Origin of the sequence: Sorangium sp. So ce693, assembly GCF_051521375.1 — a bacterium.
In the GTDB taxonomy this organism is placed as follows: Bacteria; Myxococcota_A; Polyangia; order Polyangiales; family Polyangiaceae; genus Sorangium; species Sorangium atrum.
This window is the reverse complement of the sequence record NZ_CP150347.1, coordinates 1,784,838-1,842,508: the sequence shown is the minus strand read 5'-3', so window position 1 is coordinate 1,842,508 and position 57,671 is coordinate 1,784,838. Positions and strand designations below refer to the sequence as shown.

The 57,671-nt window shown below is 70.0% G+C and carries 46 protein-coding genes and 1 riboswitch (2 of these 47 cut by a window edge); of the genes, 17 read left to right on the top strand and 29 right to left on the bottom strand.

Going from position 1 to position 57,671, the window contains the following annotated elements:
• Positions 1-583, bottom strand: the start of a protein-coding gene (locus WMF14_RS06955; RefSeq protein ID WP_437799433.1) for a PQQ-dependent sugar dehydrogenase. Its footprint begins 857 nt before the window's first position; 583 of the gene's 1,440 nt are visible here — the first part of the coding sequence; its start codon is at positions 581-583; its stop codon lies beyond the left edge, outside the window.
• Positions 584-1,240: 657 nt separating this feature from the next.
• Here WMF14_RS06955 and WMF14_RS06950 point away from each other — a divergent pair.
• The 4 genes from WMF14_RS06950 to WMF14_RS06935 all read left to right on the top strand — a co-directional run bounded on the left by WMF14_RS06950 (position 1,241) and on the right by WMF14_RS06935 (position 5,968).
• Positions 1,241-2,629 (top strand): MFS transporter, encoded by a 1,389-nt coding sequence (locus WMF14_RS06950; RefSeq protein WP_437799431.1) that lies wholly within the window; start codon positions 1,241-1,243, stop codon positions 2,627-2,629.
• 80 nt (positions 2,630-2,709) lie between these two features.
• Entirely contained in the window at positions 2,710-3,486 is a 777-nt protein-coding gene (locus WMF14_RS06945; protein ID WP_437799429.1) for a YoaK family protein, read from the top strand.
• The gene (locus WMF14_RS06940; protein WP_437799427.1) at positions 3,483-4,712 is read left to right on the top strand and encodes an MFS transporter; all 1,230 of its coding nucleotides are present in this window, start codon (positions 3,483-3,485) and stop codon (positions 4,710-4,712) included. The genes WMF14_RS06945 and WMF14_RS06940 overlap by 4 nt, the downstream gene beginning before the upstream one ends.
• 302 nt (positions 4,713-5,014) lie before the next feature.
• The gene (locus WMF14_RS06935) at positions 5,015-5,968 is read left to right on the top strand and encodes a hypothetical protein (RefSeq protein WP_437799425.1); all 954 of its coding nucleotides are present in this window, start codon (positions 5,015-5,017) and stop codon (positions 5,966-5,968) included.
• Between the two features lie 35 nt (positions 5,969-6,003).
• Here the strand turns inward: WMF14_RS06935 and WMF14_RS06930 are convergent, their stop codons facing one another.
• The 4 genes from WMF14_RS06930 to WMF14_RS06915 all read right to left on the bottom strand — a co-directional run bounded on the left by WMF14_RS06930 (position 6,004) and on the right by WMF14_RS06915 (position 10,650).
• Complete coding sequence (locus WMF14_RS06930) at positions 6,004-7,632, bottom strand: CHASE3 domain-containing protein (protein WP_437799423.1); 1,629 nt, start codon at positions 7,630-7,632, stop codon at positions 6,004-6,006.
• A gap of 29 nt (positions 7,633-7,661) precedes the next feature.
• Positions 7,662-8,216 carry a chemotaxis protein CheW gene (locus tag WMF14_RS06925; RefSeq protein WP_437799422.1) on the bottom strand — a complete coding sequence of 185 codons (555 nt, stop codon included), beginning with the start codon at positions 8,214-8,216 and terminating at the stop codon, positions 7,662-7,664.
• Positions 8,217-8,950: 734 nt separating this feature from the next.
• The gene (locus WMF14_RS06920) at positions 8,951-9,424 is read right to left on the bottom strand and encodes a YciI family protein (RefSeq protein ID WP_437799420.1); all 474 of its coding nucleotides are present in this window, start codon (positions 9,422-9,424) and stop codon (positions 8,951-8,953) included.
• Positions 9,425-9,717: 293 nt separating this feature from the next.
• Positions 9,718-10,650: an AraC family transcriptional regulator gene (locus tag WMF14_RS06915; RefSeq protein ID WP_272100895.1), complete on the bottom strand. Its 933-nt coding sequence runs from the start codon at positions 10,648-10,650 to the stop codon at positions 9,718-9,720.
• A 142-nt stretch (positions 10,651-10,792) separates the two neighbouring features.
• Between WMF14_RS06915 and WMF14_RS06910 the strand changes: the two genes are divergently transcribed.
• On the top strand, positions 10,793-11,671 hold the full coding sequence (locus tag WMF14_RS06910) for an NmrA family NAD(P)-binding protein (protein WP_272100894.1): 879 nt from the start codon (positions 10,793-10,795) through the stop codon (positions 11,669-11,671).
• Between the two features lie 233 nt (positions 11,672-11,904).
• On the opposite strand, the gene WMF14_RS06905 is transcribed toward WMF14_RS06910, so the two are convergent.
• From WMF14_RS06905 to WMF14_RS06895, 3 genes are all read right to left on the bottom strand, one after another.
• Positions 11,905-12,330, bottom strand: coding sequence for an ester cyclase (locus WMF14_RS06905; RefSeq protein WP_272100893.1), 426 nt, complete (start codon positions 12,328-12,330; stop codon positions 11,905-11,907).
• Positions 12,331-12,391: 61 nt separating this feature from the next.
• Positions 12,392-13,633, bottom strand: coding sequence for an MFS transporter (locus tag WMF14_RS06900; protein ID WP_272100892.1), 1,242 nt, complete (start codon positions 13,631-13,633; stop codon positions 12,392-12,394).
• Positions 13,634-13,772: 139 nt separating this feature from the next.
• Positions 13,773-14,804: an AraC family transcriptional regulator gene (locus WMF14_RS06895; protein WP_437799417.1), complete on the bottom strand. Its 1,032-nt coding sequence runs from the start codon at positions 14,802-14,804 to the stop codon at positions 13,773-13,775.
• Between the two features lie 257 nt (positions 14,805-15,061).
• Here WMF14_RS06895 and WMF14_RS06890 point away from each other — a divergent pair, with 257 nt between their 5' ends.
• Entirely contained in the window at positions 15,062-15,940 is an 879-nt protein-coding gene (locus tag WMF14_RS06890; protein WP_437799415.1) for an SDR family oxidoreductase, read from the top strand.
• 42 nt (positions 15,941-15,982) lie between these two features.
• On the opposite strand, the gene WMF14_RS06885 is transcribed toward WMF14_RS06890, so the two are convergent.
• Positions 15,983-17,839, bottom strand: coding sequence for a M20/M25/M40 family metallo-hydrolase (locus tag WMF14_RS06885; RefSeq protein ID WP_437799413.1), 1,857 nt, complete (start codon positions 17,837-17,839; stop codon positions 15,983-15,985).
• Positions 17,840-18,045: 206 nt separating this feature from the next.
• Between WMF14_RS06885 and WMF14_RS06880 the strand changes: the two genes are divergently transcribed.
• Positions 18,046-19,056, top strand: a complete 1,011-nt coding sequence (locus WMF14_RS06880) for a methyltransferase (protein WP_437799412.1) — start codon at positions 18,046-18,048, stop codon at positions 19,054-19,056.
• Positions 19,057-19,324: 268 nt separating this feature from the next.
• On the opposite strand, the gene WMF14_RS06875 is transcribed toward WMF14_RS06880, so the two are convergent.
• From WMF14_RS06875 to WMF14_RS06850, 6 genes are all read right to left on the bottom strand, one after another.
• Entirely contained in the window at positions 19,325-20,116 is a 792-nt protein-coding gene (locus WMF14_RS06875) for a hypothetical protein (protein ID WP_437799410.1), read from the bottom strand.
• Between the two features lie 27 nt (positions 20,117-20,143).
• A complete protein-coding gene (locus WMF14_RS06870; protein WP_437799408.1) occupies positions 20,144-23,233 on the bottom strand; it encodes a TonB-dependent receptor in 3,090 nt (1,029 codons plus the stop codon).
• A gap of 168 nt (positions 23,234-23,401) precedes the next feature.
• Positions 23,402-24,073 (bottom strand): hypothetical protein, encoded by a 672-nt coding sequence (locus WMF14_RS06865; RefSeq protein ID WP_437799406.1) that lies wholly within the window; start codon positions 24,071-24,073, stop codon positions 23,402-23,404.
• Positions 24,074-24,169: 96 nt separating this feature from the next.
• Positions 24,170-24,931 carry a hypothetical protein gene (locus WMF14_RS06860; protein WP_437799405.1) on the bottom strand — a complete coding sequence of 254 codons (762 nt, stop codon included), beginning with the start codon at positions 24,929-24,931 and terminating at the stop codon, positions 24,170-24,172.
• A gap of 225 nt (positions 24,932-25,156) precedes the next feature.
• Positions 25,157-26,914, bottom strand: a complete 1,758-nt coding sequence (locus tag WMF14_RS06855) for a thiamine pyrophosphate-binding protein (RefSeq protein ID WP_437799403.1) — start codon at positions 26,912-26,914, stop codon at positions 25,157-25,159.
• Positions 26,915-26,949: 35 nt separating this feature from the next.
• Positions 26,950-27,909, bottom strand: coding sequence for a 3-oxoacyl-ACP synthase III family protein (locus tag WMF14_RS06850; RefSeq protein ID WP_437799401.1), 960 nt, complete (start codon positions 27,907-27,909; stop codon positions 26,950-26,952).
• Between the two features lie 615 nt (positions 27,910-28,524).
• Between WMF14_RS06850 and WMF14_RS06845 the strand changes: the two genes are divergently transcribed.
• A complete protein-coding gene (locus WMF14_RS06845) occupies positions 28,525-28,995 on the top strand; it encodes an ester cyclase (RefSeq protein WP_437799396.1) in 471 nt (156 codons plus the stop codon).
• Positions 28,996-29,152: 157 nt separating this feature from the next.
• Here the strand turns inward: WMF14_RS06845 and ggt are convergent, their stop codons facing one another.
• Entirely contained in the window at positions 29,153-31,084 is a 1,932-nt protein-coding gene (gene ggt / locus WMF14_RS06840; protein ID WP_437799394.1) for a gamma-glutamyltransferase, read from the bottom strand.
• A 224-nt stretch (positions 31,085-31,308) separates the two neighbouring features.
• Positions 31,309-31,423, top strand: a riboswitch (SAM riboswitch).
• Between the two features lie 36 nt (positions 31,424-31,459).
• Between ggt and WMF14_RS06835 the strand changes: the two genes are divergently transcribed.
• Positions 31,460-32,914 (top strand): aminotransferase class V-fold PLP-dependent enzyme, encoded by a 1,455-nt coding sequence (locus WMF14_RS06835; RefSeq protein ID WP_437799392.1) that lies wholly within the window; start codon positions 31,460-31,462, stop codon positions 32,912-32,914.
• Positions 32,915-32,920: 6 nt separating this feature from the next.
• Here the strand turns inward: WMF14_RS06835 and WMF14_RS06830 are convergent, their stop codons facing one another.
• The gene (locus tag WMF14_RS06830) at positions 32,921-33,937 is read right to left on the bottom strand and encodes a lipoyl protein ligase domain-containing protein (protein WP_437799390.1); all 1,017 of its coding nucleotides are present in this window, start codon (positions 33,935-33,937) and stop codon (positions 32,921-32,923) included.
• Positions 33,938-34,027: 90 nt separating this feature from the next.
• On the opposite strand from WMF14_RS06830, the gene WMF14_RS06825 reads away from it, so the two are divergent.
• Together WMF14_RS06825 and WMF14_RS06820 are read left to right on the top strand one after the other, a co-directional pair.
• Entirely contained in the window at positions 34,028-34,981 is a 954-nt protein-coding gene (locus WMF14_RS06825; protein WP_437799388.1) for a serine/threonine-protein kinase, read from the top strand.
• A gap of 285 nt (positions 34,982-35,266) precedes the next feature.
• Positions 35,267-35,740: a hypothetical protein gene (locus WMF14_RS06820; RefSeq protein ID WP_437799386.1), complete on the top strand. Its 474-nt coding sequence runs from the start codon at positions 35,267-35,269 to the stop codon at positions 35,738-35,740.
• A 65-nt stretch (positions 35,741-35,805) separates the two neighbouring features.
• Here the strand turns inward: WMF14_RS06820 and WMF14_RS06815 are convergent, their stop codons facing one another.
• The gene (locus WMF14_RS06815) at positions 35,806-36,717 is read right to left on the bottom strand and encodes a LysR family transcriptional regulator (protein WP_272100875.1); all 912 of its coding nucleotides are present in this window, start codon (positions 36,715-36,717) and stop codon (positions 35,806-35,808) included.
• Positions 36,718-36,774: 57 nt separating this feature from the next.
• On the opposite strand from WMF14_RS06815, the gene WMF14_RS06810 reads away from it, so the two are divergent.
• Positions 36,775-37,782 carry an aldo/keto reductase gene (locus tag WMF14_RS06810; protein ID WP_437799384.1) on the top strand — a complete coding sequence of 336 codons (1,008 nt, stop codon included), beginning with the start codon at positions 36,775-36,777 and terminating at the stop codon, positions 37,780-37,782.
• A gap of 29 nt (positions 37,783-37,811) precedes the next feature.
• Here WMF14_RS06810 and WMF14_RS06805 read toward each other — a convergent pair whose 3' ends face one another.
• Complete coding sequence (locus WMF14_RS06805) at positions 37,812-38,189, bottom strand: response regulator (protein ID WP_437799382.1); 378 nt, start codon at positions 38,187-38,189, stop codon at positions 37,812-37,814.
• Entirely contained in the window at positions 38,173-40,188 is a 2,016-nt protein-coding gene (locus WMF14_RS06800; RefSeq protein ID WP_437799381.1) for an ATP-binding protein, read from the bottom strand. Before WMF14_RS06800 ends, WMF14_RS06805 begins: the two co-directional genes overlap by 17 nt.
• A 565-nt stretch (positions 40,189-40,753) precedes the next feature.
• Here WMF14_RS06800 and WMF14_RS06795 point away from each other — a divergent pair.
• The 4 genes from WMF14_RS06795 (at position 40,754) to WMF14_RS06780 (ending at position 43,558) form a co-directional block, all read left to right on the top strand.
• Entirely contained in the window at positions 40,754-41,425 is a 672-nt protein-coding gene (locus tag WMF14_RS06795; RefSeq protein ID WP_437799379.1) for a glutathione S-transferase family protein, read from the top strand.
• Between the two features lie 78 nt (positions 41,426-41,503).
• Positions 41,504-42,631 carry a metallophosphoesterase gene (locus WMF14_RS06790; protein WP_437799377.1) on the top strand — a complete coding sequence of 376 codons (1,128 nt, stop codon included), beginning with the start codon at positions 41,504-41,506 and terminating at the stop codon, positions 42,629-42,631.
• A 307-nt stretch (positions 42,632-42,938) separates the two neighbouring features.
• The gene (locus WMF14_RS06785; protein WP_437799375.1) at positions 42,939-43,103 is read left to right on the top strand and encodes a hypothetical protein; all 165 of its coding nucleotides are present in this window, start codon (positions 42,939-42,941) and stop codon (positions 43,101-43,103) included.
• A gap of 17 nt (positions 43,104-43,120) precedes the next feature.
• Positions 43,121-43,558 (top strand): cupin domain-containing protein, encoded by a 438-nt coding sequence (locus WMF14_RS06780; RefSeq protein WP_437799373.1) that lies wholly within the window; start codon positions 43,121-43,123, stop codon positions 43,556-43,558.
• Between the two features lie 185 nt (positions 43,559-43,743).
• Here WMF14_RS06780 and WMF14_RS06775 read toward each other — a convergent pair whose 3' ends face one another.
• Entirely contained in the window at positions 43,744-44,592 is an 849-nt protein-coding gene (locus tag WMF14_RS06775; RefSeq protein WP_437799371.1) for an MBL fold metallo-hydrolase, read from the bottom strand.
• A gap of 772 nt (positions 44,593-45,364) precedes the next feature.
• On the opposite strand from WMF14_RS06775, the gene WMF14_RS06770 reads away from it, so the two are divergent.
• A complete protein-coding gene (locus WMF14_RS06770) occupies positions 45,365-47,200 on the top strand; it encodes a thrombospondin type 3 repeat-containing protein (protein WP_437799369.1) in 1,836 nt (611 codons plus the stop codon).
• Between the two features lie 24 nt (positions 47,201-47,224).
• On the opposite strand, the gene WMF14_RS06765 is transcribed toward WMF14_RS06770, so the two are convergent.
• The 8 genes from WMF14_RS06765 to WMF14_RS06730 all read right to left on the bottom strand — a co-directional run.
• Positions 47,225-48,718 (bottom strand): hypothetical protein, encoded by a 1,494-nt coding sequence (locus tag WMF14_RS06765; RefSeq protein WP_437799367.1) that lies wholly within the window; start codon positions 48,716-48,718, stop codon positions 47,225-47,227.
• Positions 48,719-49,168: 450 nt separating this feature from the next.
• Positions 49,169-50,359, bottom strand: coding sequence for an acyl-CoA dehydrogenase family protein (locus tag WMF14_RS06760; protein ID WP_437799365.1), 1,191 nt, complete (start codon positions 50,357-50,359; stop codon positions 49,169-49,171).
• 27 nt (positions 50,360-50,386) lie between these two features.
• Complete coding sequence (locus WMF14_RS06755; RefSeq protein ID WP_437799363.1) at positions 50,387-51,913, bottom strand: type I 3-dehydroquinate dehydratase; 1,527 nt, start codon at positions 51,911-51,913, stop codon at positions 50,387-50,389.
• 208 nt (positions 51,914-52,121) lie between these two features.
• Positions 52,122-52,778: a hypothetical protein gene (locus WMF14_RS06750; RefSeq protein ID WP_437799361.1), complete on the bottom strand. Its 657-nt coding sequence runs from the start codon at positions 52,776-52,778 to the stop codon at positions 52,122-52,124.
• A 76-nt stretch (positions 52,779-52,854) separates the two neighbouring features.
• The gene (locus WMF14_RS06745; RefSeq protein ID WP_272100862.1) at positions 52,855-53,319 is read right to left on the bottom strand and encodes a hypothetical protein; all 465 of its coding nucleotides are present in this window, start codon (positions 53,317-53,319) and stop codon (positions 52,855-52,857) included.
• A gap of 476 nt (positions 53,320-53,795) precedes the next feature.
• Positions 53,796-54,950, bottom strand: a complete 1,155-nt coding sequence (locus tag WMF14_RS06740; protein WP_437799359.1) for a hypothetical protein — start codon at positions 54,948-54,950, stop codon at positions 53,796-53,798.
• Positions 54,951-55,163: 213 nt separating this feature from the next.
• Positions 55,164-56,477: a multicopper oxidase family protein gene (locus tag WMF14_RS06735; RefSeq protein ID WP_437799358.1), complete on the bottom strand. Its 1,314-nt coding sequence runs from the start codon at positions 56,475-56,477 to the stop codon at positions 55,164-55,166.
• Positions 56,478-56,671: 194 nt separating this feature from the next.
• Positions 56,672-57,671 carry the 3' portion of an alkaline phosphatase D family protein gene (locus tag WMF14_RS06730; protein ID WP_437799356.1) on the bottom strand. Its footprint extends 578 nt past the window's final position, so the window shows 1,000 of its 1,578 coding nt (coding positions 579-1,578); its start codon lies beyond the right edge, outside the window; its stop codon occupies positions 56,672-56,674.

Here is a 57,671-nt window from a genome sequence, read left to right as displayed (position 1 = left end):
TGAGCGTGACGTCCTGGCCCGGCACGTCGTGCGCGTGGGGGTGCTTGGCGAGGTCCACGGTGAAGCCCTCGGGCACCACGACGCCCTGCAAGCCCACGGAGCCCTGGCCGAAATACATCATCCCGTCATGCGGCCCGAAGACCGGCCCCCCGGGCTCGTGCCAGCCGCCCGAGGGGATCCCGTCCACGAGGACGATACGCTCCCTGGTCCGCAGGTCATGGCGCGTGACCCGCATGTTGTAGCCGCCCTTGAGCGAGACGTAGAGATAGCCGCCCCGGACCGCCATACCGCGGGGACCGCCCAGGTCCTCCACCGCGAAGACCTCCGGGGCCCGTCCCGGGGCCATGCGCCAGATACGCGGTGTCATATAAGGTCGGGTGGGCCAGGTGCTGCCGCCTTCGGCGAAGAAGAGCGTGCCGTCCTCGTCGAAGCAGAGCGCACAGGGGAAGGATAACCCCGCCACGACGGGCTCGACCTCGTAGCCCTCCGGGACCCAGGCATCCGCGGCATCCACGCGGCGGCGCACGGGCGTGGGCAGGACCTTCAGCGCGTCCATCGAGACGCGCGTCATCTGCGGCTGCATGGATTCCCCCCTTCGCGTCCGGCCCCCTCCGACGGGGTCGGCTGAACGAACGTGGCGCATCCAAGACGGCCGTCGAGGGGAATCGGCCCTCTCCACGCGTCCGATGAGCATCGGTTATGGATGTACAGGTTTGCCCGAAGAGCATTGAGCCGGACGGACAGCTGGAGGTCCCAGGACACGGAGCCGCAGCCTCCCGAGCTGGGGGCTCGCCAGACCATCAGCGCATCGAGCTGCCCGGGGAGCGGATAGGCGCTTCAAGCGCCTTCCAGAAAGCCACCCATTTTTGGCTCACCCAATCGAGCTTGCACGACGCCACGCCCGCCCAGTTTGCCCAGCGCGCCGCAAGGGAGCATCCACGCTCAACAGGTCCGGTGACCTCTCGCGCCCCGTCGGGAGAGCCCGCCCGCGCGCGCGGCGCAGCGTATGCATCGTGGGTGCATGGGCAGCGCTCCCGGCGCTGAAGGGGGAAATCATGACAACGAGGGGGCCCGAAGATCGCGAATGGTCCGCAGAGCGGGACGAGACCGTCTCGAGCCGCACGGCATCCGTGCTCCGGCGGTGACCGACCCTCCGAGCGAACCCCTCCCGCGGACGCGCTCCGCACGCCGGATCGGCGATGGGCTGCTGCGACAGCTCGGAGGGCGAGCGCAGGCCAGGGTGATCGTCCTGATGGCGCTGGTGCTGTCGCTCGACAGCGCCGACGCCGGCGCGATCGGGGGCATGGCCACGCCGCTGCAGGGGTCGCTCGGCATCGACAGCACCAAGCTCGGCCTGTTGTTCACGGTCGAGTCCGTCGTCGCCGCCGCCGGCACCATCGTGTTCGGCTGGCTGGTCGATCGCAGGGCGCGGACGCGGCTCCTGGCGCTGACGATCGTGCTGTGGGGCGTGGCGATGGTCGCCTGCGGCGCCGCGACCTCCTACGCCGGCCTCCTCGCCGCGCAGGTCGCGCTCGGCGCCGTCATCGCGGCCGCGCAGCCCGCCGTCGCGTCCCTCGTCGGCGACTACTCTCCACCCGATCTGCGCGGTCGGGTGTTCGGCTTCATCCTCTCGGGCGAGCTGATCGGCACGGCGATCGGCGTCATCGCCGCGGGACTGTTGGCCGAGATCTCGTGGCGCCTCGGCTTCTGGGCCCTCGCGCTGCCGACGCCCCTTCTGGCGTGGGCCATCCATCGCCTCCCCGAGCCGGCGCGCGGCGGCGCGAGCTGGCTCCAGCCAGGCCAGGAACGCATCGAAGCGCGTCCGGGCGCGGCGGCGTCACGCGACGAGGGGCCGTGGCCCCGTCCGGCGCAGAGCGTCGGCGCCAGGGCGCGCGCCGCCGGCGTCGAGCCGCGCGAGCGCCTCGTCCGCGACGTCGACCCGCGCAAGCGGTCGTTTGTCTGGGGGCTCGGCTACGTGCTCCGCATCCCGACCAACCTGGTCCTGATCATCAGCTCCGCGCTCGGCTACTACTTCTTCGGCGGGCTGCGCATCTTCTCCATCGAGCTCCTGACCGGCCGCTACCACCTCAGCCACCAGGCGGCCCTCGGCGTCGCCGCGATCGTGGGATCCGGCGCGGTCCTCGGCGTCTACGCCGGCGGCAAGGGCGTCGATGGGCTGCTCGCCCGCGGGCACGACACGGCGCGCATCTGGGTGGCCTCGTGCGCGTACCTGGCGAGCGCGGCGCTGTTCCTCCTCGGCCTGCTCTCCGTCGCGCTCGCCACCGCGCTGATCCTGTACTTCCTCGCCGCGTTCGCGCTCGCGGCCGCCAACCCTCCGCTCGACGCGGCGCGGCTCGACATCGTGCCCTCGCACCTGTGGGGTCGCGCGGAGGGCGTCCGGATGACGGTACGCAAAGCGGCGGAGGCCGCCGCGCCGGTGGTCTTCGGGTACGTCGCCGAGGACGTCTTCGGCGGCGGCCCGTCACCCCTGCGCGCGACCTTCTCCGTCATGCTCATCTCGCTGTGCGGAAGCGGGCTCATCAGCCTGATCGCGCTCCGAACGTACCGCCGCGACGCCGCCAGCGCCGACGCGCTCACCGAGCGAGCGCGCGGGCGTGGTCGCCGCTGAGCCCCGGGCGCGACGATCGCGCGGTGTCACGGCGCCATCCGTGGCGCAGCGGTTGCAAAAATTGCAAATCGCGCGGCGGCGTGGGCAGGCCGGTGAACGTGATCGAGGCGAGGTTCGGCGTGGCTGCCGCGCTCGCCTTCGTGTCCGGGGCCGTCGACGTGATCGGCTGGCTGTCGCTCGATCACCTCTACACGGCGCACATGACGGGCAACAGCGCCGCGCTCGGCCAGGCCATCGCCCGCGGAGATACGCGCGCGATCGTGACGCGCGGGCTCCCGGCCGTGGTCTTCATGGCGGGCGTGGTGGGCGGCGCCACGCTCGCCGAGGCCTGCATCCATCGCGGCGTGCGCGCCGCGGTCGCGCCGGGCCTCGCGCTCACCGCGGCCCTGCTCGTGGGCTTCCTCGCCGGGGTGAGCGTGACCGCGCACGCGGGGCCGGTCCCGCTCGAGCCGGCCTGGGCCTTCGATCTGCAGGCGTCGCTCGTCAGCCTGGCGATGGGGGTGCAGACGGCCACGTTCCGCCGCATCGACGGCGTGACGGTGCGCACCACGTACATCACCGGCATGCTCACCAACTTCGCCGAAGAGCTGGCCCAGCTGCTCGCCAGGCCTCGCGATGCCCCCGTCGATATGCGCTCGACGGCGCGACACCTCGTGGCCACGGGGCTGATCTGGCCGAGCTTCGTGGCGGGCGCCGCCGCGAGCGCGCTCGCGTACGCGCGCTGGCGCGCGCACGCGCTGGCGATGCCGGTCCTGCTGCTCGTCTCGCTGGTGGTGATCGACCTCGCGTGGCCCATCGGCGGGCCCAGCGGGACGGCCGCGTGGCGCCGGGAGCAGCGGCGCCGGAGCGGCGAGTGAAGCGGCCGGCGCGGGCGCGGCTCTCGAGCGCGGAGCGACGCCTCCTCCTTCTCCTCGGCGCCCCCGGCCTGGGGCTGTCGCTGTCCCTCACGGTCATCTCCACGTACCTCCCCGTGCTCGCGCGCGGGTTCACGGGATCGCGCGCCGGCATCGGCGCGCTCGTCGGCGGCGAGGGGCTCGTCGCCTTGCTCGTCCCCCTCTGGATCGGCGGCTTCTCCGATCGCGTCCACACCCGGTTCGGCCGCCGTGTCCCGTTCCTGATGGCGACAGCGCCCGTCGCGGCGGTCGCCCTCGCGCTCATCCCGCTCGCGCGCTCGCTCCCCGTCATGGCCGTGGAGGTGTCGTTCTTCTACGCCGCCTATTTCACCTACCTCGCGCCCTACCGCGCGCTCTACGCCGATCTCGTCCCCGTGGACCTGAGCGGCCGCGCGCAGGGGATCCAGGGCATCTTCAGCCAGGTGGGCCTCGGCTCCGCGCTCGTCGGCGGGGGGCTGCTCCTCGAGCTCTGGCGGCCGCTGCCGTACCTCGTCGCGGCCGCCGCCTTGCTCCTCGGGACCGTGCTGCTCGTGCTCGGGCTGCGCGGGACCGCGGGGCCGCCCGCGGTCCCCCAGCATGGCTCCCGCTCGCCCGCCGCGGAGGTCTGGGCGCTGCTCCGTGACCACCGGGCCATCCGCGCTCTCATGATCGCCAACGCGCTCCTCTCGCTCACGCTCGGCGGCTTGAAGGCCTTCGTCGTGCTCTGGCTGACCGAGGGGCTCGGCAAGAGCATGAAGTTCATCGCCGGCGCGATGACCGTCGTCGCCGTGGGGGCCCTCATCGGCACGCTCGTGAGCGGCCACCTCGCGGACCGGCACGGCGCGGCGCGCGTCCTCGCGCGCACGCTCGTCGTCTTCGGGCTCGGGCTGGCCCTCCCCGCCTTCTCCAGCTCCACGATCCTCCTCGGCGCGGAGCTCCCGCTCATCGCCTTCTGCGGCGGGGCAGCGAGCACCCTGCCCTACGCGATCCTCATGCAGCGGATGCCCGCTCGAAGCCACGGCGCCGCGGCGGGCCTCTTCGACGTGAGCGGCGGCATCGGGACGCTCCTTGGGCCCGCGCTCACCGGCGCGGCCATCGATCTCCTGCGTCCGCTCTTCGCCTCCACCAAGGGGTACGCCGCGATGTGGCTCGTGCTCAGCGCGTCGACGCTCGCGAGCGTCGCGATGCTGCGGCGCGCGCGGAGCGGCTGACGCCCGGGCGTCGCGCACGCGCACGAGGAGCCGGATCTCGAGCATCGCCCGGCGCTACCTCACGGGCCGCACGCTCGGGCGCTCCGCCGGGCTCGGAACGAGGCGCGAGGACATGAGTCGCCGCCTTGAACGATCCTCCTGCTGCCGGGCACTCCTTCGGAACTCGCTCCAACCTGATGGAGCACAAGCGCCATCCGATGAAGGCGGAGACCATGGACGCGAACAGGAGAAGAGGCCACATGGATACGACCCACGGCGATGCGGCGATGAGAGCGCTTCGCCGCCGAACCAATGCTGCTGCAATGTTCTGGCCTGCGGTGATGGCGCTCCTCTTCTTGCCGGCCGCCTGCAGCGACGAGGCAAACGACCCGGAGGACAGCCGCGATCTCGGCGAGATCCCGGCCACGATGACGCCGGTGTTCCTGAGCGAGGACGAGGCCCGTGAGGAGATCAGTCGCCGAGACGAGTTCGTCTCGGCCTTGAGCGCGTTCGATCTGGAGAGCAGGACGGGCGCTCCGCGGCCCGTCGCGGTCGAGGACTACCTGGGCGTCGTGCAGGAGCACGTCCTCGCGTTCTCCGAGGCCGAGAAGGAGAACGTCGGCGAACAGGTGAACGCCGTCCTCGACCGGATGGCGGAGCGCGGCCTGCGTCCCCCGGCGAATCCCCCGGAGGTCCGCTTCGTCCGCACGGATGGCGAGGAAGAAGGAGCGTCGGCCGCCTACACACGGAGCGGAACGGTATTCCTTTGCGATCTGTTCTTCAGCCTGGATCCCGACCTTCAGATCCATACCGTGGCGCACGAGCTGTTTCATATCTGGAGCCGCGCGAACCCCGACGTCGTCCGCTGGCCGGCGCATGAGGCGCTCGGCTTTTCCCGCGCCCAGGGCCTGACCCTTCCGCCGGGCCTGGCGGACAGGAAAATCACGAACCCTGATGATCCGCTCCTCGAGGAGGTCATCCGCGTTTCATTCGATGGCGCGCCGGTGGACGTGGCCCTCGCCACCATCGCGCGCTCGGACTACGAAGGTGGATCGTTCTTCGACTACCTGGAGCTGTGGCTGGTGGAGCCCGAGAGCGGCGCGCTTCACTCCCTCGACTCCGCGGAAGGTCTGTTCGAGCAGCTCGGGACGACGACCGAGTACATCCTCTCCGCCGAAGAGATCTCCGCGGAGCACTTCGCCATCGGTCTCCTCCAGGACGTGGAGATCCGCGATCCTGAGCTCATCGAGGCGGTCCTACTGCCGTTCGAGCCGTGACGTGGGAGAGGCGGCGCCCGCTGCTGTACGTTCCTCTAGAATGGGACGAAGTCCTGATCGCCCGCGGCGCGCGGCGCGCGCCCGTTGCTCGATGCGCCGCCGCTCGGGGGGCCCTTCTGCGGCGGCCTCCACAGCGCCTTGTCGCCGCGCCGGTCCGGTAGACGCCCCGGCGCCGCAGGCCTGTGGCCCGGGTCGCCGTCGCTCTCCTGCGCGAGGCGGAACGACGCCATCACGTTCTGGAGCTGCTCTGCCTGCGCCGAGAGCTCGGCCGCCGTGCTGGCGAGCTCCTCGGAGATCGCCGCGTTGCGCTGCGTGGCCTGCTCTATCAGCTCCACCGCACCGCTGATCTGGGTCACGCCGTTCGACTGCTCCCTGGATGCCATGGCGACGCCCTGCACCAGCTCCGCGGTCTCCCGGATCGACGGGACGAGCTCCGCGATGAGCTGTCCCGAGCGCTCCGCGACGACGATGCTCGACGCGGCGAACGAGCCGATCTCCTTCGCCGCATCCCGGCTTCGCTCGGCCAGCCGCCGCACCTCCGTGGCGACCACGGCGAAGCCCCTGCCGTGCTCGCCCGCGCGAGCCGCCTCGATCGCGGCGTTCAAGGCGAGCAGGTTCGTCTGGTACGCGATCTCCTCGATGATCACGATCCGCTGGGTGATCGACTTCATCGCCTCGACCGTCTCCCGGACCGCCTGACCGCTCTGCTCCGCGTCCCTCGTCCTCCGGTGCGCCGTCTCCTCGACCTGCTTGCAGTTGGCGGCGTTCTTCGCGATCGTGCCGCTCAGCTGCTGCAGGCTGGTCATCGTCTCTTCCACGGACGCCGCCTGCTCGCTGGTGCCCTGCGACAGGCTCTGCGCCGTCGCCGAGAGCTGCACCGAGACCGAGGAGACCGAGACCGCGCCGCTCCGGACTTCGCCGATGAGGCCCGCCAGGCGCTCCGACATGGCCTTCACGGCGCCGAGCATCTGGCCGAACTCGTCGGAGCTCTTCACCGTGACGTGGCCCGTGAAGTCGCCCCCGGCGATGCGCTGGTGGATCGACACCGCCTGGGTGAGCGGCAAGAGGATCATCCTGCTGAAGACGACGGCGAGCACGGCGGCGACGACGATCGCGAGCAGACCTCCTATCTGCAGCGTCACGTACATCGTCTTGATGAGCGCGTTCGTCGCCGCCTGCCGCTGGCCGAGGAGGGAGGTCTCCTCGTCGTCGATCTCCTTGAGCGCCGCGCGCATCTGGTCCATGAGGATCTTTCCGCGCCCCTTCCTGACCTCCTCGACGGCGCGATCCGCCGGCGCCCTCGCCTCGTCCGCGCTGCGGCGCTGCTGGATGATCGGCTCCAGCACGGAGGAGAGCCACTCGTCGTGGAGCTTGCCGATCTTCTCGAGGCGCGCCTGCTGGCGCGGGTTGTCCCTGGTGAGCTCCCGGGCACGGCTCAGGCTTTGCTCGATCCGGTCGCGCCCGCCGCGGTACGGCTCCAGGAACGCTTCCACCCCGGTGATGACGAAGCCGCGCTCTCCTGTCTCGGTGTCGAGCAGCGACTTCATGATCTCGCTCGTCGTGAGCATCACCTCGTACGTGTGCTGGTCCCATGAGCGGGCCTCGTCGAGCTCCGAGAACCTCTTGTAGGCCGTGCCCGCCAGTCCGAGGACGAGGACGACCATGGCGGCGAATCCGAGGTAGAGCTTCCGGCCTACTCCGATATGCGCAAGCATGATGCGTGCTCCGGGCTAGATGTGGTGCGGCTTCCTTCGAGCCCCGCCGAGGGGCCGGGCGTCGTCGAGGCCAGGAGCTCCGCCGGCGAGAGGATGCGGTCGATGTTGAGCAGCAGCACGAGCTTCTGGCCCACCTTCGCCATCCCGAGCAGCTGATCCACGCGCACCTGCGCGCCAAAGGTCGGCGTGTGCTCGATCTCGTCCTCGGAGAGCGTGAGCACATCGCCCACGCCGTCGATGAGCAGGCCGAGGCGGGTGCTCTCGCCATCGAGCTCGGTCTCGACGATGAGGACGCACGTCCACCGGCTCACCCTCGTCGGCGGCAGCCCGAGCTTGACCGCGAGATCGATGACCGGCACGACGCGGCCCCGAAGGTTCATGGCGCCGACGAGGCACGCTGGCATCATCGGGACCCGCGAGGTGACGCTGTGCTCGACGATCTCCCGCGCCCGGAGGATGTTCACGGCGTACTCGTCCCCCGCGATGATGAAGGAGATATATTGCGACACGGGGCTCGACGCGTCGGGAATCATGACGCCTCCATGGAGAGAGATGGAAGACGGGCGCCCTGCGCACCGGGGCGCCGGCTCATCCTGGGCTGCCTCCGGCGGCCGATGGACATCGTCGGGCCCCCCCTCGATCCGATTCAGCGGACATAGGATGGCCGTGCCATTGCGTATGAGCACGACTCCCCCTCTTCCACCTACCTGCGGGGCGTCTCCCCCGAGCAGGATCACCCTACCACGAGAGTAGGCGGAATCTTCAATAGAAATTTTCAACACGCACGTATCTGGTCCCTGTCGGTCCCGATGATTTGCCGGCGCGCCCGGATCCTCTCCATGAGGTTCGAGGCCACGACTCTGGTGGTATGCAGGCGGGCAGGCGCTGGCGCTGGTGGGCCTGCAGCCGGCGCGCGCATCCTCGAGTGGAGGCGCCATCCCCGCAGCGACAGCGATCGCGCGCGGAACAGGCGCGCGAGCTCCGCGACAGGGAGCTCATGGAGGTCGAAGGCGGGTGGAAGGAGGCAGCAGGGAGGCAGGTAGCAGGGAAGCAAAGGATGTGCGCCGCGACGACGCACAGCAAGCCTGAAGGAGCGACGCGCGGGTGCGTTCGGATGTCGAGCCCAGGGGGAGCTCGTGGCGCTCGAGCACACGCCCGCCGAATTCGCGCTCCAGGACGAGGGAGACGCCTGATGCGGTGCGCCGGTAGATAGCGAGCGATCGGCAAGGCGGCGCGCCCTTCAGCCACGTGCGCCGGATGCAGGTATTCAGCTGCCATGAGTCAATCTCCCCTTCGAGAGCGACGCGCTCCAGGCAGGCGCGACTTCCTCGATGATCTCCCTGAACCGTAGCGGGATATCCGAGAGCTCCGTCATCTGGTGAATCGTGAGCACCTCGTCGCTGCCGAACCCGACCGGACACCGCAAGGCCCATTCGATCGCCTCCTCCTTGGAGTTCACCTCGATAAGGTAGAACCCGCCGACCAGCTCCTTCGACTCGGTGAAGGGCCCATCGAGCACGGCGCGCTTTCCGCCGACGATCCCGATGCGCGCGCGGGCCCCGCTCGGGTTGAGCCCTTCGGAAGCGATCAGCACGCCGGCCTTCGTCATATCATCATTGTATTTCATGTAGGCGGCAAATAGCTTCTCGTCGATAGGCGCATCCGCCTCGGCTTTCGGATCGTTCGCGCCGGGCGCCTTCGCATCGTCCTCGGCTCGTCCTGCGGTGATCATGAATCGCATCGTCGTCTCTCCTGGAGGTTCGAAGCGGGGGACCAGCGGGCCTCGACCGGGTGTCCCCCTGCCTTCACCGTGAAGACGAACGAGGGTCGGTCGGATCGACACGCCCGGCGAATCTTTTTGTCGTGTGCGCTAAATGACCGAAATCAAGCGACTTTGGGCAGCCTAGCGGCCGCTGGCGGGTCCACGGACACGCCGCAGATCCCCATCTCCACGGCGCTGGCCTGGGCCGCGCAGCTGGCAGCTCTATCAAACCGCGAAGAGCTCCGGCGTGCACGGCGGGTCGGCTCGAGGGCTCACGGCGCGCCGCCGAGCCCCGGCGCCTCCGCCCGGCTGCGCCGGAACGACGCCGGGGCCACCCCGCGGCTGCGCTTGAAGGCCCTGCTGAAGGCGAACTCCGACTCGTACCCCACCCGGCGCGCCACCTCGGCCAGGGAGGCCTCGCTCTGGAGCAGGATCCGCGAGGCGAGCCCCATGCGCCAGCGAGTCAGGTACCCGAGCGGCGGCTCGCCCAGCTCGGCCGTGAACCGGCGGGCGAACGCCGCGCGCGACAGCCCTGCCTCCCGGGCCAGCGTCTCCACCGTCCAGGGGGCCGCCGGGTCCGCGTGCATGCTGGCCAGCGCCCGCGAGAGCGCCGCGTCCTTCAGCGCCGGCAGCCACCCGGGCGCCGACGCGGCCACGCCGTCCGCCCACGCCCGCAGGATGTACAGGAACAGGGCGTCGAACAGGTGCTGCACCAGCACCTCGCTCCCCGGACCCGGCCGATCCAGCTCGGCGGTCACCAGCGACATGACCGCCGAGAGCGGCGGGTTCGCCCGCACCTCCTTCGCGGCGAAGTGCACGACCGGCGGCAGCCCGCGCAGCATCGGCTCGGCGAGCTGCGCGTCGAGGCAGTAGGCGCCGCACACCATGGTCGTCACCGGGCCCCCGGTGGGCAGAATGGATCGCCGCTCGAGCAGGCGCTCGAGCGGCTCGGCCCGGCCATCGCGGGCGTGCACCAGCTCGTGCGCCAGCCCCTGCGGCAGGAGGCAGAGATCCCCCTGGTGCAAGGCCAGCGGCGCAGCGCCCTCGCGCCGCAGCCAGCAGGCCCCCTCCGTGACGATGTGGAACGTCACCTGCGCGCGGGCCTCGAGGCGCATCCCCCACGGCGCCGGCAGGCGGCTCCGGGCCAACAGCACCCCTTTAGTGCTCAGCACGCGGCACCACTCCGTGAGGACGTCGGTCGACATGGCTCACCGATCGTACAGGGTGGTGAGACGATCGGACATGAAATAAAGACATACTCGTATGGATCATCTCTCCCGGCGTCCCAATACTGCCGTGCATCCGGACGTGGCGAACATCCACACACGCCGGCAGAAGGAGAGAGAGATGGGCACCAGCAATGGCAGCGGCGGCGGCAACAAGATCCTGGTCCTGACGAGCACCGGAACGGTCGGGAAGCTCCTGATCGAGCAGCTCACCCAGGCGGGGGAGCAGGTGCGCGCGGGGTCCCGCGATCCCGCGAAGGTGGCACCGGTGCGCGGCGTCGAGGTGGTGCGCTTCGATTACCGCGATTCCAGCACCTTCGCCGGAGCCCTGGAGGGGGTGAACCGGGTATTTTTGCTGTCGCCCTCGGGCGAGCTGTCTCAATACGATCTGCTGGTCCCGTTCCTGGAGACGGCGATCTCGGGCGGTAAGCGCAAGATCGTGCTGCTGACCGCGTCCGGCGTGGAGTACGACGACAGCCAGCCCCTGCGCCGCGTGGAGCTCTTCCTCGAGCGGTCGGGGGCTCCTTACGTGATCCTGCGCCCGACCTGGTTCCTCGACAACTTCCACACGTTCTGGCGCGGGCCGATCGTCCACGCAGGGGTGCTCCCCATCCCCGCGGCGGACTCCAGGACGGCCTTCATCGACGCGAGGGACATCGCGGCCTCGGCGGTCGCGGCGCTGCGATCGGACAAGTTCGACAAGAAGGCGTTCACGCTCACCGGCCCGGAGGCGCTGACCTACGCCGAGGCGGCCGCGGCCCTGTCCAAGGTGTCGGGGCGAGCCATCCAGTACGTGAACACGGACGACGCGTCCTTCATCCAGGGAGCGCGGCAAGCGGGGATCTCCGAGGGATACGCCAACTTCCTCGCCGGGCTGTTCGGGTTCGTGAGGCAGGGCGCCGCGGCGCAGGTCAGCGCGGGCGTGACCACCTTGACCGGCCAGCCCCCGCGCACCCTGGCGCAGTACGCTCAGGACCACAAGGACGCCTGGAAGGCGTGAGCGCGGCCCGCGACCTATAGACGGTGCGGTCCGGCGAGATCCGTCGTCGGACCGCACCCTCGACTCCATTGCTCGGCGCTCCACGAGGATCCCTGAGGGTCGAGGGCGGCGCCCTCGAGAAGGCAAACCAGGCCGAGCTCGACCGCGGGAGCGTGGTAGCTCGACTGGCACAGCTGCCAGATCAGCCGATCATCGAAGCCAGAGGCGTCGAGCGCGGCGCACATGACCTCGACCTATTGCCCCGGCGCCGGGAGGAGGCCCAGCTGCTGCCTTGTGCGAAGATCGTCGCTGTGCGCCCAGTGCTCGGCCACCCTCTTGCCGACGTAACGCACGATGTGGGTTCCGCTGGACGCGATCGCGCGGTTCGTCGCCGGGATCCCGTGGTACGCGCCGCGGTGCGTGCCGGTGAACGAGACGCGGGCGACCAGCTTGTCCCCCTCCGCGATCAGATCCTCTATCGTGATGTGAAAATCGGGGAACGCCTCGAGGAACATCGCGAAGGTCGCCTTGAGCCCCGCGAGCCCCGGCCCCTGCTGCGGCGGCGCCGCGTGGTCGACAACGTCGTCGGTGAAGTACGCGTCCGCCGCGGCGACGTTCCTCCGGTGCCACACCTCCTCGACGTACTCCCGATACAGCGACTTGAGATCGTGCGTGCTCATGGCCAAAGCTCCTTCTTCGTCTCTTCGATGAAAAGCGCGGTGCGCCGTGCGCGGTGCGCAGTCAAACCCGCGCCGTCTCCTCGAGCTCCTTGCCCCGCGTCTCCGGGAGGAACCACAGGATGAGTCCCAGCGCGATCAGCGGAAAGATGACCGTCGCCGACATGGCCGGTCCCCAGCCGACGCGCTCCGCCGCGATGCCCAGGAAGACCGGCGAGAGCATGTACGCGGTCCGGCCGAGCAGGTTGTTCGACCAGGCGAGCGCGTCGCTCCTGAGGTGCGTCGGGAACAGCTCGGTCGTGTACGCGTTCAACACGGGGAGCACGGCGCTCCCGCCGAAGATGCACAGCGCCAGCGCGGCCGTGAGCCCCGCGTGCGAGCGGAGCGAGTACCCGCCGAACACGCCGGCGGACGCCAGCGCGAAGGCGATCACCGCGCCCTTGCGGCGGCCCACGGCGTCGAGCAGCTTCCCCGACGTGAAGACGAACGGCATGGCGACGATCGCGGCGATCATGATGCTGGTGCCCACCTGACCGTCGGTGAGCCCGCGCTCGCGGGTGGCGAACGTCTTCCAGAACGTGACGGCGTTCTGGACGCAGACGAACATCAGCCCCCAGATCAGGGCGAGCTTCAGCATCCTCCCGCGGTACTCGGAGCTGAGGATGCGCGTGAACGGCTGTGCTTCCTCGTGCCTCCGCTCGAGCGCGAGCCGCTCGAACCGCGCAGTCTCGCGGAGGCCGCGCCGGGCCAGCGCGACGAGTACCAAGGGGATGGCGCCGACGAAGTAGATGGTCCGCCACCCGAGTGAGGTCGAGAGGAACAGCGGCACGAGCCCGGCGCACGTGATGGTGCCCAGGCTGGAGAACGCCTCGATGAGGCCGATCGCCAGCCCGCGCCGGTCCTTCGGGAACTCCTCGGCCGCGTAGACCACGCTGACCGCGTACTCGGCGACGAGGAAGACGCGCGCGAGGAGCTGGCAGCCAGCGAACACGAAGACGTTCGGCGCGAGGCCCGTGAGCAGGGAGAACAAGGTGTAGCCCGCGATGGTGATCGTCAGGAGCCGCCGCCGGCCCCAGTGGTCCGCCTTGCGGACGAGGAGGAAGGCGAGCATCGAGCCAAAGCTGATGACCCCGATGAGGAGCCCTTCTCCCTTCGCGGAGAGCCCCATCTCCGCGCCGAGGTTCGGCAGGATCTGCGTGATCGCCAGTCGGTCGTAGCCCTCGAAGAACGAGGCGACGCTCAGGAACGCGAGGAGCCGCCACTGGTAGGGGGTGAGCGGCGTCTTCTCGACATCACGGGTGGCCATGAAAGTTCTGCTCCTCTGATTCCAGGCGGGAGCTCGCGGACGCGACGGCTCCGGCCCTCTGCGGCGCGCCGGCACTGGCACGCTCCCCCGCCGGCGGCCTCGGCCTATCAAGTTCCGCGCCGAGACCGGCGGCGGGCGTTCACGGGAGGCGCCGCTTCAGCCGCATGCCGGAACGGCGAGAGAGGGCGCCGCCGTCGAGGGCCGACTGCTGAGGGCGCAGCAGCGGCTGCTGTTCGCGTGTTGCGGTTGCAACATCGGCGGCTCGATGGTCGTCCCGGTAGGCCGACGGCGACGAGCCCACGAGCCGCTTGAAGGCGAACGAGAACGCGGCCTCCGAGCGATAGCCGACCTCCGCGGCCACCTCCGCCACCAGGGCCGACCCGGACCGCAAGAGGACCTTCGCGCGGTACATGCGCCAGTCCGCGAGGTATTTGCCCGGCGACACGCCCATCTGCTCGGAAAAGCGCGCGGAGAAGGCCGCCCGCGACATGCCGGCCTCCTGCGCCAGCGCGGGCACCGACCAGTCGAGCCCCGGGCTCCGGTGCATCCGCGCGAGCGCGCGCCCGATCTGCGGATCGGCGAGGCCGCGCAGCCATCCGCGCTCGTCGGCGGGCACGTCGCGGAGGTACGCGCGCAGCGCCTGCACGAGCAGCACGTCCGAGAGGCGCGCCGTCACGATCGCCGCGCCCTCGGCCGGCGCGCTGACCTCGGCGGCGATGCACTGCGTGTGCGCCTGGATGAAGGGGCCGATCCGCTCGTCGCCGCGCAGGTGGAGCACGGGCGGCAGCGCCTCGAGCGCGGGGTGCCCGAGGGTGCCGAAGCGGAACTGCCCGCACACGATGGTGGTCGGCAGGCCGGCCCCGCCGTGCTCGATCGCGCGCCCCGGCGACGCGCCCCGGACGAGCTCCTCGATGGGGCTCGCCTTGCGCGGCCTGGGCGCGTCGCGGAGCACGTGCCCGCGGCCGCTCGGCATCACGACGAGATCGCCGCTCGCGACGGCGGCGGGCGCCCGCCCTCCATCGACCTCGAGCCAGCAGCTCCCGCGCGTGACGATGTGGATGCCCCGCCCGCCGGGCGGGAAGCGGAGCGCCCAGGGCGCCGTGAGCTCCAGCCGCCAGTACGACACGCTCTCGAGGCGGAGCTCGCCGACGATCTCGCTGAGGAGGTCCATGCTCTCCGCGCCAGGATAGAGGACCCGAGACGGTCCATCAATCCGGCGCCACCGTGGACGATCTCGAAAGGGAACGAGCCAAATTCGCATGGATGCGCCAGCGCATGGCCGCTACAGATCGGTGCATATCCGGCGCTCCCGCCCCCGCTGGCGGGCCGGAGCGGATCTGGCGCGGGGTGCAGTCAACGCCGCACGCCGCGCGCCGCGACGACCTTTCATGGGTACCCCTGTACCCCGAGACCTCAGGAGAGATCTTCATGAGCAGCGCTTCTCCTCGCATCGTCGTGATTGGGAGCACCGGCATGCTCGGCGCCCCCGTGACCCAGGAGCTCGTCGCCGCCAATTTCGCCGTGACCGCCCTCGTCCGCGACCCCGAGGCGACCCGCGCGAGCAAGCGGCTGCCGGCGGGCGTCGCGCTCGTCGCCGGCGACGTCAGCGACGTGAAGGCATTGACGGCGGCCTTCCGCGGGCACGACATCGTCTATGTGAGCCTGGCGGTGCCGATCACCGCATCCGCGAACGCGTGGCGGGTCGAGTCGGAGGGCATGAAGAACATCGTCGCCGCCGCGCGCGAGGCGGGCATCAAGCGGATCGCCTACCTGTCTTCGCTCCTGCACCGATACGACGGCTTCCGCTGGTGGGTCTTCGACATGAAGCGGGAGGCGCTCTCGATCCTGAAGGAGAGCGGGATCCCGAGCACGGTCTTCTTCCCGTCGAACTTCATCGAGTCGATCCCCTACCGGAGCCGCCAGGGCAGCCGGATCAACCTCGCCGGCAGCCCGCGCGAGAAGGCGTACTGGATCTCGGCGCGCGACTACGGCAAGCAGGTCGCGCGCGCCCTCGCCCTCCCCGGCGACGCGTCGCGAGAGTACGTGGTGCAGGGGCCCGAGCCGCTCACCATCAAGGAGGCGGCGGACCAGTTCGCCAAGCACTACACGAAGGAGAAGCTCTCCGTCGGGGCGGCGCCGCTCGGGATCTTCAAGGTGCTCGGGCTGTTCTCACCGACGTTCAACTACGTCTGGCACATCTCCGACGCGATCAACAACGCGCCGGAGCCGTTCCAGGCGGAGTCGACCTGGAAGGAGCTCGGCAAGCCGGAGACGACAGTCGCCACCTTCGCCGCCTCGTTCCAGTGACGGAGAGCGGCGCGACGGCGCCGCTCTCCCGCCAGCGCACCGTCAATGGTCGTGGCCGTCGTCCGTCACGGAGGAGCGCTTGCGCGCAGAAGAGTCGTCGCACACGCCGGCGACCGGCTCCGGGTGCTCCTCCTTCGCTTGCTTGATCTCCCGGTCGACGACGCTGCAAAGGATCTTGGTGCTCAGCGCGAGATCGCGGACCGGCGCGGCCTCCCTGATTCCATGGTAATTGACCGGGGCGCCGAACGTTGTGTCGAACAGGGCGCCCGCGGCGATCGCCTTGACGTACGCCTTCGCGTCGGTGCCGGCGCCCATGGCCACCGCGGGCGCCGGCTCGCCGGTCACCTCCTCGAACGCGCTGCTGATCCGGCTGAAGGTGGGGCCGTCGACCCGGCGGATGTCCGGCGCGATCCGGGTGGCGGTCTCGAACGTGATCGGCGCGCCGCCGGAGGTGGCGTTGAACTCGTCGACGATCTGCCCGAAGATGCCGGCGAACTCGCTCGCGTCACCGCACAGGAGCCCTTCGCTCTCCCCATCCCACGGCTGGCTGTGGTGGCCTATCGCGTACCGGATGTCGAGGTTGAGCGTGATCGCCCCGGGCTCCGGCTCGGTGTAGAGCCTGGTCAGCGCATAGGTGGTGCCGTTGCCCTCGGTGAACACCTCGTCGTGTCGCTCGAGCAGCTCGGGGTGAGCCTCCCCGAATGTCCTCGTGCCCCAGGTGGACTTGATGAACCTGCACATCCGGGCCACGTCGTTGTCGACGATCACCTCCTCCTCCGCGAGCGCGCCCAGGAAATTGGTGAGGGACACGAGCGGATTGGCGCCGTTCGCGCGGTTCTCCTGGGGCACGGACGCGTGCTGCGCGCCCGCCACCAGGGTCGTCAGCTTGATCGCGTCCGGCAGACCGGAGGTGTCGACCGTGAGCTCGGCCCGCCTGTACGACGGATCGTCGAACGGATGATCGGCATAATCCGCCTCGATGTGCAGGGCGAGCTCCTCGAGCGCCTCGGGTGAATCGCTGCGGAGGATCGCCTCGGCCCGGTCGGGGAGCTGGTTGACGGGGCCGGAGGGGGTGTTCAGCGAGTCGATCCACACGCCCGCCGTGGGCGGCGCCTCGCGCGGGAGCGTGAACACGGGGCGCTCGATGCCCTTCTCCGCGCGCACCGCCCAGAACGTGTCGAAGATGATCTCGAGATCCGCCGCCTCCTCGGCGTTCTCCTCGCGGTACCGCCGCATCGACATGGCGCCGATCTCCTCGGTGGTGTCGAAGATGAGCTCCACCGTGATGTCGTCGAGCAGGGGGCTGCCGTCGTAGGCCCGGGCGATGTCCTTGAGCACGAGGAACGTCGCCAGCGCCGGCCCCTTGTCGTCGATGGCGCCGCGGCCGACCCATAGATCCTGCTCGCCGCCGTGCTTGGTCGCGCCCCTCGACTTCGTCAGCACGAACGGCTCCCACACGTCGGTGTCTCCCGGAGACACCGTATCGAAGTGCGTGTTCAGGGAGATCTTGCGGGGCCCATTGCCGAGACGGAACCCGAAGACCCAGTAGTACCTGGGCTCGGCCGCGTTGCCGCTCTCGACCTTCCACTCCCACGGCTCGATCCTGTGGGTCTTTTGCCCCTCGTTGAACTGCTGCGCCTGGGCCTTCAGGTCGTCGACGATCGCCTGCATGCTGGTGACGAACGCGTCCTCGTTCGCGAACTGCTCGGCGCGGTAGGTCTCGGCGGCGACCAGCCTGGCCAGCGCGTCGAAGCTGCCCTCGAACTCGGCGTCGACGTCAGCGCAGGCCGGCCCGGCGGCGGAGGGCGCCGGGCTCAAAGCATCGTCGTCCCGGCAAGCGCTGTACGCCAGCGCGGCGACGACAATCCAGCCCACATGAACCAGTCTACTCAACCTCATACAGCCTCCAGAATGGATTCGACTCGCATGAATCCAGTTGAACTGCGCAGACACGTCCGCGTCTGCTCGCCACCTCGCGAACCAAGGACCCAGGGGGCGAGTGCCGCGAACAAATGACAGCTATGACTCTGACTTTTCGAGAGCGCCTGTGGTTCTTATATGCAATACATAGGTGTGCCCCCGAAGCACGAACACAGGTGATCCATATGACGCAAGAGTTCGATCACAACGCGATTGTACGACTGGGAATGGCTTACGCCGAATCGAAGACGCTGCTCAGCGCCGTCGAGCTCGGCGTGTTCACGGCGCTCGCGAGAGAGCCGCTCGATTGGCAGACGCTGCGCGAGCGGATCGGCATCCACCCCCGCGCGGCGCGCGACTTCTTCGACGCGCTGGTGGCCCTCCGCGTCCTGCAGCGCGAGGACGGCCGGTACTCGAACACACGAGAGGCGGACCTCTTCCTGGACAAGACCAAGAAGTCGTACATCGGCGGAATGCTGGAGATGTCGAACGCGCGGCTCTACGGGATCTGGGGCTCGCTCACCGAGGCGCTGCGCACGGGCGAGCCGCAGAACGAGATCGGGGCGCGCGAGGACATCTTCACGTGGCTCTCCAAGACCCCCGAGAAATATCGTGAGTTCACTCAGGCGATGACGGGGCTCAGCCTGCCGTCGGCGCGGGCGCTCGCGGCGAAGTTCCCGTGGGGTCGCTACAAGACGTTCGCCGACGTCGGCACGGCCCAGGGCGGCTTGCCCGTCCAGGTCGCGCTGGCCCACCCGAAACTGACGGGCATCGGGCTCGATCTGTCGCCCGTGCAGCCGGTCTTCGAGGACTATGTCCGGGAGCACGGGGTCGCGGATCGGCTGCGCTTCCAGGTGTTCGACCTCTTCAAAGACCCGATCCCCAAGGTGGACGTGATCACCATGGGTCACATCCTCCACGGGTGGAAGCTCGCGGACAAACGGGGCTTCATCAAGAAGGCGTACGACGCGCTCTCCGAGGGGGGCGTGCTCATCGTCTACGACGCGATGATCGACGACGAGCGCCGCGAGAACGTGGCCGGGTTCATGATGAGCCTCACCATCCTCCTCGAGACGCCCGAGGGGTTCGACTACACGAGCGCCGATTGCGCTGGATGGTTTCGCGAGCAGGGCTTCCGCGAGGTCCGCGCGGAGAAGCTCATCGGCTCGGATTCGTTCGTCGTCGGCGTGAAGTGAGGAGCGCGCCCCGCTGGAGCGAATCCAGCGGGGCGCCGCGCTCCGCCCTCCGCGAGCTCCGCCGGCCAGGGATCCGGCGAGAGATTTCAACGCAAAGACGCAAAGACGCAAAGACGCAAAAAAGAACAGATTCTGAGTATTTTTGCGTCTTTGCGCCCTTGGCGTCTTTGCGTCAACATCTCGCTTCGTTCGCGAGACGGATCCCGGGATGGATTTGTGACACGCCGAACTGGCCGCTCGCGTCGCCGAGACCATGGTGCAAGCGGCGTTATCGCAGCTCCTCCGGGAGTGACGTGAGCACGCAGAGGCCGGTCTCGGCGTCGCAGGTCACGCGATCGGCGAAGTCCGGGTTGATCCCGGAGCCGAACGCGCGGCCGTTCGCCAGGTCGGGGTGCGGATCGCAGAGGCTCGGATCCGGCACGCCGCCGGGCGCGCACTCCACCGCGGGATAGAGGCCCACGACGCTGTAGGACGCAGAGCAGCCGTCTTGCGTGTACGTCAGCTCTCCGACGATCTGCGTGCCCGGGTAGGCGGCCGTCACGTAGATGCGGAAGTTGCTCCATGCATAACTGATATCGACGGCCGGGTGCTGCGTGGGCGGCGTGCCCTCCGGCGCGTCGGGAGGCGGGGGCTCCTCGTACGCCGGGATGCTCAGCGTGGCCTCCGTGAACGAAGGGACCGAGCAGACGTCGCTGCCGTCCGGATCGACGGAGGCGAAGTCTCCGAGCGCGTCGAGCGCCGTCGGGCCGAGCTCCACCTGCGCGCCCTGGGCCGCGAAGGCGGGAAAGGCGATCCCCGAGGCCCGGACCGCGAGGTGGGCCCTCGTCGGATCAGGGCGCTGCGGGTTCCCGGCCTGCCGGGGGTTGTACTTCTCGAGGCCGATGATCTCCCCCTTCAGCGTGTCGCAGGCGCCCTCGCCCCGCTTCGAGCCGGGCTTCAGCGTGTACTTCGCCGCGAAGCCGCCGTGGGCCGCGGTGCAGGTGACGCGCCGCTGCTCGCAGGACGCGGCGAGCGTGAGGAGCGCGAGGAGCGCGAGAGATGTTCCGAGGATTCGTCTCATGGTCGTGTGTCTCTCGGGGCCATCGCCCTAGAAGGTCACCTTGGCGCCGATCCTGAACGTGCGCGGCGCCTGATACGCAACAGGCTTTCCGAAGTTCGGGTTCTTGTTGATCGGGTTGAACGCCGAGCCATCGACGTTCTTCAGCTGCCCGAGATCGCCCTTCGTCCCGTTCACGATCGGGAGAACGGAGGCCACCGTGTACCGCTGGTCCACGGCAGTCGCCGCCTGGAAATTGAAGATGTTGAACGAATCGACCGTGACGGTCAGCGTGCTCTCCTTGGCGAGCTGCACGCCCACGCCGACGTGGGCATCGACGGAATGCGCCCAGGGGAGGCGCTCGCCGCTCCCGCGCTCGAGGATGTAGACCTGATCGGGGCCATAGAGCGGGTGCGAGCCGAGGTGGCTCGTCGGCCCGCCGGAGGCGGACCGGTACGTCCCGCCCACGCTGACGATCACGCGGTGATGAACCGTGAAGTCCTTGGCGCCGAAGACCTTGAACTGGTGCCTGCGATCCCCGGGGAGCGGCCCCGTACGGTTCGGCAGCAGCGACACCAGATCGAAGTCCGAGTTGACGTTCGGATCGAGCTGCCCGGTCTCGGGGCGGAAGAGCCCGGCCCAGTTGCCGCGCAGGTAGGAAATCGTGTAGCTCGCCTGCGCGAGCCACGCGTCGGCGAAGGCCTTCTCGGCATGGACGGTGACCGCATCGTAGTCGCGCGTCGGCTTCGGGAAATCCTTGGCGACGCCGTAGCCGGGGTTGCCGATGAGGTACGTCCTCGCCTCGTCCCGGCTGATGTCCTCGATGACCTGGTTCTGGTAGCGCTTCGTGTACTGCGCGCCCACGCGCAGCCGGGGATAGATCTCGACCTCGCCGCCGAGCACGATCTCGTCCGTCGATTGCGGCTCGAGGTCCGGATCGATGCCGCCGTCGCCCCCGATGACACGCCACTTCTGGTTGGGGCTGTACGGGGCGGCCGTCGGGATCAGGTTCTCGTTCCGATCGCACGCGTCGCGCTGCTGCGCGCGGTCCCGGGGATCGCACACCGCCGCGGCGTGAAGCGTGAAGACCTGCCGTTCGCCGGGGAACGCGCGGTCGATGATGTTGAGCGGCACGCTCTCGTAGAACCGCGCGTAGTTCACGAACAGCTTGGAGCGGCCGGCCTGCGTGAAATCGTAGATCACGCCGACGCGCGGCGACCACTGGTTGGGGAGGGCTATCGCCAGCTTGTCGTCGCCTCCATACAGCAGCTGCGCGTCGTAACGGACCCCCGCGTTCAGCGTGACCTTGTCGAGGATGCTCCAGCTGTCCTGCACGAAGCCGCCGATCGTGGTCGATTTCGACACCGTCTCGAACTTGTCGAGCGGCACGCCCTCGTCGGGGTTGGCGATGAAGCCGAGCCGGCGGAAGCCGGTGAACGCGGCCCCGTCGGTCGTCTCGGCGAAGACGTTGCGCCCCGAGTGGCCGCGGGACGACGCATAACGCATCAGCTCGAGGTCGGCGCCCGCCTTGACGATGTGGTGGCCGAGCGCGGTGAACAGGCCCGTGAACACGGCCTTGCCCTGGTACCTGTCGAGCGTCGTCTCGCTGAGCGCCCCCGGCCCGCCGCTGAAGTACGTCGCGACGGGGCACCGCTCGGCGGCCTGCGTGCCCGCGGGGTCGCATTCGCGCGTCGCCTCGGACGGCTCGAAATCGTTGATGGAGTGGAACCCGGGATCGCTCCTTTGCCAGTGGACCTGCGCGATGTCGGAGAGCCCCTTCCCGCTCCCGATCCTCGTGCCGTCGGCGGCCCGGATCGCGTTCTCCTCGTGGTGGACGCCGAGCGTGACGTCGAGCAGGTACGTCTTGTTCTGGAACGCCGAGGACCACTTCAGCGCGCCGTCCGTCGCGCTCGACACGTACCTGTGCGCGAGGGCGCCGAAGCTGCCGTTGATGACGTTGTTGCTCGAGCTGTTGTTCAGCTCCACGGTGCCGTCCTTCGGGCTGATGCCGAAGTCGCCGTCTCCCCCCGACGTCGTGGGCGAGCCGTAGACCGACAGCGAGACGGTGTTGTCCGGGTCGATCAGCCATGTGAGCTTGCCGAGGTACTGGACGCTCTGCTGGGTGGCGTAGTAGACCCGCTGAGTGCCGGGGATCGGGTCGGACCTGCCAAAGCGCAGCTCGCGCTCGAGGCGGTAGCTCGCGGCCGAGGGAGAGACCCCGGCGAAGAACCAGAGCCTGTCCTTCAGAATCGGGCCGCCGATCTCGACGCCGACGTCCCGGAGCGACGAAAGCCGGGTGTCGGTCGTGATCGTGCTCGCCTCGCTCTGCACCCCCGTCTGCGACGCCTCGAAGAGGCCCGGCGTGATGCTGAAGAACACAGCGCCGTGAAGCTCGTTCGAGCCCGACTTCGTCACCGCGTCGAGGTAGCCGCCGGTGGCGCGGCCGTACTCCGGCAGGTAGCCGCCGGTGATCACCTTGACCTCCTTGATGAACTCCACGGACAGCGGCGTCCCGATGACGCCGAAGGCCGGGTTGTTCACCGACAGGCCGTCGATCACGTACTGGTTCTCCGGCGACGTCGTCCCGCTGATCGACACGCCGTAACGGTCGGCGCTCGCGCCGGGCGCCACGTCGGCGAGCGCCTCGAAGGAGCGGGTCGCGGCGCCCTTCGCGCCCGTGGGGATGAGCGGGATGCGGCTCGCGAACTCCGAGCCGACGTTCACGCCGGTCGCGCTCGACCCGACATCCACGATAGGCGCGCTGCCGACGACAACGATCTCCTCGGCCTTCAGCGCCTCGGGCAGCAGCTCGCTGTTCACCCGGATGGTGCTGTCGACGCGCAGCTCGATGCCGCCGCGGCTGTACGGCCTGTATGCGTCCTTGTCGAGCCGGAGGGTGTACGTGCCCGGCGGCAGGTTCGGGATCCGGAACTGGCCGGAAGGGTCGGTGACGACCAGCTGCTCTCCCTGGAGCGCTGGGGAGGTCACGGTCACGACGACATCGGCGGCTGGCTGCCTCGTCGACGAATCGAGGACCGTGCCTGTCAGGACGCCGGAGCCGGTGGCGAAGGCCGAGGTCGGGAGGAGCAGGCTGGCGGCCGCAGCCAGCCGCGCGGCCCAGACACCGCGCCTTTCATGCATGAAGTTCACAGATCTCCTATCAGGGTGTGAGGGCCGCCGGCCCGCCGCCGGCCCACCGCCGGTGGCGCGCGCGACGGCCGTCGCGAGGCCGAAAGAGAAGCGCGAGCAGAGGAGCGCACGGGGATGGGGCCGGCCTCGCCATCGGGGTGCGAATAAAAGCGGGCGGCGCTACAGCTTGGAGTACCGGTGCTCCAGGATGGCCTTGAAGTTGGCGATCTCGATCTTGTGGATCGCGTCGAAATGGGGCCAGATATCGCCGACCCAGGCCCGGTCCGTCCGCGCGCGGGGCTTGCTGATGTAATCGGGGAGCTCCCCCGTGGCCCTGTCGTAGTAGGGGTGTTTCACGTTGGTCCAGAGCACGATGGTGCCCGGCTTGCGAATGGTGGGCCTCGCGTCGACGAAGCGGAAGTGGTACCGCATCCACAGCTCGTCGCCCTGGTCCCAGGCGCAAGGGTAATCGACGACGCGGCTGTCCGGGTAGGCCTCGGCGCGAACGTAGATCGACGTGTCCTTCGCGAGGAACTCCTTCCCCTTATAGAGGCCGCCGCCGATGTGGTGGAGGCTCCGCAGGCTGAACGTCCACTCCTCCAGGCTGTAGACGTTCGCCGCGTACTCGTACGCCACCTCGACCGGGACGTGGATGTACTCGCCGAGGTGGCAATACTGGCCGAAGACCTCCTCGTGCGAGTACGTCGGCTTGGTGATCCCCTCCAGGTGCTTCACGCACTCCTCGATGGAGTGATCCTCGGAGACGTACAGGCCGGGGATCTCCCTGCTGGAGACCCCGTTCTTCACGAGCCCGGATCGGCTCCACGGCCCTCTGTCGTCATGTGCGGTCATCGTGCTCTCCTTCAATTCGACATCACAATCACATCACGTCGTACGCTGGCCTGCGCGGTGCCGGCTCGCGTCGCATCTCATCGGCTGGACGCCGCGCTAGAACGGCGACAGCCCCACGGTCACGTCGGCGGTCGGGAACTCGTTGTAGCTGTCGAGCACCGAGAACTCCGCCGTCGAGCCGCCGATCAGGGTCCCGAGCGGGTTCTGCGCGCGGGTCTCGAGGGTGGCGTCCGCGCCACCGAAGAAGAGGTTCGAGATCACCGTCGATTGCTTGACGGGGCCGTACCAGGTGGACACCCACCAGTTGGCCACGAACGGCGCCGGGGGCCCGCTGGGCGTCGCGACCGTCCCATCGACGACCAGGCGAGGGTAGCCAGGGAACGGCACGCTCACGTGGAGATCGCCGACGCCGCCCGAGAACGCGAGATCGTAGTCGAGCGACGGGACGTACTGAACCAGGAAGCCGGCTTGAAGCAGCTTGTACGCGAGCAGCGCGTGGTCGGTGTAATACCAGAGCGTGTAGCTGTTGACGTCCCCGGTCCCGTCGGGCGGAACGACGGCGAGGCCGATCTGGACGACCGAGCCCGGCGTCGGCGTGCCGCCGTTCACCGAGATGCCGTCGGCGTGCGACGTCCTCACGACGATCGGGGTGACGGGACCCCCCTCACCGGCGAGCACGAACTCGTCCGGGACCAGGGCATCGGCCTCGTCGGTCGGGACGAGATCCAGGCCGATCGTCTCGACGACGTTCGTCAAGCTGAGGCTGAACCCCCGGATCTCCTGCTGTGCTTCAGCGGTGATCTCGGGGTCGGCGGCCTCCACGGCGCAACCGGCGGTGAAGACGCTAGCGAGAAGCAAGGAACTCACGGAACCGCGCAGATACATCAAAGCCTCCTCATGTCACCGACTCCAGCGCCGGCAATCAACCAATGATGACTCGACCTCGAACAACAACAATGGACATAATTCAAAATCAACACGCCTCGATTCATCGAAGCCACTGGGCGCAACAAGGCCTTTCGCGACTCTCCAGGAAACGCGAGCTCGCTCGAGTTCTCCGCGCGACGACGCCTCCGCGCGCTGTCATGCCGCGAACGCCGACGTCGGTATCGTCGGCGCGTCCGCTCCGAGGAACGGCGCGAAAGGCGGGATCTCCTCGCGCAAGAGCCGCAGATCGAGCACGCCAGGCACGTCGCGGTGGTTGTCGCGATAGTCGCTCAGGCGCTCGCGCAGCTCCTGCGGCGTGGACGCGGAGCCCACCCAGAGCCGGTCGCCCGGGGCGAGCCCGCCCGCGAGGGCCGCGAAGTCGACCTCCGGATAACGAACGGCCTCGATCCGGGACTCGAAGAGGAGCTGTTGACGCGTGACGCACATCCCGTGCATCGCGTTGTTGAACACGACGAACAGGATGGGCAGGCCGAGATCGACGGCCGTGTGCACCTCCAGGCCGAGCATCAGGAACGATCCGTCGCCGCAGATGACCGTCGTCCGCGTCCCGGGCTCCGACCCGAGCTGCGCGCCGATGGCGCCGGGGATCGAGTAGCCCATTCCCCCCATCCCGAGCGCGATCGTCGATGTCGAGCCCTCCGGGACGGGGAGGTAGTGCATGGCCGCGGCGGCGCAGTTGCCGGCGTCGAGCACGACGTGGCCCTTCGCCGGCAGGAACTCCGCCAGGATGGCCAGCGCCTCGCTCTGCAGGAGCGTATCGGGCCCGGCGGCGCCCGGGTCGTCGCCCGGGATGGCCGGCGCGAGGCGGGGCTCGTAGCAGCGCCGCGTGTACCCTTCGATCGGAGGGAGCGGTGACATCGGGCGCCTCTCCAGGAGATCGAGCAGCGCGCGGAAGGCGCGGCCGACGTCCGCATACAGGGTGATCTCGGGCTGAAGGACGCGGTGGATCGCCTCGGGATCGACGTCGATGACGACGAAGCGCTTGTCCTTAAAGCTCTTCTCGACCGCGGCGCGCGTCATGACGTCGAGCGTCGCGCCCGCGGCGATGACGAGATCCGCCTCGTCGCGCAGGTACGCGTGCGCCGACGGGTGTCCCGCCGCGCCGACCGTCCCCAGGTACAGCGGGTCGTCGTTCGGAAAGTCGGCGCGGGCCGACATCGTGGTCACCACGGGGAGACCGACCGCGCGCGCGAACGCCTCGACCGCGCCGGCGTCGTCGGAGCGGCGCACCCCCTGGCCGATGAGGAGCAACGGGCGGCGCGCGCTGCGGATGGCCTCGAGCAGCGGCATCACCTCGCCGATCCCGACCGGCCGCGATCGGCAGAAGCTCGGCAGATCGGAGGGCCAGTCGACCGGGGGCGGGCTGACCTCCTGATCGAAGAGGTCCCGGGGCACGAGGAGCACGGCCGGGCCCTGCCGGCCCGACGTCGCCGCCACGACCGCTTCGCGCAGCATCGGCCAGAAGTCGTGTGGGCTCCTGATCTTTCCGACGTACTTCGAGATCGAGCGCCAGAGCAGGACGGCATCGACGCAGTTGCCGATGCCCGACGAGTCCTGGAACGCCCCCCGCCCCTCGAGCGACGTCGGGGGCTGGCCGACGATCGCGAGCACGGGGACCGCCTCGGCGTAGGACTCGGCGATCCCGACAGCCAGGTTGAGCATCCCGCCGCCCGACGTCGCGCAGCAGACCGAGAGGCGCCTGTGGACCCTCGCCCTGCAGTCCGCCATGAACGCGGCGCCCATCTCTGTCCTCGCGAGGACGGAGACCAGCTTCCCTTGCCCGTGCCGATGAATGGCGTCGTGCAGGTGCTCGATGTTCGCGCCGCTCACTCCGAAGACGTATTGAACGTCCCAATCCCTCAGCATCTCGACCAACGCGTCGGCCAACTTCATACAGCGTGTACCTTCCGTGCGTGGACCTCGGGCGACTACTGCCAGCGCAGCACCATCGAGCTCACGAAGTCTCCGCCGTTCGAGAATGTCCCGAGCGCGACGATATCGCCGCGTCGAATGCGGCCGCTCTCCAGCGCGTCCGCCAGCGTGACCGGAATCGAACCCTGGAACAGGTTGCCATAACGCGACAGGGTGTCGTGCGTGCGCGGAGGGAGGATCCCTATCCGGGCGCGCCACTCCTTGAGGAACGTTTCGTTCGGCTGGTGGGTGATGAGGATGTTGACGTCGCTCGGCGACAGCCGGGCCTCCGCGAGGCACCGCCCCACCGCGTCGGGCACGAGCTGCAGCGCGTTCGTGCGGATCGCCTCGACCATGTCCCTGGAGAAATTGACGGTGATCGGGCCGCAGCCGCGCTCCCAGTAGTTCTTGAACACCCCGTCGACGACGTCGGGCTCGAAGCGGAACAGGCCGTAGTGCTCGCCGTGGGAGCGCTCGTAGCGGGCGATGATCGACGCCTCGCCAGGCATCACGAGCGTGGCCGAGGCGCCGTCGCCGAGCACGGACGACCGGCGGGACTTCTGGAACTCGGGCAGGCGAGAGATGAAGTTTGTCACCGTCACCACGACGACGCGCTTGTACTGGCCCGACTCGACGAACGCGCGGGCCGTATTGAGCCCCGACAGGTACGAGGAGCAGCTCGTGTCGATGTTGAGGATCGTCGCCTGCCGGGCGCCGACGCGGTGCTGGATCGCAGGGCCGATGCCTGGCCAGAACGTGTCGGAGAAGATGCAGGAGCACACGAGGAGATCGATCGTCTCGGGGAGGATCCCTGTCCTCTCGAGGAGCCGCTCGACGGCGCGCACGCCGAGGTCCTCGGAGAGGTAATCCGGCGAGGCGAACCTCCGCTCGTGAACCCCGCTGAAGAAGGCGTTGTCCGCCAGGGCGTCCTCGGAGCTGCCCTCGGGCGGCTCGTTCACGACCCGGCGCTCTGGCATGAAGCTGACAACATCGATGATCTGAGCCGCCATAATCCAATTTCCCCGGCGCAGGCGGGTCGACGCGGCGCTCGAGGAGCGAGCGTCGAAATGCTGCTACGGCGAGCGACCCAAAGCGGCGCGCGGAGCCAATCACCGCTCCCCGGGATGACCGAGGCCGCCGACACCTTCGCTCGACTCGCGGCCAAGTAAACAAGGAACGTGCCGCACAGCTTGCTGCCCCTCGCCGCGTTCGGCCTCTCGACACGCCGATTTGTCGTCTGGACTTGTCGGGCAGATTTCGGCCCTACTTCACCGACGGCAATGCCGAGCGACCGCAATGGATTCTGCGTGGACGGAATCAGCGTCCGCGATCCATCGCGGGAAGCGATGGCCGCTGCTGCTAAAGCATCAGCGTTACTTATCGACTGCTGCCCCGGCAGCACCCGCGTGCGGCGGGTCTCGCCCTGCCGCTCTCCCGATGGCGGCGCGCTGTGCGCCTCGTTCGGACGAGCGGCGGGGAGGTGCGCCGGCGGGCGCGGTAGCTGCCCGCTGGCGCGCACATTGCCAAGCGGCACGCCCTTGCTATCCGGGGGCGGTCAATCCGCCGTCCCACCCGACAGAGAAGAGGCAACCATGGCGAACATCGATGCCGTCATTCCGACCGCCCCTGCCGCGGCCGCGGCGACCGCGGTCCAGGCGGAGCGCGCGGCTTTGCTGACGTTCTATCGCGCCTTCAGCGAGCGGCGGCCGGAGCTCATCGACGAGGCGGTGACCCAGGACTGGGAGGACATCCCGCTGCCCCCCGGTCAAGGGGTGGGCCCGGAGAGCGTCAAGCCCATCCTGCGCGCGTTCTTCAAGGCCTTTCCCGACGTGAAGCTCGAGGTGCTGGACATCCTCCAGGAGCCAGGCCGGGCTGCGGTCCGGTCTGTCCTCACGGGGACCCATCGAGACACGTTCTTGGGGGTGGCGCCGAGCGGGCGGGAGATCAGCGTCCCCTGCCACGATTTTCATGCGCTGCGGGAGGGCCGGATCGCGCGGACGTGGCACCTCGAGGACTGGTTCACCGCGCTGGCACAGATCGGCGCCTGGCCCCCGGTCCGCTGACAAATTCCCTCACTTTGAGAAAGAAATTGAACAGGGAGGCGGGGAGACGGGGAGATTGGTGGGATTTTTCTCCCCGCCTCCCCGCCTCCCTGTGAATTTTCCCGGACAATTCGAGGGGATTCGTCAAAGCCCGGGCCCCGAGGGGCGCGCGCCGCGCTCACCGCTCCTGCTCGACCATCGCGCTCCCGCCGTGGCGCCGGACCGGCTCGGCGACCGCGGTCACGGTCCCATCGCCGTTGAAGCGCAGAGCCGTGGCCGCGCCGATCTCGCCTCCCATCGTGCCCGCGTCGGAGAGGACGTGGCCCAGGGACGCGAGCCCCTCGGCCTCCGGGGCGCTCAGGAATGCCGTCTCCGCGTCGGTGGCGCCGTTGCCCGAGTTGCGCTGGGAGAGGCGCGGCGCCGCGAGCGCCTTGTCGATGGGGAGGCCCAGATCGATATGACCGACGAGGATCTGGAGCACCGTGGTGATGATGGTGGACCCGCCTGGCGAGCCGAGCGCGAGCTCGGGTTTGCCGTCCTTGAGGACGATCGTGGGGCTCATGCTGCTGCGCGGGCGCTTGCCCGGCTCGACCGCGTTGGGGTGCGGCGAGCTCGGGTCGGGCGGGATGTTGAAGTCCGTGAGCTCGTTGTTCAGCAGGAAGCCGTGCCCCGGGACGACGATGCCATTGCCGCCCTCGTACTCGATGGTGCAGGTGTAGGACACGATGTTCCCGGCCGCGTCGCTGACCGTGATGTGCGTCGTCTCGTTGTCGTGCGCGTCCTTCGGGCCGGCGCCCCCGCGCCTCGCCGCCGGGGCGCCGCCGGGCGCGGGGCTCGGATCGCTCTGGAATGGGTACGGGTCGCCCGGCGCCGCCGCGGCCGAAGGGGCCTCGGCGAGATCGATGAGGGCGCGCCGCGCGTCGGCGTAGTCCTTCGAGAGCAGCCCCTTGACGGGGGCGTCCACGAACTCGGGATCGCCGAGGAATGCGCCTCGATCCGCGAACGCGAGCCGGGAGGCGCCGAGGTAGCGGTGCAGCACCTCGACCGGCGTGAGGGTCGCCGTGTCATACCCCTCGAGCAGGTTCAGCGCCTCCGCGACGGCGATCCCGCCGCTGCTCGGGAGGCCCAGGCCGTAGATGGTGGTGTCGCGGTACGTCGTCGAGACCGCGGGGCGGACGCGGGCCTCGTAGCCCTGGAGGTCCGCGAGCTCGATCACCCCCGCCCGGACGTTGAGCGCGCTCCCGGGCTCGACGGGAGGCGACTTCACCGCGGCGACGATGGCCTCCGCGACCCGCCCTTCGTAGAACGCCTTCTCTCCCCCCTCGGCGATGAGGCGGTAGGTGCCGGCCAGATCCGGGTTCTTGAAGATCGTGCCGACGGGCCACGGCTGGCCGTCGGGCCCCAGGAAGAGCTTTTTGGTGCTCGTGATCGCCTGGAATCGCGCGAGGTTGCGGCCTGTCTGCTCGAAGAAGGTCGCGTCGACGTCGAACCCCGCCTCGGCGACCTGGATGGCCCGCTTCAGCACGTCTCCGAGCCCGAGCGTTCCATGGCGGCGGAGCGCCTCGCTCCAGCCCCGCACCGTGCCGGGCACGCCGACCGACAGGCCGCTCGTGATGAGCTCATTGAAGGCGATCGGCGCGCCGTCTTCATAAAAGGACCTCGCCTCGAGCCGGGACGGCGCCGTCTCGCGGTGATCCAGGGCGATCACCTTCCCCTCGCCGGCCAGGTAGACGAGCATGAAGCCGCCGCCGCCGATACCGCAGGAGAACGGGTCGGTCACGCCGAGCACGCCCGCCGCGGCGACCGCGGCGTCGACGGCGTTCCCCCCTCGCTTCAGGATCTCGATGGCGGCCAGCGTCCCGCGGAGATCGACCGTCGCCGCCGCCCCCCGCCGCCCGGTGGCCGTCGGCGCGATCTCCGGGAGCTGGGCGAACGGGTCGTCCCCGGCGGCGTCCGGCTCCGCGCCTGCGTCGCCCGACGTGGACGACGCGGACGACGCGGACGACGTGGAGCCGCCGTTGCCCACCGGAGCGAGCCTCTCGTCCGGGCTGCAGGAGCTGCAGGAGGCGCAAAGGAGGAAGAGAGCGAGAAGGAGTGTGCGTTTCGTCATGGGTTCTCTCGGGATGCGCTGGAGGACGCAGGGCCCACGGTCACACCCCGCCTCGTGCGGCAGAGTCGGCCGTGAGGGCCCTGTCCAGGAGCCACGATGTGCGGCATCGCATTGCCCCGGAGATTCACAATGCAACCACCGTACCGGCGTTCGCAGCCGAGCGGGCGGGTGCAATGTCGAGTCTGTACTTGCCACAACGAAGCAATCGAGGTAATGGTTCGGCAGGTCATGAGCGCCAGCGCGTAGCCCCGGCTCGCTGGCCGACAACCCTCCGAACCGCGGTGGGGTGTCCCGGGTGACGACCTGGCCGGCCGCATGTGCGGCGGGCAAGCGCGGACTCTGGTCGCCCGGAGTCCCCTGGACTCGCGAGGTGGTATGTCGATCGCTTCCATCGTGGATTCGCGCCCTGACGCGGGCGCGCCGGCGCCGTCCGATTTCGGTGCTTTCCCTTTACCCGTCGTCGGGGCGGACCTCTCCGTGCCGCTCGTCACCGGCGAGCAGGTGGGTTATGTGAACCTCGATTACGCGGCCAGCGCCCCTTGCCTGCGCTCGGTGCTCGACGCGGTCGCGGCGCTCCTTCCCTGGTACAGCAGCGTGCATCGCGGCGCGGGGTTCGCGTCCACCGTGACGACGGAGCTCTATGCCGCCGCCCGCCAGGAGGTGGGCGCCTTCGTGGGAGCGCGCGCCGAGGACACGGTGGTGTTCACGAGGAACACCACCGACGCGCTCAACCTGCTCGCCGCGGCGCTGCCCGAGGACACGACGGTGGTGACGTTCGCCTCGGAGCACCACGCCAACCAGCTGCCGTGGCGGCGCGGTCGGTGCGTCGTCCTCCCGGTGCCCGTGAGCGCGGAGGAGGCGGTCATGCGGGCCGAAGACGCGCTGCGCGACGTGACCTCGCGCCATCGGTTGCTCGCCGTGACGGGGGCGAGCAATGTCACGGGCGAGCAGTGGCCGGTCCCGGAGCTCGCCGCGGTCGCCCATCGCCACCGGGCGCGGCTCGCCGTGGACGCGGCTCAGCTCGCGCCCCACTGCGCGATCGACATCGCCGGGATCGGGGCCGATTACGTCGCGCTGTCCGGTCACAAGCTCTATGCCCCCTTCGGCGGCGGCGTGCTCGTCGGCCGCGGGGACTGGCTCGATGCCGCGCGTCCGTACCTCGCCGGCGGGGGCGCCGTCCGGCGCGTCACGCGCAACGACGTCGAATGGGCGAGCGGCCCGCACCGCCACGAGGCCGGCACGCCCAACGTGGTCGGCGCGGTGTCGCTGGCGGCTGCGTGCCGCGCGCTCTCCGCGGTGGGCATGTCCGCCGTGGCGGCGCATGAGGCGAGCCTGCTCGACCGCCTCACGCGCGGTCTCCACGCCTTGCCGGCGGTCAAGCGACTCGCGATGTGGGGCCCGGCGAGCCCCCGGATCGGCGTCGTGACGTTCAATGTGCGGGGGTTCCATCCCGGCGCGGTCGCCGCGGTCCTGAGCGCCGAGCACGGCATCGGCGTCCGGGACGGCTCGTTCTGCGCGCACCCGCTCATGATGGCGCTCGCCAGGAATCGCGCGCCGGAGGCGAGCGACGACGCGGCGGTACCCCTCGCGGTGCGGGTGAGCTTCGGCGTCGGCACCAGCGCCGCGGACGTCGATCGGTTCCTCCTCGCGCTCGCCGATCTCGTCGCCCAGGGTCCCCGCTGGCGTTATCGCCTCGACGCAGGGCGATACGTCCCCGATCCGGATCCTCGCCCGCGCCCTGCGCTGGCCGGCCTCCTCGCCGGAGGCGCGGCAGGCGCGGCGGACGGGCCCCTGGCGAGCCAGCTCGCGCCCTGCCAGGCGCCCCTCTGAGGCGGATCAACCCCCGGGCGCGCGGCCCACGGCGAGGGCGCGCCGCGCGAGCGCGCGCAGGTCGGCGAGGGTCGCGCCCTCCAGCGGCGAGGCCTCGGCGTCGACGTCCTCGCCGCGCGCCGGCGCATCACCCCGGCCGAGCGCGTCGAGGAGCCAGCGCGCCGTGAGGACGTCGCCGCCGAGCCACGCGCGCGCCGGCGAAACGTGCGGAACCTCGGAGACCACCGCGGCCTCGATCCAGCCGATGGGCACGCGCGCCAGCGCCGCGGCGGAGGCGCCCGGCGGCACCGGGTCGTCGGGCTCGGTCAGGGGCTGGAAGCGCTCGGCAGCGAGCTCGGGCGCCTCGCCGCCGTCGATCAGCGGGAGCGCGGCGCGGAGGGCGACCCCCTCGACGACGGCGCGCGCGATCTCTTCGAGCGAGAGGCGCGCCGGAAGGACGTCGGAGAGCGCGGCCGCGGCCTTGCCCAGCCAGCGGTCGACGACGCGCTCGTCCGGCGCCGCGAGATCCGGGGGGATCGCGAGCGCCGCGTCGAGACCCGCGAAGACCTCGATGAGGACCGCGCCGTCCGGCGTGGCGTCGAGGCCGAGCAGCGCGGCGGGGCGGTGCTGCAGCGAGATCCACTCGCGCCCGAAGTAATGCGCTGGCGCGCCGGCGCGGGAGAAGCCCTTGAGAAAGCCGCGCACGTTGCGGTTGAGGAGCGTCCGGGCCGTGGCGTCGGGCGCGAGCGCGGCGGCGTGCGGCAGCGCGAGGGTCCACACGACGCCGCGCCCGCCGAGGAAAGCGGCGGTGCCCGTCGTGGTGCGCCGCAGGACCTTCGCGCCGCGCGCGGCGCAGGCCGCAAGGTCGACGACGCGCGCCGCGCGCTGGGCCGCGCCCAGCACCACGGCGGGCCCCTCGACGAGGCTGGCGGCGAGCCACGGTGCTCCCTCCGCCGCGCGGGCGCGCGCGAGGAGCGCTGGGCCGAGCGCGAGCGCGTCCTCGAGAGGACGATGAACCGGCGGGAGCGAATGCATGGCGGGCATCGAGTGGGTCTCCTTGGCGTGAAGCTCGGCGCGCGGAGGAGCCCTGCGGGACGAGGCCCTGCGGGGAGCCGCCGGTGGTAACATCGCTCCATGGTGACCGAAGAGGAGCTGGCAGAGCAGCGCGTCGGCACGCGGATCGGCCCCTGGGCGGTGGAGAGCGTCCTCGGGGTCGGCGGCATGGCGAGCGTCTTCTTTTGCCGGCGGGCTGACGGGTGCGTGGCGGCGGTCAAGCTCCTGCACGCCGAGCTCGCCGAGATCGAGGCGGTGCGAAAGCGGTTCTTGCGCGAGGGGCCGATCGGGAGCGCGCTGGCCGCCGTGGCGCCGCTCTGCGAGGGGCTCCCCCAGGTGCTGGAAGCCGCGGCCACGGACGACGGCCTCGTCTACATGGCCATGGAGGTGCTCGAGGGAGAGACCGTGTTCGACCGCATGGCCCGGCACGGGACGCTCCCCGTCGGCCAGGTGATCGCGCTCGCCGAGCGGGTCCTCGACGTGCTGATCGTGGCGCACGAGCACGGCGTCGTTCACCGCGATCTCAAGCCCGAGAACCTCCACATCGGCAACGACGGGCGCGTGCGGGTGCTCGATTTCGGCCTCGCGCGCGTCCTCGACCCGCTGCTCGAGGACGTCGCCGGGATGCCGGAGATGACGAAGACCGCGACGGGCGTGTCGATCGGCACCGACGATTACATGGCGCCGGAGCAGGCCCTGGGCCTCATCGCCGAGATCGACGGCCGGACGGACCTCTTCGGCCTCGGAGCGACGATGTTCCGGCTGCTCGCGGGCCGCACGATCCACGGCAACCTGGAAGACGCGCGCCTGCTCATCGCGGTCGCCACGGAGAGGGCGCCGCCCCTCTCGCTGCACGCCCCCACGGCGCCGCCCGGCCTGTGCGCCGTTGTCGACCGCGCCCTCGCCTTCCTCAAGCAGGAGCGTTATCCCGACGCCAGGACGATGCGCGCCGATCTCGCCGCCGTGCGCGCCGGCCGCGAGCCGCCTTATGCGACGGCCGCGGCGCGGCAGCCGCGCGGGGCGACGGGGGCGTAGGGACCAGGGGCAGGCAGCGCTCCAGGTAGAGCCAGAGGGCGGGACGGCCGGAAGAAAGATCAAGGATCTCCCCGCCTTCGCGGCACCCCTCTCCCGGCCAAGGCCGGTTGCACCGGAAGGGTGAGCGAGCTTGGGCCGGACGTCGAGCCCGCCGCTCGCGTCGACGCGCTGCCGGAGCCTTGCTGCGCGCTTGCCAGCGCCCGCAGGCTCTGCGGAGATCGCCCGCGCGCGGCGACGCCGATGGGTATCGCCGCGTCCCCACGACGAAACAAACAGGAGATCACGATGAAAATCCGCGTGCTCGCGCTCCCCCTCTTCATGTTCACGAGCGCGGCTTCGGCCAGCGCCCCGCCGCCGAACTTCTCGCAGCAGGTCTATCTGTGCAACAGCCATCTGCAAGCGAAGGTCGATATCTCCTTTGGCCAGACCACCAGCACCGCGACCGTGCAGTCCCAGTCCGGGCAGGTCAAGGACAACCCGTTCGTGCCAGGCGTCGAGAGCGGTATGGAGTACGCCGTGTTCGTCGCCTCCTCGGTCAAGCCCAGCTCGACCGCGTCCTGGTCGACGCTGAGCGCGCAGCAATCCGGCCTGGTCGGCACGCCGCAGGCCCCTATCTCCACCGGCAACAGCACGTTCTTGAACTCGTCATCTTGCCAGATCCAGGGCACGGTGATCATCTCGACCGGCTGTCCCAGCGCCAGCGGCATGAACCAGGACTACAAGACCATCGAGCGCACCTGGGTCGGCTGCGGCCTGTGATCGCAGGGCCTTGACTCGATTTCCTACGGTGGAGCCCGCCTCGGCCCGAGTCGTCACACGGCCGGTCATCTCTTGCTCAGCGGCCGCGCGATCTGGACGATCTTCTCCCGCGCGAACTTGCACGCCTCGTCGTCGTCCGTGGCGGCGGGCCAGAGCAGCTCCATGTACCCGGGCTGGACATCGAACGGCAGGGGCTTGGTCCGGAGGTGCGGCCTGACGGCGCGGATGTCGTCGGCGACGATCTCGGGCACGGTCGCCAGCATCGCGGTGCCGTCGATCAGCGCGCCCAGGTTGGAGAAGGTCGCGACGGAGCACCGGATCCTCCGCGTCTTGCCGAGCAGGTCCTCCACGAAGCCGCGCAGGTCCCCGTTGTACGAGACGATGACGTGATCGTGCGCGAAGTACTGGGCCTCCGTCAGCTTGCGCAGGCGCGCGTGGCGCGGGTCGTACAGGCAGGTGAAGCCGGTCCTCAAGAGCCGCTGCCGGCGGACGTTCGAAGGTAGATCGTCGGCGACCGAGATCGCCGCGTCGACGCCGCCCGCGAGCGCCGCGCCCACGGTGCGGAACTGCACGGGCACGGCGACGACGCGCACGCGCGGCGCCTCGCGCTCGAGCACGCGCAAGAGCGGCGGGAGCAGCCACACCTCGGCCGTGTCGGAGAGCCCGAGGCGCAGGGTGCGTTCGCACGTCTTCGGGTCGAAGGTCGGCGGCGCCAGCGCGGCCTCGATCAGGGCGCCGAGGTGCGGCCTCAGCGACGCGCGCAGCCGTTCGCCGCGGCTCGTCAGCGCGAGCCCGCGCCCGCTCCGCACGAAGAGCGGCGCGCCGACCGTCGTGGTCAGGCGCCGGAGCGCGGCGCTCACCGCCGGCTGCGTCAGGTACAGCCGGCTCGCCGCCTCGGTGACGCTGCCTGCCTCCGCGACGACGGCGAAGACGCGGAGCAGGTTCAGGTCGAGGTTCCTTCCATAAATATCAGGCATATCGAGAATACATAGTATTCATTGGAGCAATGAAACGCGAGCGCCTAGGGTGACGGCATGACGACGACGAACACCACCAAGCTCGGCAAAACTGGCCCCTCCGTCTTCCCCCTCGCCCTCGGCTGCATGAGCATGGCCGGGGGCAGCATGTACGGCGAGAGCGATGAGGCGGAGAGCATCGCGACCATCCACGCGGCGCTCGATCGGGGCGTGAGCCTCCTCGACACCGGCGACTTCTACGGCATGGGCAAGAACGAGATGCTCGTCGGCCGGGCGATCAAGGACCGGCGCGACAAGGCCGTGCTCAGCGTGAAGTACGGCGCCCTGCGCGCGCCCGACGGCACCTTCCTCGGCTTCGACACCCGTCCGATGGCGACGAAGAGCTTCCTCGCCCATAGCCTGTCGCGCCTCGGCGTCGACTACATCGACGTCTACCGGCCCTCGCGCCTGGACCCGGCGGTGCCGATCGAAGACACGATCGGCGCCATCGCCGACATGGTGAAGGCGGGCTATGTCCGCCACATCGCCCTCTCCGAGGTGGGCGCGGAGACGATCCGCCGCGCCGCGAAGGTGCACCCGATCGTGGACCTCCAGATCGAGTACGCGGTCGTGAGCCGCAGCCCCGAGGCGACGATCTTCCCCGCGCTCGCCGAGCTCGGCATCGCGGTCACCGCGTACGGCGTGCTCTCGCGCGGCCTGCTGGCCGGGAGCAAGCCGTCCGGCGCGGGCGACATGCGGGCCCACCTGCCGCGCTTCTCGGGCGAGAACGCCCGGAAGAACCAGGCCCTCGTCGACGCCTTCGCTCGCCTCGCCCAGGGGCGCGGCGTCACCCCCGCGCAGCTGGCGATCGCCTGGGTCCGCGCCAAGGGCGCCGCGCAGGGCGTCACGGTGATCCCGACGATGGGCGCGCGCACGCGGAAGCAGCTCGAGGATGCCCTCGCCGGCCTCGAGATCGCGCTGGCGCCCTCGGACCTCGCCGAGATCGAGGCCGCCGTCCCCGCGGACGAGATCGCCGGCGCCCGCTACCCCGCGCCCATGATGGCGATGCTCGACAGCGAGAAGTGACCTCGCGATAGCGGCGGCGGCTCACGAGCTCATCGTGTCTTGGCGACCACGGCGAGGAGGGTGTCGAGATCGATCGGCTTCTTGAGCAGCGCACACACGTCCAGGGTGGCCGCTTTGGCCTCCAGCGAGTCGACGCCCGACAGGATCGCCACCGGGATGTCCGCCAGCGCGGGCTCCCGTCGCTTGAGCGCGAGGAACTCCCAGCCATTGATCTCCGGCATCATGAGGTCGAGCAGGATAATGCTCGGGCGGAGGCCGCGGCGGAGCAGATCGAGCGCCACCGCGCCATTCTCCGCGCACACGACCTCGTAGCCGAATGCCTGCAAGAGCTCCTCCACGACGGCGCGAAATCCGCTGTCGTCGTCGACGATCAGGACACCGTCGTGATGATCATCCTGCGGGCTCATCGGGACCTCCGGCCGGCGGAGACACCTCGGCCGGCAGAGCGTCGCGGCGCCGGCGCAGGGGGAGCTCCACGATGAAGGCAGCCCCCGCGCCGAGCTCGCTCTCGACCCGGATCGAGCCATCATGGGCGTCCACGATCTGGCGGCTGATGTACAGCCCCAGGCCGAGACCGCCGTAGTGCTGCGCCGAGACGCCTCGCTCGAAGCGTTCGAAGATGTACGGCACGCAGCCCGCATCGATCCCGATGCCGCGATCGGCGACGACCAGCCTGGCCACCTCGCCCTCGGCCGCGACGCTGATCTCGATCGGCTTGCCTCTCCCATACTTGATGGCGTTCAGCACCAGGTTCGTCACCACCTGCTCCAGACGGGCCCTGTCCCACATACCCACCACGGGAGCGTCTGCCCGCCAGCTCACTGCACTCCCTGCCTGCTTCAGCTCCACGTCGAAGCTCTCCACGACCTCCTGCGAGAGCGCCCGGAGATCGACGTCTCCCAGCTTCAGATCGAGCTTGTCTGCCTGGATCCGAGCCACGTTGAGCAGATCTTCGATGAGCCTGACGAGCCGCTGGCACTGCCGCTCGGCCATCCTGGCCAGCTTCGTCGCGCCGACGGGGAGCGTCGTCGCCTCGCGCATCAAGCCTTGCACGGCGAGCTTCAGGCCCGCGATGGGGGTATAGAGCTCATGTGAGGCGATCGACAGGAAGTCGTCGCGCATACGAACCGCTGCTTCGGCGGCGGTCCGGGCCCTCTGCTCGTGATCCAGGACCAGGGCGCGCTCCGCCTCGATCTTCTTCCGCTCCGTGATGTCCGTGGAGATGCCGCCCACCGCGTACGGGACGCCGGCGACGTCGCGCAGAGGGAATTTGATGGTGAGATAGGTGTGCACGCCGTCGTCTTCGGGCATCACCTCTTCGTCCTTCAGCGCCGTCCCGGCGAGGAGCGCCCGCCGGTCGAAAGCGCGGAGCGCCTCGGCGTGCTCCCGAGAGAACACGTCACCGTCGCTCTTGCCCACGATGGCCTCCCGAGCGACGCCGAACAGCTCCTCGAAGCGGCGGTTGACGAGGAGGTAGCGCCCCTCGATGTCCTTGACGGCGACGATGGCCGTGGAGCTGTCGATGATGGCGCGCAGGAGCTCCTGGCTCGTGCGCAACGCCTCCTCCGCGCACCTGCGCTCCTCCGCGACCTTCCGCAGCGCCGCCTCCGTCCGCTCGTGCTCGGCGATCTTCTGCCTGAGCTGGGCGTTGGCATGGCGCAGGTCGGCGGTGCGCTCGGCGACCTGCTGCTCCAGCCGCTCTTTCGCCCGGGCCTCTTCTGCCAGGCGAGCATCGAGGGCGAAGATGGATTTCAAGTCCATCTCGATCACGTCGCGACACTGCTCCATGAGCGCCTGGTAGGCCTTGCTGTAATGGTTCGCGCGGTCATCCAGCACGCAGATGGTCCCGAAGATATCCCCCGTGGGCCAGGTGATCGGGAAACCGAGATAGGATATCATCCCGAGCTTGAGGTCCGGGTTCGACGTCCAATTCTCGTCTTTCGAGGCGTCAGGGACCAGCAGCGGCGTTCGGGTCTTCATCACGGTCTCGCAGTAGAGCCCCGTGTCGAGGCGCGCGCGTTCGTTGGGCGCGTAAGGGTTCCCCTTCGACTCGCTGGAGGCGCAGACGACGATCTCGGGCGGCTCGACTCTCATGATCAGAGCGGCCGGGACCCGCAGGATCTCCGCGAGGAGATCGGTCATCTCCTGCCACTTGCGAGCGATGTCCGTCGGAATGTCGATCGCGACCGTGCTCGACTGGGTTCTTCGGCCGCTCCCCGGCGGTGGGCTCCTCGTACCGAGCTCGTCCGTACGTTGCTCCGGCGGGCAGCCCGAGGCGGCCTTATGCGGCCCGAGGCCCGCGCGCTCAGCGCGCTCCGCGGGCGCGGGCTCGCCCGGCCCCCGGCGGCGGGCATGGTCGACAACGAGCGCGCCTGGCTCCGTGTGATCGTCGGGTCCGGTACGCATGCTCCCCCACGATGACGAATCGTGCGAAGGGCCATCGGGTTGTCAAGCAATCCACAATCACGCTCACCGGCGCCCCCCAGCGATCCGGCAGGCAACGTGCGCGCCCCGGACCTGGTGACGTCACGCCGGCCGGCACGTCGCCGCTCGGGCGAGCGCGGCTGCTCCCGGGCGCCGCCCCGCGCCGACGCGATGGCCCGCTCGTGGAGCCGGGCGGCCTCCAGGGCTTCCCCCGCGGAGCCGGGCGATCTCGGCGCGGATCAGGGCGTGCTTGTGAAGGAAGCCGTCGGGCCCGCTCCCCGCCCGCGCGCCAAGCTGCCGCTCGCGCTCCACGAGCCGCGGAGGGACGGGGAGCGCCGGCTGCGGGGAGGGCCCCCGCCTCGTCGCAGCCGCGGAGGGACTGGCCATGTTATACCTCGCCGATGTCCACCAAAGGACGTGTCGCGCAGGTGCTGCTGCTGCCCCGCCACGAGCGAGCCGGGATGGCAGAAGAAGTGCTCTCCAGTCTGAATGCCCGGCGCCGGCACGTCTTCGACGCATAGAGCCAGCTGGCAGGAAAGGACGCTCCATGAAGCTGTACTTCAGCCGAAACTTGAATCCACGGGTCGCCGTTGCCGTGGCGCGCTACCTCGATGCACCCGTGGAATACGTCCACGCGGCTCCTCTCGACCCGTCACAGCAGGAGAAGTTTCGAGCGCTGAATCCGAACCTGCGCGTGCCCATCCTGGTCGAGGGGAACCAGTCGCTCTGGGAAACGGACGCGATCGCGTGCCGTCTTTCGCAGCTCACGGGCTCGGACTTCTGGCGCACCGGCACCGCGCAACCGGAGATGATCCGCTGGTTGAGCTGGGGCACGCACAACTTCGTCTCCGCGTGCGACAAGGTCCACTTCGAGCGCGTGACGAAGCAGCGCTACGGGCTCGGTCCCATCCGCGACGACCTCGTGGCGGAGGGGCTCTCGGGGTTTGCCGGAGCGGCGGCGCTGCTCGAGCAGGTCCTGAGCGGCAGGGACTGGCTCGTCGGGAGCGCGGTTTCGTATGCAGACTTTCGCATGGCGTCGGTGCTTCCGTTCGCGGATCTCGCCGGCCTTCCGCTGGCGGACTACCCCCACGTCGCGGCCTGGCACGCGCGCCTGTGGCAGCTCGACGCCTGGCGCGATCCGTTCGCGGGGCTCGACGCCCCGGAGCTCCCGGAGGTGCCGCTCGCCGATGCCACAGGAGCGAAGCCTCAGTCGGTCTGAAAGCCGGGAGGGCCCTGCTGTCGAAGCCGTCGAGGACATGCTACAATTCGCGAACATGGCCAATGCCACCGGTGGAACATGGTGACGCCCCGGCGCATCTTCGTGATGGGCGACCCGCAGGCGCCGATGGCCAAGGTGATGGCCGTGCTCGCGACGCACGCTTTGCTCGGCGCGGACGGCCGGCTGGCCGACGACGTCGTGCTCGTGTCGATCGGCGATCACTTCGACTATGACCTCGATGATCCGGTGGGCGCGGGCGCGGAGGGGCTCCGCACGCTGCGCTGGCTGGCGAGCCACGATCCTGCGCAGGTGAGGCTCCTGTTCGGCAATCATGACGCTGCGCGGGTCATGGAGCTCGCCGGCCTCGACGACGTGCGGTTCGCTGCGGCGCGCGCGCTCGGGCGCTCGATCAGCGAGACCAGGCGGCGTGAAGGCGCCGAGGCCGCCGCCCGGCGCCAGCGCGACGAGTTCGCGGCGCAGTTTCCCGATGTGGCGACCTCGGGGCTCGCGGCGCGCGACTACGCGTCGTTCAGCGAGTCCCAGCGCGAGCTCGTCATCGAGCTGCTGCTCTGCGGCCGCTTTCATCTCGCGCTCTCAGGCGTGCTGCCCGACGGCCGCGCGGTGCTGCTGACCCACGCGGGCGTGACCACGCGCGAGCTCGCGATGCTGGGCATGCCGGACGAGCGCGATCCGCATCGACTGGCGGCGGCCCTCGAGCGACAGATGCGCGCCGCGGTCGACGCGCGGCGCACGGAATGGGAGCGCGGCGCGCGCACGCCGCTTTCGCTCGAGCCTCTCCACGTCGCAGGCGCCGCAGGCAACGAGGGTGGCGGCCTCCTCTATCATCGACCTGCGCACATCGATCGGCCGGGCGGCGATCCGGCATGGGAGCTCGATCCGGCACGGCCACGGCGCTTCGAGCCGCGTTCACTCCCGCGCGGCCTGCGACAGGTCGCCGGTCACACCGGTCACAGGAAGTGCAAGGCGGAGCTCGGTCACGACTGGCTCACGGCGGCAGCGCACCGGAAGGAGATCGGAGGAATCCGCACGCTGCGCGTCGACGGCGACGTCGTCGTGTACGACCTCGGAATCCTGGACGATCGGCCCGGAGCGACGGACCTCTACCTGATCGACGGGGAGATGCGGTTTGCCGCAGCCACCGATTACGCTTTGCTCCCGCTGGCCGAGCTGATCGTCCCCGCGTGAACCCGATGCGGGTGGTTGCCGCTCGTCATCGACCGATTTTTCCGGCAGGCGGTGCAGGTCGAGCCGGCCTCGTGGCCTGAGCGCGCCGCGGTGATCACGCCGCCTTCTCGAGGTCGGGCGCGGGATCACGGAAGAAGCGGGTAAACGCTCAAATCACCCGAGCATATCGCGCTCGATCCGGGCGGCGCCGTTCCCCTGCTCGTCGACCGCACGCTCGTGCTGCGCGAGAATATCGCGATCTCGGACATCTCGCCGAGACGTTCCCCGACTCCTCGGCGACGGCACGCCGCGTGCTCGCGCTGAGGTGATGCGCTGGGCAGCGTTCCTCAACTCCGACGTGCACAAGGCCTTCAGGCCGATCTTCACGCGGCATCGGTTCCTCGCCGACCCCACGTTCGCCGCGCCCTTCGCCGACACGACACGGACGCACGTGCTCGAGTCCCTGAACCGACTCATCGATGAGTCTCCCTGATCGACCACGAGGATCCCATGCTCCAGAATCTCCGCCTCACCTCCCGCACTTCGAGGTTCGTGAAGAGCGCCGTCATCGTGGCGACCGTCGCGGTGGGCCTGCTCACCCGCCCCGCGGTCGCGGTGCACGAGCCGATCGTCACGCCGCTCCTGACGAAGGAGCTCGCCAACATCCCCGGCAAGGAGGTGCTGATGCTCACCGTCGTCTACCCCCCCGGCGGCGCCGATCCGGTGCACCGTCACGACGCCCACGGCTTCATCTACGTCCTCGAGGGCTCGATCGTGATGGGCGTGAAAGGCGGCAAGGAGGTGACTCTCACCCCTGGCCAGACCTTCTACGAGGGGCCCAACGACATCCACACCGTCGGCCGGAACGCGAGCACCACGAAGCCCGCGAAGTTCCTGGTCGTGCTCGTGAAGAACCGGGGCGTGCCCGCACTGCTGCCGGTCAAATGATGGTTCTCGCGTGGGATACCTGAGGACCTTGTCTCCCGACGAGGTCGACCTCGAGGGCGCGAAGCCGGTGACGATCCGATCGAGCGCGCTCGAGGCGCTCGATCGGATCGTCACCGAGGGAGAGGGGCCATGCGCGTCATCCATGCGCGGGGGTGAGCCCGTCCGTGCGTTCTCGCGGCGTCGCGCTACTTCCTCTTCGCGTCGTCGACGTAGGGGGCGGGCACCCAGCGGTAGGACGCTCCGTCTCTCCGGACGTGGCCCAGCCCGGGAAACGGGGCGTGGGTGTGCGCGACGAGGTAGCCCTTGTCGGCCGCGTCGGCGAGCGCCTTCTTGCGCGTCTCCACGGCCGTCGGCGCGTTCACGTCGAAGGCCACCGCCACCGAGGGATCGTCGAACTGAACGGCCATGATGTGGACGAGGTCGCCCCACAGAACGAGCCTCTGGCCGCCGCTCTCGAGAGCGTACAGCGTGTGGCCGGGCGTGTGGCCGTACGCCGGCTCCGCGCGGAACCCCGGAAAGAACTCGGCCGCTCCGGTGAACGGCTTCACTTGCCCAGCGTCGAGGTACGGCTGCAACGTGGATTGCGCCGCGGCGAAGAACTGGGCTTGCATCCCCGAGGACTTCGCGGCGGCCGCCTTGTCCATCCAGTAGTCGAGTTCCTTCTGGTTCACGTGGACGGTGGCGTTCGGGAAGGCCCGCTTCCCGCCGATCACGAGCCCACCGACGTGATCCGGGTGAGCGTGCGTGAGGAAGACGTCGGTGACGCTCTCGACGCTCACGCCCGCCGCAGAGAGCGACGCGGGGAGCTTCCCGGTCGTGGGGCCCATGAGCTCTGCGCACCCGGTGTCGACGAGGATCGTCCTGCCGTTCCTGTGGATCAGGAAGGTGTTGAAGGACACGTCGATCGGCGACCTCTGGAAGGATTGCGCGAGGAGCTTGTCGACCTCACCCGGCTTGGCGTTGAGGACGAGGTCTTTCGAGATATCCAGGCCGAACGTGCCGTCGGAAAGCACGGTCACATCGATGTCGCCCACGCGCGTGTGATAAAAGCCCGCCTGACGCCTCTCGCCGCCGGACGGAATCGGCGCGCTCGCCGCCGGAGACGGCGCCGGTGCCGGTGCCGCCGGCGTCGCGGCGGGCTGCTCCGGAGCCGCCGGGCTCGCCGGAGCGCTGCTGCGCGGCGGGGCCGGGGCGGCGCACGCGGCAGGGAGGGTCAGAGCGCCTCCGAGCAGCAGGAGTGAGGCCGCGATGGACGCGATTCGCCGCGTGGAAATCATCCGCATGATCGTCTTTCTCTCCGGGCTCTCTTCGGTCGTCGGCGGCGCGCGAGCGCTGCTCGCCGTCCTCCGGCGGGATGGCGGCCCGTGTTCGCCGCCCGTTCGTCGTTGCACCGTACGTCCCGGCAGGTAGACTTTCTATGCCTGAAACATCAAGAAAAATAAACCGATCGTCCAACGTGGATCCGACGGAGGGCGAGCCTCTCCTCGTCGCGCTCCCGCGCTTCATCCACCTGCGCATCGAGGAGTCGAGGCCGCCATCGTCATGACGGTGGCGCTCGAGCCTCCAGCGACCCCACCGTGGCGTTCCTCACCGGACGGTGAATGTTGGCAAGCGCTGTCGCATCTGTGGCGGGAGGCGACGAGCACTGGACCGTGCAGCTCGACGGGCGCAGCGCGGCCCGGCGGGTCTCCGGGCAGATCGGATGTGCTCCTCGCCCCGTGCGCTCCGGTGCGAGCGCCCCGAAACCGAGGAGGAACGATGCGCCGTCACGGCAAAATTGGCTTTTTGCTATTCCGTACGCTTGGCATGTTGTTCGGCTTCGCGCTGCTGCCCGATGCGGCGCGCGCGGCCACCACCGCGATCACGTACACCATCGGCCACGCCGATTGCGGCGCGAACAACAGCTTCGCGCTGTACATGAACGGCACGCTGCTCGACACCGTGCCAAGCTCGAACGACTGCGAGTGCAACTCCCCGCCGCTCCGGGTGAGCATCACCGATCCGGCGTTGCTCGAGCTCTACAACCCCGCGAGCTGTAACGACTTCCAGGTCGCAACGGTCGGTGATGAGTTCGTTTTGTGGGGCTACATGCGCATCGACGTCACGTCGGACGAGGGGGCGGCGTCAGCGTGTCTTTTCGACGCCAACATGATCACCCACAACTGCGCCGACCGGGATATCTGCGAAGCCTATGAGGTCAACCCGTTCCCCGTGGGGAGCGCGGACGGGGATGGCGACGGCCTCATGGCGGGTGCGGGCTCGGGGTGCGACAACTGCTCCGCCACCGCCAACCCGGACCAGAGCGACGCCGACGGCGACGGGTTCGGTGATGCCTGCGATCGCTGCGTGGGCCCGGGATCGGACGACAGCGACGGCGATGGGCTCTGCGAAGGGGAGGACAACTGCGACGCGACCGCCAACCCGGACCAAAGCGACGCCGACGGCGACGGGTTCGGTGATGCGTGCGATCGCTGCGCAGGCCCGGGGTCGGACGACTTCGACTCGGATACGATCTGCAACGGGCCGGACAACTGCTACTTCTACGCCAACCCGGACCAGAGCGACGCAGACGGCGATGGCGTGGGCGACCGCTGCGACAACTGCGCGGACACGCCGAACCCCGGCCAGGAAGACTACGACTTCAACGGCCGCGGCGACGCGTGCGACGCCTGCTACGCGTCCGGGGACCTCGACTGGGACAGCGACGGGGTCTGCGACTCGGCGGACAACTGCGCCACGACCGCCAACCCCGACCAGGCCGACAGCGACGGCGACGGGTACGGCGACCGCTGCGACGGCTGCACAGGCTCAGGGTTCGACGACTACGACTTTGATGGGGTCTGCGACGGGGAGGACAACTGTTACTACCCCTACTGGAACCCGGACCAGGCCGACGCCGATGGCGACGGCCTGGGCGACGCCTGCGACAACTGTGCGGGCACGCCGAGCCCGGACCAGAACGATAGCGAAGGTGACCGCGTGGGCGACGCGTGCGACAACTGCGCGGACACGCCGAACCCCGGCCAGGCCGACAGCGACGGTGACGGCGTCGGCGACGCGTGCGACAACTGCGCGGACACGCCGAACCCCGGCCAGGCCGACAGCGACGGTGACGGCGTCGGCGACGCGTGCGCCCCCTGCGTGACGATCCAGCGGGGCACCTTCGGCCAGGTGGCGGACACGGCGATCTGGGCGCTGTACCCGAGCTACAACGAGGGCAGCTCTTCCTATGTCCACACGGGCCTGAGCAACGGCGCGGAGAAGAACGCGCTGTACCGCTTCGAGCTCGACTCCATCCCGTACGGCGCCACCGTCGCGTCGGCCACGTTCAGCACCGCGCTCTACAGCTCCGGCACGGGCGAGATCCGGGTGCACCGCATCAACGCCTCCTGGGCGGAGTCCACGGTGACCTGGAGCAGCTTCGCCGACAGCTTCGAGCCGGCCGTCGAGGCGACGTTCCTCGGGGCCTCGTCCGGCGTCGCGACCGTCGACCTGACCGAGCTCGTCCAGGCGTGGGTCGACGGCGTGCACCCGAACCACGGTTTCCTCCTGGAGGAGGACCTGACGGCGCGCACCAGCTACCGTTCGAGCGAGCACGACATCCTCGGCGACCGCCCCTCGCTCGAGGTGTGCTTCCACTGAGCTCCCGTCGTACCGCGCCTCCGCTCAGGCGGAAGGCACGACGGTGATCTCTCCGGTCGTGTACAGCGCGGAGGTATCCCAGGTGAGCCCGGGGGCGAGCGGCAGGGCGATGTGCACGTCAGCGAAGGTCCCAGTGAGCTCTCCGCTCCAGCCGAGCAGGGTGACGGTGTCCCCGGCCTGGAACGGCGCCGTGTCGTCTGCCGGGACCACCTCCAGCACACCATCGAGGCTCACGTCCCCGTCCACAACCAGGAGCGGCACGGCGCCCGGGCCCGCGACGGTGGCGCTCAGCGTGGCGCTCGGGCCCTGGCTGTAATCGCCCGCCACGTCCGTCGAGGCGTAGACGTCTCCCACGGAGAGCGCGCCGGCCTGCGTATTGGCGAGATCGCCGACGAAGCTGCCAGTGCTCAGGCGGCCGCCGGCGAAGTCGAAGTCGCGCGCCTGGATCTCGATCGCGCCCGCGGCGAGCTCCCCGCGCGTGAGGCGCACGATGGGCTCCGGGCCAGGCGTTCCGCCTTCGACCAAGGGCGTGATCCGGAGGAGGCCGCCAATGCTGACCTTGCCTCGCCCGTCGACGAGGAGCGACGGGGAAATCGAGAAGGTCGCGTAGATCGTCACATCGCCGCTGTTGCGCCATGACGCGTAGGGCTCGTTTACCCAGACGAACCCGTGGCCGTACGTGGAGCGGATCTCCGTCTCTTCCGTCACGAGGGTTCCATAAGCGCCGACCGTGAGCTCGCCATGGCCCGCGGCCCCGACGCGCAGCAGCCCCTCGTTGGTCCAGGTGGCGTCCCAGCCCCTCACGATCGCCGAGCTCGCGAAGTTGTAGGGCCCGCCGGGACGGGTCTCGATCTGCGCGTTCGCGGTGAAGACCTGGGCCCCCTGCTCGATGCGCAGCCTCGCGCCGCCATTCGCGCCCACGACGAACTCGCCCGTGTTGACCCACCTCGTCGCGGAGCCCGTGACGTTCACGTCGCCCTGGCAGATCTGGCACGTCGCGATGAATACGTTGTTCGAGAAGAAGCTCCCTCCCTGCTTGATCTCGAGGACGCTGAGCTCCTCCGAGCGGCCGATGTACGCGTTCGTCTGGCTCGTCAGGGAGGCGTCGTACCCCTCGACGAGCACGTATCCGAAAGCCGAATAGCCGCGCACGCCGAGCACGAGGTCGTCGGTGGTCACCTGGGCGCCCCGTTTGACGAGGAGCGAGCCGGACGCCCCGGTGCGAAGCCCGAGCGCGAGCTGCCCATGGTTGATCCACCGTGAACCGTATCCGATGACCTGGACCCTACCGCTGGAGTAGGCGGCCGCCGCCACCGAAGCGCCGGCGCTGATCAACGTCCCCTGGTGGCTGACGATCACCTCTCCCATCGGCTCCTCATCGTTGAGCGCGCTGCCGACCACCAGCGCGTTCGACCCGAGATCCCACGGGTCGCCCGGGTCAGCGACAGCGGGCGTCACACTCCCCGAGACAGACACGCCGGCAGAGGCCGGCCCGGCCGCGCCCATCGAAGCTGCCACGAGCAATACCGAGAAAACGGTTCGAGTTTGTTGGTTCATGCGCTGTGCCTCTCCATGAGAAAATTCGCCTCACACTAAATTCCCTCGCCACCAACGTGCCCTTGAAACGGGAATTTTGTGAATCGCATTACACGTCCCCACATCAGAGACGTTATCGCCCGTTCTGATCCGCTTGCAGGGGATCAGGTCATCGTTTTCGAGGTGCGAAGGCAGGTTTTGAGGTGAGAGAGTACACAGGATCATTCAAAAGAAAAATCCTCCAGTGGCTCCTCGCTTCAGGAGGACCGACCGCCCCGACGTTCGAGGCGAGAGCGCCTCAGGAGGACGTCCATCGGTGCGAGCACAGGGCGCCCTCTCGATACAGGTCCCTGACGGCGTGATGGATCTCTTGGAGAGCCGCTGCGAGGACGAGGCTGCCACCTCGCCGGGGCGAGCATGGCAGCGTGGCGCTCATGGCTTGTAGAACGAGGGGTCGAACACCTGCCCCAGCACGGATTTTCCGATCGTCGAAAGGAGCTGATCGTCGTTGTCGTGCCGCAGGTAGAACGTGAGATCGCGGAGGATGCGCTCCACGGGGCTCGGGCGGATCAGCGAGCGAGCGCCGCAGGCGCGGATGGCGTGGTCCACCGTCTCCGCCGCGAGGTGCTCGACGACGTGCCGCGCGCGGATCCCCGCGAGCTGCGCCTCGGCGTGGCGCGCCTCGTCCCAGAGCGAGGCGACGTGGCGTAGCCAGAGCTGCGCGGTATCGAGGTTCACCGCCATGCGCGCGACCCGCTGCTGCACATAGGGATCGCCCCCTTTGCCTTGCGACGCGATGCACTCGATCGCATAGTCATAGGCTGCCTCCGCCGCGCCGAGGAAGCTCGACGCGTAATGGGGCGTGAACGCCGTCTGCCACCCCTCGCGGAGATACTGCCCCGGCGCCCCGATCAGGTTCTCCTCCGGGATGAACGTACGATCGAACTTCACGAGGTGGCTCACGGTCGCCCGCATGCCGACGGGATCCCACCATGAGCCGTCGAACGTGACCGAGCGATCGCTGAGCTCGCACGCGAGCAGGAGCAGCGCCTCCGGCGAGCCCTGCGCGTGCCTCGCGCCGCCGGGACCAGCGCTGTTCACGAGCAGGATCGCCCACTCGACCCCGCCCGCGCTCGTGGAGAAGACCTTGGAGCCGTCGACGATCCATCCGCCCGCGGCGCGCTCGACGTGGGTGCCGAACCGCGCCTTCTCTCCAGGGGCCGGAGATTGCGGCTCACCGCTCCACGCGACCCATTTCTCGCCTCGGCGCACGACGCCATCGAACCACCGCTCCTTCTGGGCGAGGTCCGCCATCGCGTCGAGCAGCACCATCGAGTTCGCGTGGCCCTCCCAGCAGCGCGCGAGCGACAGATCGGCCTTCGCGAGCTCCTTGGTCATCATCCACAGGGTGAGCGCGTCGCCGCCGCGCGGACCGAGCCCGAGCCCGCCGTACCCCGCCGGCACCGCCGCCGCGAGCAGGCCCTCGCGGGACAGATCCTCGAAATCCTCCACCGGGAAGGCCGCCGCGCGGTCATAGCGGCCCGCGCGCGGAGCGAAGCGCTCACTGGCGAGGGCGCGGACGCGATCGACGAGCGCCTGTCTTTCCGGGGGGAGCTTGAACATCGACAACTCCGATCTCCTCTCCTCCCCTCACGCGATCGCCTGCCGCCGCTCCGCTGCCTCGTCAGCACGCTCGTTGCCATGGCCATCGAGGAGCTTGCGCGCCGCCTCGGCCGCCATGTGCCGCCCGGTCATCAGGCGGAACTGGCGGCGTGCCTCGACGAGGAGCACCTCCCGGCCATCGATCACCGTATGGCCCAGCGCCTCTGCGGCCCGAACGAGCGGCGTCGGCGCGGCTCCGACCACCAGATCCACGACGATCGCCCCCCTCGCCAGCCGTCGAACATCGAAGGGGAACTCGCCATCGTGGCCCGCGCAGGGCGTCGCATTGACCACGATGGCGTAGTCGCCCACAGCGAAGTCAGCGAGCGGCGCGAACGGCAGGCCCAGGAGGGACGCCGCGAAGCGGCCACGCTCGAGGCCACGGTTCACGAGCGTCACCTCCGCGCCGGCTCCATCGAAGGCCGCCGCCGCGGCGCGCCCCGCGCCACCGCAGCCGACCACGGCCACCCTGCGCCTCGCCACGTCGACCCGCCGCGCGCGCAGCGGCGAGAGGACCCCCTCGGCATCGGTCGTCGTCGCGAGCCACGATCGGCCGCGCTGGACGAGGAGGTTCGCCGCCTCCGCGCGCCGAGCGACGGGGCTCGCTGCGGCCGCGGCCGCGAGCGCGGCCTCCTTGTGCGGAGAGATGACCGTGAGCCCCTTCAAAGGCATCCCCAGCGCGGCCAGACGTGCCCGCACCCTGTCGGACCAGAGGTCTTCGAAGCGCTCCGCCGAGAAGGGCAGGTACAACGCCGGCACGCTGGCCGCGCGGTACGCCGCGTTGTGGAGCCTCGGGGACAGCGAGCGGGAGACGACCGAGCCGACGATACCGAACAGCTCGCGCACCGGCTTGAGCGATGGCAGCCCGTAGTCGGCAACGAGCTGCGCCGCGCTGATCTCCCCCGCGTCTGGCTCGCGGAGCTCGACCGCACCGAACGCGACCGGCGCGCCCAGGCGGGGGGCGAGGAGGCTCGTCCACATGCCCGCCGGGCCCGCGGCGAACGCCGTCACGTCCCGCCGTCCGAGCTCCGCGAGGAACTCCAGCGCTGCGAGCGCCTCGGCCGTGCGGGTCACGGTCGGCACCATCCGATAGAGCCACGCCGCCGCGCGATCCAGCACGCCGAGCCGACCGCGGTAGTCCCAGCGGCCTGCCGCGGTCCCGTGCCACGAGATCACGCGCCGCTCCGCCGGGATGCGCTCGAGGACGCGGGGCACCAGATCCCGCTCGGCCTCGAGATCGACGCGATCGTACTGCTCCGCCGCTGCGATCAGCCGCTCATGGCGGGCCGCGAGCTCGCCGTCGAACGAGCCCCCCTCGCGGCGGCTCCGCAGGCTGTAAACGAGCTTTCCATTGAAATGGCGGCGGAGGACGCCCGGATCGACGCTGCCCACCTGATCCGCGCGCACCTCCACGAAGCGCACCCTCGCCGGCAGCGCCGTGAGCTCGTCGCCGGAGCGCGAGGGCGGCCTCGTCAGCGTGGCGATCAGGGCGACTTCAGGAACGATCTCGCGCACTCGCATAGGCCTTGTCGCGCCTCGGCCCGAAGCAAGTGCATGGCGCGTGCCAGGGCGCGTCAGATCCTATGATGGCAAAGGTGCGCAGGAGGGGTGGCGGAGCTGCGCATGAGGACGTCGCGTCGCCGTGACAGTCACTGAAGGTTACGCCGTTGCTCTTCGCGGGCGAGCTCCTCCATAGGGGCAATCCTCCCGAGCGCATGGCTGCTCATTGCACCATGCTCACCGGCAAGGGCTCGCCTTCGCGCGCGAGGTAGACAGTGGCGGTCAGCTCGCCCCTCTCGTCGGGCATCGGCGGCGAGGCGAAGAAGCCGGCGTTCCAGATCCGGGAGCCGGGGGTCATGAAGGCCCCCTGGACGAAGCGCCGGTAGCTCTCGAAGTCGGTGTGGCTCGTCTCGATACGGCACATGCTGCCGTGGCAATCGACGTTGCGCAGCGCCGATGACTCGGGCAGCACCGCGGCGACGCGGGAGCTGACCGTGCGGCTCGCCTCCGCGGTCCAGGCGGGGTCGGGGCGCTCGGACGCGAACACCGTGTCGAGCTCGCTCTTCATCTCCGCGGGCTCGAGCGTGGGGTGGGCCGGCTCGTCCTGCGCATCGCCCCGGGGCGACGCCTCGTCCTCGTCATCCTGCCCCGGGTCCGGAGCGAGCGGAGCCGTCTGCCGCGCGAGCACGGGCGCGGCCGCGGTCAGAACGGCCTTGTTCTGCGGGCGGCCCTGCGCCGCCTCCACCGACACGGACAGCGATTGCATCTCGGTGCGGAGGCCCGCTAGCTGCTTCTCGTGCCGCCGTTCGCTCATCACGTTGAACCCGGCGGCGGCCCCGACGAGCACGACGAATGTGACGATGACATGACCGTTCTTCATGGCTGTCTCCAGAGCAAGTGTCGCTCGCTGCGAGCCGGCCCCGGAGAGGCGCGCTCCCCGGGGCCGGCCGTCGCGCTCAGTACGTCACAGTGGTGATGCGGCCGTTGGGGGTGATGTCGCACGCCAGGTACGACGACCCGTTGGCGGTGTGGTAGCTCGTCACGTTGATCTGCTGGAACACGTTGACGGAGGTGAGCGACTTCGCCGCATAGAGATCCCAGACGTAGCCGTCCCAGCTCGTGCCGATGGCGCGGCAGCTCACGTCGCTGCTGAGGTTGAAGGCAATGCCGCCCACCGAGAAGTTGGTCCAGCCGGCGTGGTCCACGACGGCGGGGACGAGCCAGGCACGCGGGCCAGCGCAGCCGGTAGAGCCGTTGTTGTAGATGTTGCCCCAGTACTCCGAGAAGCACGCGCGATCGGAAGGCGCGACGGTGGTCCCGGCGCTGGCCGTCGTCGTCCTGGCGGTGGCGGGCGCGGCGACAGCACCGACGGAGACGGCGGCCATGGCGGCGAGGAGGAAGCTCTTGAAGGTGGTGCTCATATGAGGAGTTCTCCGGAGGGCAACTGTTGTTTGTCGGGAGCGGTGCCCTCCGTCCGCGCCCGCAGCCGCGTTTTGCAGCGCCCGTGCCGCGGGCTTCCGGGAGCGCGGAAAGCTTGGATTCGTGGTGCTCGGCGTGACTGGCAGTCTCCGTGGGCGAGCGAGTTGTCGCCCGGCGGTCACATCGCGCCGGCAGGTTGTCGCCTGGCAGGCGACACTTCGGCTCAGGCTCCGCCGCTACGTCCTCCGGAGGAGCGAGCGCGCGCGAACGAGAGGAGCCTCGCGCTCACCTCCTCCGATCGCAAAGCCTGGCACGAGCTCTGGCGCGATATCCACGAGCTCCCTGCGCCCGAGCTCCCCTGCGGCGGCCAGGCACGACACCCGCTCGATCACGTTGCGTAGCTCGCGCCCGTTTCCCGGCCATGCGTAAGCGAGCAGCGTCGCCTCTCCGCCGACCGAGACGCTCCCCCGCTCTCGCCTCAGCCCGCGCGAGCGCCCCGCCCCGCCGGCCCCACCTCGATAATCTGGCTCTCGGGCTCCCCCGCCTCGCCCTCCAGCTCCGCGGCCGCCGCCTCGCCGGCCCCGCTCTCGGCCTCGGCCATGCGCCCCGCGTCCTCGGGCGGCTCCTCCCACGGCTGCGTGCTCTGCACCGGCCGCATCGGCGGCGCCCACGGCCTCGGCCCCGCCGCCGCCATGCGCCCCTCCTCGGCCGCGATCTCCATCAGGCTCTCGCGGCTGATGCTCACCAGCTCGAGGCGCACCGCCTCCGGCATCGATCCCGCCCGCGCCGGCTCCGGCATCTCCGCCCCGATCGCCGCCGCGGCCCCCTCCCCCACCGGCGCCGCGCCGATCCGGATCTCGGGCGCCGACGGCCACGCCCCGCCGAGCTCTCGCCCGATCGCATCGAGGCTCTCGCGACCGAGCGTCGCCTCGCCGAGGCGGATGTCCGGCAACGACCCGGAGGGCCGCGCTGGCGTCCCAGGCGACGCCGGCGCCTCGCGCACCGCCACCGGGCGCGCCAGCGACCGCGGCGGCCCCCCGTTGGCCAGGAGGACCAGCCCTGCGACGGCGCTGCGCTTGCGCCCCGGCGACGACGGCGGCGCGGCGTGCTTCGCTCCCAGCGGCTGCGGCTCGCTGAAGGACGCCGCCGCCCCGCTGATCGGCGGCGGCACCTCGCGCACCTCGGCGGCCGGCCGGCGCGCCGGCACGGTCACCGCCTCCCCGCGCGGGCGCGACCGGGTGCGCCGCGGCGCCGCCCGGACCTGCCGCGACGCCGCCGGGGTCCCCTCGTCGATCTCGCGCAGGCCGTGCTCGATCGCGGACGCCACATCGCGCCGGTCCGCCCACGTGGGCATCACCACGCAGAGGATCGCCTCGGCGGAAACCCCGAAGTACACGTCGACGGGCGCCGCGCCCCCGTACGGCACCAGATCCTCGCGCCTCAGCTCCACGCACCCGAGCCGGCCCCGCTCCCCGAGGCCCAGCGCCGCGTCGACGATCTGGCTGCGGCCCTCCCTGGGCATGTCGCGCGGCACGCGTTTGGTGACGAGCCGCCCCCGCCGGGTGATCACGAACGCGAAGTCCGCCCCCGCAGCCACGTAGGTTCGGTCCGAGATCGCATCGAGATCCACCACGCGCCCATCCTACCCGATCCAGGGCCTCCCCGTCTCGGGATCATGCCTGTCCACGCCTCGCAGCCCCCTCCCGCCGCGGCGGAGGTGCTGTGTTGTGCGAGATACCGACAGAGCCCCTGTTTTTCTACAGCGCTGTTATCAACCCGACCCGCGCATCGCAAGCCTTCCGCGCCCTGCTTCGCGCGCTTCGCCGCCTTCCCCCGCGGCCGCCTCTCACGGCACGACGTGCAGCATCCCCATCATGCCCGCGTCGGCGTGATCGAGGATGTGGCAGTGGAACATCCACATGCCAGGCCGGTTGTCGTAACGCACCGCGAAGCGGGCCGCGCCGTCGACAGGCACGTTCACCGTGTCCTTCCACGCGAGAGGCCTGACCGGCTGACCGTCGGCGCCGAGCACCTGAAAAAAGAAGCCGTGCAGGTGGAACGGGTGATCGAACTCCATCGTGTTCTCGACGGTCCACACCGCGGTCTCGCCCACCGCCGCCACGAGCGGCTCCGCCTCCCACGAGGGCACGCCGTTGATGCCCATCACGAGGTCGCCCGGGCCCTCCTCCCGCGTGAGCTGCAGATCGACGCGCCTCGCCGCCGCCGTGTCGAGCGCCTCGATGGTCCGCGCGACCTCGGGGAGCGGGTCGTCCTCGGCCAGGGGCTCGTCCGCGAGGCGCAGCCGGAAGGCCTCGACCTCGGGCCTCCCGAAGGTCGCGCCATAGCCGCGATCGTAGGGCACCCAGCGCACCGAGAGCGTCGCGCCCGGCGCCCCGCGCGGCGTCACGAGCACGTCGGCGCGCTCTCCGGGGGTGAGCAGGATCCTGTCCTCCTCGACCGGGTGCTCCAGGAGCCCGCCGTCTCCGCCGATGCGGGTGAAGCGGTGATCCGTGATCACGAGCTGGTAATAGCGGGACTTGGCCGCGTTGACGATGCGCCACCGCTGCCTGAGCCCGGCGCGCGCCCCGATCACCGGGTTGACGCGCCCGTTGACGAGCAGGAGGTCGCCCTCGCGCCCGAACAGCGTGCCGAGATTGCCGCCCGCCTGCGGGTCCTCGAGCGAGCCGTCGTCGCGCAGGCTGACGTCGCTGAGCACGAGCACGAGCTGGTCGCCGAGCCCCGCGGGCTCGTCCGGATCCTCGACGAGCAGCGGGCCGTAGAGGCCATTGCCCTCCTGCACCGCGGAGTCGACGTGCGGGTGGTACCAGTACAGCCCCGCGTCCGGCACCACGAAGTCGTACGTGAAGTCGCCTCCCGGCGGCGTCTCGGGCTGGCTGTGCCCGGGCGCGCCATCCATCGCCGCCGGCAAACGCACGCCATGCCAGTGCACCGTCGTTGGCGCCGGCAGCTCGTTGCGGAGGTGCACGATCACGCGATCTCCCACCCTGGCGCGGAGCAGCGGGCCGGGGAGCCCGCCGTTGTAGGTCCAGGTCGGCGTCTTCTTGCCGGCCGCGATCTCCACGTCCTCGACGCGCGCCGTCAGATCGACCTCGAGCACCCCCGGCCTCGCGTCGAGATCGCGCGCCGGTCGCAGCGCCACAGCGCTGTCCCACCCCTCCGGCTGCGACGGAGGCTCGACCGCACACCCTATCGCGGCGACGGCGAGCCAGAGGCCCGCGAAAGGACAAGCAGAACGCCGGCACAGCATATCGCGCGGACGGATCTTACCACCAACCGGCGGAGAACCCGCGTGTTTTCGCGGGCTTCGCCGGCCCGCCGCGCGTCGGCTCCAGGTCAGCTCAGCCGAGGCGCGGCCTCGGGCGGGTCGTCGATGGCGGGCGCCGCAGCCTCCTCCCGGCGCAGGTGGCTCTCGCCGCGGCGCGCGGCGAACGCCGCGGCGAAGACCTCGTCGACCTGGGGGCGCTCGGGCGCGTCGTACAGGAACCACGCGCCCTGCACGCGCTCCGGCGTCACGTCGAGGACCACGTACCCGCGGCGCCACAGGTCGACGTACTTGACGTGCGGGTTCGTGAGGAACAGCGGCTCGGTCGTCCGGGCCTGCTCCTCGGTGAGCCACGGGGAGGTGATCCCCGGCACCGCGATCTCGACCGCCAGCGCGCCCCGGCCGGTCGCGGCGTCGTAGCGCGCCGGATCGAGCGGCGCCGGCGCGAGCTCGATCGCCCACGACGCGTGGGTGTCGCCGCTGAGCACGACGACGTCGCGCACGCGCTCCTCGTCGAGGAGCTCGAAGAAGCGCTGGCGCGCCGCCGGGTACCCGTCCCACGCGTCCGTGTTCAGGTCCTGCGGGACATGGCCCATCAGCACCTGCTGGCCGATGACCTTCCACGCCGCCGTCGAGCCCGCGAGCTCCGCGCGCAGCCACGCCTCCTGATCGCGCCCGAGGATCGTCCGCGCCGGCGCCTCGATCGCCGCGCGGTCGCCCGGGTCGGCCTGCCGGTCGCGCCCCCAGGAGCGCGTGTCGAGCAGGAAGAGGTCGACGAGATCGCCATAGCGCAGCGCGCGCCAGATCCGGCCGGCATCGCGCGGGTGCTCGCGGATCGGCATCCACTCCGCGTAGACGCGCTGCGCGACCGCCCTGCGCACCTCCCACGACCCCTCGGCAGGCCACGTGTGGTTCGCCGCGCCGCCCTTCCATGTGTTGTTCGCGAGCTCATGGTCGTCCCAGACCGTGATGAACGGGTGCTGCTGGTGAGCCGCCTGGAGATCCCTGTCGCGCCGGTACTGGGCATAACGCGCGCGGTAGTCGGCGAGCGTCACGAGCTCGTGCGCGGGC

Coding starts and splice junctions, on each gene's coding strand:
- WMF14_RS06865 (WP_437799406.1), bottom strand. CDS start 24,073: ATGACCGCACATGACGACAGAGGGCCGTGGAGCCGATCCGGGCTCGTG.
- WMF14_RS06815 (WP_272100875.1), bottom strand. CDS start 36,717: ATGCCTGATATTTATGGAAGGAACCTCGACCTGAACCTGCTCCGCGTC.
- WMF14_RS06885 (WP_437799413.1), bottom strand. CDS start 17,839: ATGAGGTTGAGTAGACTGGTTCATGTGGGCTGGATTGTCGTCGCCGCG.
- WMF14_RS06830 (WP_437799390.1), bottom strand. CDS start 33,937: ATGCCCGCCATGCATTCGCTCCCGCCGGTTCATCGTCCTCTCGAGGAC.
- WMF14_RS06785 (WP_437799375.1), top strand. CDS start 42,939: ATGCGCTGGGCAGCGTTCCTCAACTCCGACGTGCACAAGGCCTTCAGG.
- WMF14_RS06880 (WP_437799412.1), top strand. CDS start 18,046: ATGACGCAAGAGTTCGATCACAACGCGATTGTACGACTGGGAATGGCT.
- WMF14_RS06750 (WP_437799361.1), bottom strand. CDS start 52,778: ATGAAGAACGGTCATGTCATCGTCACATTCGTCGTGCTCGTCGGGGCC.
- WMF14_RS06855 (WP_437799403.1), bottom strand. CDS start 26,914: ATGAAGTTGGCCGACGCGTTGGTCGAGATGCTGAGGGATTGGGACGTT.
- WMF14_RS06790 (WP_437799377.1), top strand. CDS start 41,504: ATGGTGACGCCCCGGCGCATCTTCGTGATGGGCGACCCGCAGGCGCCG.
- WMF14_RS06745 (WP_272100862.1), bottom strand. CDS start 53,319: ATGAGCACCACCTTCAAGAGCTTCCTCCTCGCCGCCATGGCCGCCGTC.
- WMF14_RS06890 (WP_437799415.1), top strand. CDS start 15,062: ATGAGCAGCGCTTCTCCTCGCATCGTCGTGATTGGGAGCACCGGCATG.
- WMF14_RS06795 (WP_437799379.1), top strand. CDS start 40,754: ATGAAGCTGTACTTCAGCCGAAACTTGAATCCACGGGTCGCCGTTGCC.
- WMF14_RS06935 (WP_437799425.1), top strand. CDS start 5,015: ATGTTCTGGCCTGCGGTGATGGCGCTCCTCTTCTTGCCGGCCGCCTGC.
- WMF14_RS06780 (WP_437799373.1), top strand. CDS start 43,121: ATGCTCCAGAATCTCCGCCTCACCTCCCGCACTTCGAGGTTCGTGAAG.
- WMF14_RS06845 (WP_437799396.1), top strand. CDS start 28,525: ATGGCGAACATCGATGCCGTCATTCCGACCGCCCCTGCCGCGGCCGCG.
- WMF14_RS06900 (WP_272100892.1), bottom strand. CDS start 13,633: ATGGCCACCCGTGATGTCGAGAAGACGCCGCTCACCCCCTACCAGTGG.
- WMF14_RS06825 (WP_437799388.1), top strand. CDS start 34,028: ATGGTGACCGAAGAGGAGCTGGCAGAGCAGCGCGTCGGCACGCGGATC.
- WMF14_RS06905 (WP_272100893.1), bottom strand. CDS start 12,330: ATGAGCACGCACGATCTCAAGTCGCTGTATCGGGAGTACGTCGAGGAG.
- WMF14_RS06895 (WP_437799417.1), bottom strand. CDS start 14,804: ATGGACCTCCTCAGCGAGATCGTCGGCGAGCTCCGCCTCGAGAGCGTG.
- WMF14_RS06760 (WP_437799365.1), bottom strand. CDS start 50,359: ATGTTCAAGCTCCCCCCGGAAAGACAGGCGCTCGTCGATCGCGTCCGC.
- WMF14_RS06910 (WP_272100894.1), top strand. CDS start 10,793: ATGGGCACCAGCAATGGCAGCGGCGGCGGCAACAAGATCCTGGTCCTG.
- WMF14_RS06875 (WP_437799410.1), bottom strand. CDS start 20,116: ATGAGACGAATCCTCGGAACATCTCTCGCGCTCCTCGCGCTCCTCACG.
- WMF14_RS06930 (WP_437799423.1), bottom strand. CDS start 7,632: ATGGTCGTCCTCGTCCTCGGACTGGCGGGCACGGCCTACAAGAGGTTC.
- WMF14_RS06850 (WP_437799401.1), bottom strand. CDS start 27,909: ATGCCAGAGCGCCGGGTCGTGAACGAGCCGCCCGAGGGCAGCTCCGAG.
- WMF14_RS06770 (WP_437799369.1), top strand. CDS start 45,365: ATGTTGTTCGGCTTCGCGCTGCTGCCCGATGCGGCGCGCGCGGCCACC.
- WMF14_RS06925 (WP_437799422.1), bottom strand. CDS start 8,216: ATGATTCCCGACGCGTCGAGCCCCGTGTCGCAATATATCTCCTTCATC.
- WMF14_RS06805 (WP_437799382.1), bottom strand. CDS start 38,189: ATGAGCCCGCAGGATGATCATCACGACGGTGTCCTGATCGTCGACGAC.
- WMF14_RS06820 (WP_437799386.1), top strand. CDS start 35,267: ATGAAAATCCGCGTGCTCGCGCTCCCCCTCTTCATGTTCACGAGCGCG.
- WMF14_RS06915 (WP_272100895.1), bottom strand. CDS start 10,650: ATGTCGACCGACGTCCTCACGGAGTGGTGCCGCGTGCTGAGCACTAAA.
- WMF14_RS06835 (WP_437799392.1), top strand. CDS start 31,460: ATGTCGATCGCTTCCATCGTGGATTCGCGCCCTGACGCGGGCGCGCCG.
- WMF14_RS06800 (WP_437799381.1), bottom strand. CDS start 40,188: ATGCGTACCGGACCCGACGATCACACGGAGCCAGGCGCGCTCGTTGTC.
- ggt (WP_437799394.1), bottom strand. CDS start 31,084: ATGACGAAACGCACACTCCTTCTCGCTCTCTTCCTCCTTTGCGCCTCC.
- WMF14_RS06870 (WP_437799408.1), bottom strand. CDS start 23,233: ATGCATGAAAGGCGCGGTGTCTGGGCCGCGCGGCTGGCTGCGGCCGCC.
- WMF14_RS06810 (WP_437799384.1), top strand. CDS start 36,775: ATGACGACGACGAACACCACCAAGCTCGGCAAAACTGGCCCCTCCGTC.
- WMF14_RS06920 (WP_437799420.1), bottom strand. CDS start 9,424: ATGCGATTCATGATCACCGCAGGACGAGCCGAGGACGATGCGAAGGCG.